We start from the raw sequence: 55509 nt of genomic DNA, 5'->3' as shown, positions 1-55509 counted from the left end.
CACCAGCGGACCCGCCGGCACCGACATGATCACCGGCCTGTACTCGGCCAGCGCCGACTCCATCCCGATCCTGTGCATCACCGGCCAGGCACCGCGCTCGCGCCTGCACAAGGAAGACTTCCAGGCCGTGGACATCGCCTCCATCGCCAAGCCCGTGACCAAGTGGGCCACCACCGTGCTGGAACCCGCCCAGGTGCCCCGCGCCTTCCAGCAGGCCTTCCACCTGATGCGCTCCGGCCGCCCCGGCCCCGTGCTGATCGACCTGCCCATCGACGTGCAGCTGGCCGAGATCGAATTCGACATCGACACCTACGAGCCCCTGCCCGCCTACAAGCCGGCGGCATCGCGCAAGCAGGCCGAGAAGGCCATCGCGATGCTCAACGAATCCGAGCGTCCGCTGATCGTCTCCGGCGGCGGCGTGATCAACGCCGATGCGTCCGAGCTGCTGGTCGAGCTGGCCGAAACCCTGAACGTGCCCGTGATCCCCACGCTGATGGGCTGGGGCACCATCCCCGACGACCACCCGCTGATGGCGGGCATGTGCGGCCTGCAGACCAGCCACCGCTACGGCAACGCCACCATGCTGGCTTCGGACTTCGTGTTCGGCATCGGCAACCGCTGGGCCAACCGCCACACCGGCTCCGTCGACGTGTACACCAAGGGCCGCAAGTTCATCCACGTGGACATCGAGCCCACGCAGATTGGCCGCGTGTTCGCCCCCGACTACGGCATCGTCTCCGACGCCAAGGCCGCGCTGGAGCAGTTCGTGGCCGTGGCCAAGGAGTGGAAGGCCGCCGGCAAGCTCAAGGACCGCAGCGCCTGGGTGTCCGAATGCCAGGGCCGCAAGAACAGCGTCGAGTTCCTGCGCAAGACGAACTTCGACAACGTGCCGATGAAGCCCCAGCGCGTGTACCAGTGCATGAACCGCTCGCTGGACCGCGACACGACCTATGTGTCCACCATCGGCCTGTCGCAGATCGCCGGCGCCCAGTTCCTGCACGTGTACAAGCCCCGCAACTGGATCAACTGCGGCCAGGCCGGCCCGCTGGGCTGGACCACGCCCGCCGCCCTGGGCGTGCGCGTGGCCGATCCCAAGCGCAAGATCGTGGCGCTGTCGGGCGACTACGACTTCCAGTTCATGATCGAAGAGCTGGCCGTGGGTGCGCAGTTCAAGCTGCCCTACGTCCACGTGCTGGTCAACAACAGCTACCTGGGCCTGATCCGCCAGGCGCAGCGTGCCTTCTCGATCGACTATTGCGTGCAATTGGCGTTCGACAATATCAACATGAATGAGGGTGAAGCCAGCCGCGGCTACGGCGTGGACCATGTTAAGGTCGTCGAGGGCCTGGGCTGTAAGGCCATCCGCGTGCACCGCGCCGAGGACTTCGCTCCCGCCATGGCACAGGCCGAGGCCTGGATGGCCGAGCACAAGACACCGGTGGTCATCGAGTGCATCCTGGAGCGTGTGACCAACATCTCCATGGGCACCGAAATCGACAACGTGGTCGAGTTCGAAGACCTGGCCACCGAAAAGGCCGACGTCCCCAGCGCACTGGCGCTGCTGGACTGAGCGGTCGGCCCAAAGGACAGAGCCCGGGCTCTGTCCTTTTCCCTTTGACGAGATATCTGGAGACTGAAGTCATGCCCCGTTTTGCTGCCAATCTGAGCATGCTGTTTACCGAGGTGCCGTTCCTCGACCGTTTCGAGCGCGCCGCCAATGCCGGCTTCGAAGCCGTCGAATTCCTGTTTCCCTACGCCCACACCGTGGAGGAAATCAAGGAGCGCCTGAACGCCACCGGCCTGAAGATCGTGCTGCACAACCTGCCCGCCGGCGACTGGGATGCCGGCGAGCGCGGTATCGCCTGCGATCCCAAGCGCGTCGACGAATTCCGCGCCGGCGTGGCCAAGGCCGTGACCTATGCCCACGCCCTGGGCGTGCCCCAGCTCAACTGCCTGGCCGGCAAGGCGCCCGCGGGCGTGGACGCCGCCACGCTGCGCCGCACCTTCGTCGAGAACCTGCGCTTTGCCGCAGCGGCGCTCAAGACTGCCGACCTGCGCCTGCTGATCGAGCCAATCAACCCCTTCGACATCCCCGGCTTCTACCTGAACCGCACGGATGAGGCCCTGTCCATCCTGGACGAAGTCGGCGCCGACAACGCCTTCGTGCAGTACGACATCTACCACGCCCAGCGCACCGAGGGCGAGCTGGCCAACACGCTGCAGAAGAACCTGGCCCGCATTGCCCATGTGCAGCTGGCCGACAACCCCGGCCGCAACGAGCCCGGTACCGGCGAGATCAACTACCCCTTCCTGTTCGCGCACCTGGACCGCATCGGCTACACCGGCTGGGTCGGCTGCGAATACAAGCCCGCCAGGGACACCGAGTCCGGCCTTGGCTGGATCGAGACGGTTGCAGGCCAGAAAAAGGCCGCAGTGGCCGCCTGACACGCGGCATCAGCCACGAATTTGATTCTTAATAAAACTAGGAGAACACCATGAACGCATCGTCCCTCAAGCTGGGCTTCATCGGTCTGGGCATCATGGGCGCGCCCATGTGCGGCCACCTGATCGCCGCCGGCCACCAGCTGTTCGTCAACACCGTGGGCAAGGTGCCTTCGCCCATCGCCGAAAGCAGTGCCACCCAGTGCACCACGGCCCGCGGCGTGGCCGAGCGCGCCGACATCATCTTCATCATGGTTCCCGACACGCCCGACGTCGAGAAGGTGCTGTTCGGTGAAGACGGCGTGGCCGCCGGCCTCAAGGGCAGCTCCGGCAAGATCGTGGTGGACATGTCCTCCATCTCGCCCGTGGCCACCAAGGACTTCGCCAAGCGCATCGAAGCCGCTGGTGCCCAGTACCTGGACGCTCCCGTCTCCGGCGGCGAAGTCGGTGCCAAGAACGCCACGCTGTCCATCATGGTCGGCGGCCCCGACGCAGCCTTCGAGCGCGTCAAGCCCCTGTTCGAGAAGATGGGCAAGAACATCACCCTGGTGGGCGGCAACGGCGACGGCCAGACCGCCAAGGTGGCCAACCAGATCATCGTGGCGCTGAACATCGAAGCCGTGGCCGAGGCCCTGCTGTTCGCCTCGCGCGCCGGCGCCGATCCGGCCCGCGTGCGCGAAGCCCTGCTGGGAGGCTTTGCCTCTTCCAAGATCCTGGAAGTGCATGCCGAGCGCATGATCAAGCGCACCTTCGATCCCGGCTTCCGCATCGCCCTGCACCAGAAGGACCTGAACCTGGCCCTGTCCAGCGCCCGCCAGCTCGGCGTGTCGCTGCCCAATACGGCCCAGGCCCAGGAACTGTTCAACAGCTGCGTGGCCCATGGCGGCGCAGGCTGGGACCATTCCGGCATGGTGCGCGCCCTGGAAATCCAGGCCAATTTCGAAGTCGGCCAGAAGGTCGAAGGCTGACATCCGCTTGGTGGGGAGGACGGCGACAGCCAGGCGCAACAATGCGTGCTGCGCATTCAGCCAGTAGCTGTCCTGCAAGCAAAAAGCCGCGCTCGGTGAGCGCGGCTTTTTTTATGCCAATGCCGGGGCCGGCGGGCCAGCCACGGCAGCGGAAAAGCCGCGCCCGAGGGCGCGGGCCGTGCGGGCGGGCGCCGGCTCAGTACGCCATGGTTTCGCCGTCGGGATTGCGCGGATCGGAAGCGCCGTACAGCGTGCCGTCCCTGATCTCTATGGTCTGCGTGCGGCCCATGGAAGGCTTGAGCACCACGTTGTGCCCCCATTGCCTGAGCAGGGCCAGCGTGTCGGAGCTGAAGCCTTTTTCGACGCGCAGCTCGTCGGGCGACCACTGATGGTGAAAGCGCGGCGTGGCGGCGGCCTCCAGCGGGTTCATGCCGTAGTCGATGTAGTTGACGATCTGCTGCAGCACGGTGGTGATGATGCGCGCCCCACCGGGGCTGCCGGTCACCAGCACCGGCTTGCCGCCCTTGAGCACCATGGTTGGCGTCATGGACGACAGCGGCCGCTTGCCGGCTTGCACGGCATTGGCGTCGCCGCCCACCAGGCCGTAGGCATTGGCCACGCCGGGCTTGGCCGAGAAGTCGTCCATCTCGTTGTTGAGCAAAATCCCCGTGCCCCGGGCCACGATGCCGCTGCCGAAGTTGGTGTTGAGCGTATAGGTCACGGCCACGGCGTTGCCGGCCTTGTCCACCACGGAGTAGTGCGTGGTCTGGTCGCTTTCATGGGGCTGGGGCTTGCCGGGCCTGATGTCCCTGCTGGGGCGGGCCTTGCGCGGCTGGATGGTGGCGGCCAGTTCGTCGGCATAGCTTTTGGAGATCAGGCCCTGCAGCGGAATCTTCACGAAGTCCGGGTCGCCCAGGTATTCGGAGCGGTCGGCATAGGCCAGCTTCATGGCCTCGGTCATGTAGTGCACGCTTTGCGCGCTGTTCGCGCCCCACTGGTTCATGGGCCACCGCTCCATCATGTTGAGGATCTGCAGCAGATGGGCGCCGCCCGAGGACGGCGGCGGCATGGTCACGATCTGGTAGCCGCGGTAGGTGCCGCGCAGGGGCTCGCGCTCCACCACCTTGTAGTCGCGCAGGTCCTGCAGCGTGAGGGCATTGGCATGCGGCGCCATTTCGGCCGCGATCTTCTGTGCGATCGCACCCTGGTAGAAGACCTTGGCGCCCTGCTGGCTGATCAGGCGCATGGATCGGGCCAGGTCCTTTTGCACCAGGCGGTCGCCGGTCTTCAGCGGTGCGCCGTTCTTCCAGAAAATGGCCTGGGTGGCCGGCCATCGGCCCATGTTCTTCTTTTCCTGCTCCAGCGTCTTGGCCAGGGTCACGCTCACGGGATAGCCTTTTTCAGCCAGCGCAATGGCCGGCGCCATCACTTTGGGCAGGGGCATGGAGCCCCAGCGCGAGAGTGCATGCGTGAGGCCTGCCACGGTGCCGGGCACGCCCACGGCATAGTGGGTATAGAGCGACTTGCCGTCGATGACATGGCCCTTGGCGTCCAGGTACATGTTGCGCGAGGCACCCCGGGGCGCCACTTCGCGGAAGTCCAGCGCAATGTCCCTGCCGCTCCTGGCATCGTGCACCATCATGAAGCCGCCGCCGCCGATATTGCCGGCGTTGGGCAGGGCCACGGCCAGCGCAAAGCCCACGGCCACGGCCGCATCCACGGCATTGCCGCCGGCCTTGAGAATGTCCACGCCGATCTGCGTGGCCAGTTCCTGCTCGGTGGCCACCATGCCGTTTTTGGCCTCGACGGGATGGAACACGTCCATGTCGAAGTCATAGGCGGCGGCAGCGGCCTTGGCGGCATCGGACTGCATGACGGGTGCGGCGGCAGGCGCGGAGGGTGATGCCGTGGCGGCCGGTGCGGCGTCCTGGTTCCGGTCGCCAGGGCTGCTGCAGGCGGCCAGGCCGGCAAGGGCGATGGCGAGGCAGGCGGCCTGCGCGGTGGCGCGCAATCGCGTGGGTAGGGGCATGGTCTTGTCTCCTGAGTTCGTCGTCCGGGAGTGCGGCCCGTTGCGGGCTGTGCCGGCGAGGGGCCAGTCTAGAAGCGCTGCCGGCCGCTTTCTTGCAGGACTGCAGGCCATTTTGGGTATGTGCCTAGAAGTCAAGGCTGTAAAGCCTTGGGTGGGGTACAGAAACTGTATACACTTTGACAAGGCAAAGATGGGATGGCTCGCGCAGGGGTGCGAGCGCTGCCACTTTGTCCATCGATATTTGACATAACCAAGGCGGCCCTGAACCGCCTCTGAGGAGATTTCCATGGGCCTGAGCACCCACGTTCTCGACACCATGAATGGCTGCCCTGCCGCCGGCATGGCCGTCGAACTGTTTTCCACCGAAGGCGACAAGGCCACGCTGATCAAGAGCCTGGTGCTGAACCATGACGGCCGCACCGATGCGCCGCTGTTCGACAACAACACGCTCAAGGTCGGCACCTACCGCCTGACGTTCGATGTGGCCGCCTACTTCAAGGCCCGCGGCGTGCAGCTGCCCGAGCCCAGCTTCCTGAACAAGGTGAGCCTGGACTTCGGCGTGGCCAACGTCGACCAGCACTACCACGTGCCCCTGCTGGTCAGCCCCTGGAGCTATTCCACCTACCGCGGTTCCTGATAGCGGACCAGGGCGGGCTTGTCGCTCGTTCTGAGGAACATGGCAAAAATGAAAGCGGCTTGCACCGATTCATCATGGATTTCAGATTGAAATATGTCTGAAAACTATAGATGAAGGGCGCAAGCCGCTCATTTATTTGAAGATCCGTGCCGGATCTCCCGGGCTCGTTTATTTGCCCTTGGAATGGCCCATGGCCACCACCAGGGCCGTGACGAAGTAGAAGGCCTGCAATTCCAGCGCCCAGCCGCCGGAGCTCTGCAGCATCAGCACCTGCCTGGTATGCACCAGCGCGAAGGCCACGACCATGTTGATGGCGATCACCAGCGCGGCCGGCACCACCCACAGCCCGACCAGCAGCAGCAGCGGCGCCACCACTTCGCCGATATAGACGCCATAGGCCAGCCAGCCGGGCGCGCCCAGGGCCTCCACCATGCGTTCTATGCCGCCGATGCCGTGGCGGATCTTGGCCCAGCCGTGGAACAGCGTCAGCACGGCCAGCGTCACGCGCAGCAGCACCATGGCTGCCTGGGGATGATGAAAATGGCTCCAGAACTTCATGAATTTCCTTGTGGTTGTCTGCCTTCGAATCCGGGAAGAATGCCTGGCAACAATGCCAGCGCCGAATGATGGCACAGCCCGGTGGGGGTTGGCCGGGGGCATGGCGCAGGCCAAGGGAAAGCTCCTTGCCGCCGGCGCCGGGTAATGCAAACGCGCACGGGCTTGTGGGCCATTTTTGATACTTCGCAAGGCGCCCTGTAGGCGAAACCCTCAAGTTGGGTGAAGAGCGGCCATGAGCGCACGGGGCCGCACTAGGATCGTGCCAATCCTGTCTTTCGCGGGCTGTTGCCATGAGGGATGAACAGCGGCCGGACAACGCGGGGCGCAGGACCACCAACAAATGTGCTCACACATTCATCCCAAGAAAGGATATTGGTATGCGTCAAATCTCCATGCGTTCCGTGGCCATGGCTGTCGCCGTGGCTGCCGGCGCCCTGTCCATGGCTGCCTGCACCACCACCAAGCCCGAGACCACCTCGGCACCGCGCGCCGATTCCACGACCATCAACACGCGCGCCAACGCCGCGCTGGAGCGCCTGTACCAGACGGCTCCCGGCTCCAAGGAAATGGTGCAGCGCGCCAAGGGCGTGCTGATCTTCCCGTCTGTGATCGGCGGCAGCTTCGTCGTGGGCGTCGAGCATGGCCGCGGCGTGTTGCGCGTCAACGGTCGCAACCACAGCTACTACAGCACCACGGGCGCTTCCATCGGCTGGCAGGCCGGCGGCCAGTCCAAGGCTGTGATCTATGTGTTCAACACCCAGGAAGCCCTGGACAAGTTCGTCAACAGCAACGGCTGGTCCGTGGGAGCCGATGCCACGGTGGCGGCCGGCAAGATCGGCGCCAACGGCACCATCGACACCACCACGGCCCAGGCGCCTGTGACCAGCTATGTGCTGACCAATGCGGGCCTGGAAGCCGGTGTCTCGCTGCAGGGCTCCAAGATCACCAAGATCGTCGAGTGACCGATTGCCGGGGAGGGCGCAATGCTCTCCCGGTATGTCAAAAAAACCGGCCTCGGCCGGTTTTTTCATGGGCTGGACAGCGGTGCCCGCCAGGGCGGCGCGTCTACTGCCCGCGCTGGCCTTCGGTCAGCGTATCGAGCTGGAAGCGCCCCGACTGGTCCCACAGCCAGGTGTCGGTATAGGTCACCTTGCCCAGGCGCACGGGCGCCGGGAAAGGCGCCGCGGCGCGGACCGTGCGTTCGATCTCGGCCACCACCTCCGGCGCATGGCTGGGCGCGCGCAGCCAGTGCAGGCGCTGGATGCGGCCGCTGGCGTCGAGCTGCACCTGCAGCACGCCCACGGCATACAGCATGGGCGGCAGCGTGCCCTTGTAGATGCGCTGGCCGTTGAGATCGTAGATTCTGCGTGCGGCATCCTGGCGGTAGGCCTGGGCCGTGGTCGCATTCGAGGCGCCGGGCGCCGGGCCCGTTCCGATGTCGGGCGCGGTCTTGCAGGCCGTGACCAGCGAGGCGATGGTTGCCACCAGGCCGGCCCACAGCCAGGGGCTGCGCGGCTTGCCGGGCAGGGGGGAGCTGCCCGAAGGCATTTCAGGGGTCTCAGACATGGCGCCAAGCGTATCCCGAAATCCGGTACGGCCGCCAGAGCCTGTGCAAATCAATGTGGCGCCGCTGGAAAAATACGCAACAGATTGCCCGGGGCGGCCGGCCAGCCCGGCGGTTGCCCGCGCAGATGCCGCCGGCTATCCGGGCTTTGTTAGCGCGCCCATATGCGAATCCATCTACCGGTATCCCCAAAATGGGAGAACATGGGCGAAATGGTGCGGGCTTGCGGAAGTCGTCCCGAGAGCGCCCTGCAACGAGCGGATTGAACAGACATGTGGAGCGAGACATACAGGCAGGTGCTGGACCGGCTGCGGCAGGAGCCGCTGTGCTGGGTGCAGATCGATCAGACGCAGGGCTCGGCTCCGCGCGAGGCAGGTGCGTGGATGGCGGTTTTTGCCGAACAGGTGTTCGGCACCATCGGCGGCGGCCACCTGGAATGGCAGGCCATTGACCAGGCCAGGCAGTTGCTGGCGCGGTGGCGCACGGAAGGCGGCCAGGCCGAAGAGGTCACGCACCGCTATGCTCTGGGCCCGAGCCTGGGCCAGTGCTGCGGCGGTGCCGTCGGCTTGCGCTTTGCATTTTTCGAACAGGGCCGGCAGGAGCAGCTGCGCCCCTTGCTGCCCATTCCGGATGCCTGCGTGGCACTGTTCGGCGCCGGCCATGTCGGCTATGCGCTGGTGCGCATTCTTTCCAGCCTGCCTTACCGCGTCATCTGGGTGGACAGCCGCGATGCCATCTTTCCCGAGCAGGAGCAGATCGGCGTGCAGTGCGAATATTCCGACCCCGTGCAGGGCGCGGTGCAGGATCTGCCGCCGCAGTCCCAGGTGCTGATCATGAGCTTCAGCCATGCCGAGGACCTGGAGATCGTGGCCCAGTGCCTGCGGCGCCAGCGCCTGCAGGGTGATCTGCCCTATATCGGCCTGATCGGCAGCAAGACCAAGTGGGCGACCTTCAGGCGCCGCCTGCGCGAGCGCGGCTTCAGCGACGAGGAACTGGCGCATGTCACCTGTCCCATCGGCGTGCCGGGCATCGACGGCAAGGAGCCCGAGGTGATTGCAGTGGCCGTGGCGGCCCAGTTGCTGCAGAACCGGGGCAGCCGGGCCATGGCGTAAACTCCTGCGGTGCGCTTGCCGCAGTCGGAAGACTTGGTCCCGTATCCAGGCCATGCAATGCCAGCGGCTTCTAACCCATTTGCGTGTCATGAAAGCCATCGCGCAGCCAAAAGTTCATCGATATAAGGGAAATCTCTAGGGTGGGATATCCCGAAACTGGATGATCTGGATCAGAAAAGTGCATACACTTTCTGTCCACAAACTGGTCGCAGCGGTGCCCCGTGATCTTTCACTCCCGGGAGCGCGGCCTTTTACCTTCTGCTCAGAGCGCCCGCAGTGGTGAGCAGGTTGTCGGCAGCCCCACGCTGCCAAGGTTGAGAGCTATGGAAAGCTACATTCTCGACTGGGCTAACCTGCTGTTGCGGTGGCTCCACGTCATTACGGCCATTGCCTGGGTCGGTTCTTCGTTCTACTTCGTGTTCCTGGACAGCAGCTTGACGCCGCCTGTCGATGACGACCTCAAGAAGCAGGGCGTCAACGGCGAGCTGTGGGCGGTGCACGGCGGTGGCTTCTACCATCCCGTCAAGTTCAACGTCTCCCCTCCCAAGATGCCGGACCACCTGCACTGGTTCTACTGGGAAAGCTACACGACCTGGCTGTCGGGCTTCGCACTGCTGACGGTTTCCTATCTTTGGAATGCCAACATCTACCTGGTCAACCCCGGCGATCCGAACGGCATGAGCTCGGCTGCCGCCATTGCCTCGGCGCTGTCCTTCCTGGTGGTGTTCTGGCTGCTGTACGACTTCATCTGCCGCACCTTCGGCCAGAGGAAGAACGGCGACGCCATCGTCGGCGCCATGGTTCTGGTGCTGGTGTGCATTGCGGCCTTCCTGGCCTGCCACATCTTCCCCGGCCAGGCCGCCTTCCTGCTGATGGGCGCGATGATCGCCACCTCGATGAGCGCCAACGTGTTCTTCTGGATCATCCCCGGCCAGCGCAAGGTGGTTGCCGCCCTGAAAGCCGGCCAGCCCGTCGACCCCATCCATGGCAAGCGCGGCAAGCAGCGCAGCGTGCACAACACCTACTTCACGCTGCCCGTGCTGTTCGCCATGCTGTCCAACCACTATGGCTGGCTGTATAGCCACCAGCTGAACTGGCTGGTGCTGATCCTGATGATGTTTGCCGGCGCGGCCATCCGCCAGTTCTTCGTGATGCGCCACGGCTACAAGCTGGGCCGCAACAGCCATCCCTGGCCCTATGCCCTGGTCGGCGTGCTGGTTCTGATCGGCGTGTTCTCCTGGCTGAAGCCCGCTCCGGCGGCTCCCGCGGCTGCACCGGCGCCCGCTGCTGCCCCCGCACCCGCCGCAGCACCTGCTGCCGCAGCGGAAGGCACGCCAGCTCCGGCAGCCGCCGAGCAGCCCGCTGCCGCGCCTGCCGCCGCAGCCGGTGGCAGCATCGGATATGCCCAGGTGGGTCCGTTCTTCCAGCAGCACTGCGTGGTGTGCCACGGCGCTGCCATCCAGCAAAAGGGCGTGCGCCTGGACTCGGCCGAAGGCGTGAAGTCCCATGCACAGCAGATCTACCAACAGGTGGTCCAGCTGCGCAAGATGCCTTTCGGCAATCCCGGTTCGCTGACCGAGGACGAGCGCAACATGATCAAGCAGTGGTACGAATCGGGCGCTTCGGTGAACTGATGCGCTGCTGATACAGCCAAGCCCCAAAGCCGCTTCTTCAGGAAGCGGCTTTTTTGTTCCTGTATCGCACCGAGCCGGCAAGGCCTTGCTCACAGGGCGAGGGATATGCCGGTTGTTGACCTGGCTCAATGCGGTGGTGGCTGGCGGACGGCAAAGTGGCGGCCATGTTCACTCTGCCATCCATGTCGCAACTGACCGCCATGTTCGGGCAACCCGCGGTGTTTGCTCCAGGCTCGTGGCTCAGGCGGCGCCACGCACCGATGGAACATGTGCTGTATCTCGAGAGCGGCTGCGTGCTGCTGGGCGTGGCGCAGCAGGAGCAGATGCGCCACCAGCTGGGACGCGTGGAAGGGCCGCTCTGGCTGGATGCCGCATTCGCCATGCAGCAGCGCCTGCCTTGCATGGACATGCAGGCCCAGGGCCATGTGCGTGTGCACTCCATTCCCGTGGCTGCATTCCGGCAGGCACTGGCCGAACTGCAGTCGCCGGTGCAGATGCTGCTGCAGGACCTGGCGCGCGCCTATTGCACGCAGGCCGAGCTGGCGGTCAGCCGCCTGGCGCAGGACGCCGAGGCGCGGTGCGTCCAATGGCTGCTGCACCATGCGGTGCCGCACGAAAAGGGGTACCTACGCGTGACGCTCCATGCCCGCAAGCAGTCGATAGCCGCCCAGCTGGGCATGGCTCCCGAAACCCTGTCGCGCATCCTGCGCCAGCTGCGCGAGCGCGGCTTGATCGGCGGGCGTGGCAACGTGATCGATCTGCCCGAGCCAGGTGCTTTGCGTACGCTGGCGCTGGGCTCTTTCTGACACGCGCCGCGCAGGCCGCGCCGCCGGCGCCATGGCCGGCCGAGAGGATGGCTCAGGGGTTCCTCCCGTTGGATAACGGTTGCCATCTTCCTATATTGGGAGCTCATGTCCGAGCGCCCTCCGCATCCTTCGTCAGAGCCGCCCTGGGTGGTTCCGGAGCAGCCCCTTGCGGCTGCAGGGGAGAGGCTTTCTCTGCGCAAGCCGGGTGGCAGGCCTCGCGGGCCCGGGCCCATTGTGCGCAGCATGCTGCTGATGGCGGCCCTCACGGCCATCGTGCTGAGCATCGGCCTGGTCTGGTGGAGCGTGCATTCCACGCGGCAGTCGGTGGTGGAGCATGCCTTGCTGCTGCAGACCCAGGCCCTCGAGCAGATGGGCCGCACGCTGGCATTTAGGCTGGAGCAGCAGCAAAAGCCCTTGCAGGCCCTGGCCAGTGCGCTGGCGCCGCATGTTGCAGAGCCGCGCGCAGTGCTGCAGTCCATGCTGCAGCAACAGGTTTCCATGGGGCGGCTGTTCGAGCGCCTGCAGCTGGCCGACGCGCAGGGGCAGTTGCTTGTCAGCCTGCAGGGCGGGCAGGCCCAGGCGCTGGACGGCCTGACCGGGCCGGAGCGCGATGTGCTGCGCCGGGGCCTGGAGGATGGCAAACCCTTGACCAAGGTCTGGATGCACCCGGATGGTGCAGATGCCGTGCTGGACATGCTGCATGTGGTGCCTTTGCGCGATGAGCAGGGCAGGCTGGTCGGCGTGCTGGGCGGCAGCCTGCAGATGCCGGCCCAGGCCTTTCTGCCCGCGGCCGCCGGCACGGACAACGACGAAAAGGCAGGCCTGCTGGTGCTGGGAGCGGATGGCAAGATCATTGCCCGGAACGAGCGCGGACACTGGCAGCTGGCCGGCAGCTCCGAAACGGCCTGGATGCGCGATGCCATCGATGCGGACTGGATCAAATCGGTGCAGGTGGGGGCGGTCGGCGAGCAGCGCGGCCAGCAGCTGTGGAGTGCCGTGGCCTTGCCCTGGACGCAGTGGATTCTGCTCAAGGTTTCCGATGTGCAGGCCTTGGCACCCGGGCTTACGCAGCGCGAACAATGGACCGTGGTTGCCGTCGCAGTGGCCGCGGCTGTGGCCCTGGCACTGGTCCTGGCCCTGATTGCCTATCCCTTGACCGAGCTCTATCGCCGCTCGCAGCGCGCCCTGCAGAGCCAGCTTGTGGACGAGGTGGATGGCAGTGTCCGGGGTTCCCTGTGGTGGCGGCGCCTGTCCGAGCATGACTGGGGCGAGGCACAGGCCTTGCGCAATGCATTGCAGGCCCTGGGGCGGAGCCGGGAAGTGCAGCATGAAAGACAGCAGGAGATGCAGCTGCAGCTGCAGACACTGATGGACTATGCACCCGTCGGGCTGGTGGTGACCCAGGCCAGCCGCATCCAGCGCGTCGGCATGCAGGCGGCCCGCATCCTCGGCTATACGCCGCGCGAGCTGCAGGGCATGCCGGTCCACCGGCTCTGTTCCTCTTCCCATGTCTATGAGCAGCTGGTGCAGCGCATACGGCGCGACCTGGACATCTATGGCCAGTTCGACAGCGAAACCTGCCTGCAGCGCAAGGATGGCAACGTCGTGTGGGTACGCATCCACGGGCAGAGCCTGCAGCGCATGCGCCGCGGCTGGGAGGTGCCCAAGCGCGAGGCCCGGGAAGACTTTCTGGTCTGGGAGGTGGAGGATGTCACCACGCAGCGACTGGTGCGCGAACAGTCGGGCTGGAAGGCCATGCATGATCCGCTGACCAAGCTGCCCAACCGTGCCGCCTTTGCCATGCGGCTGCAGGAGTGGCTGCGCGAATGCGCCGAGGCCACTGCGGCTGCCGGCATGGATGCGGGCGAGCCGGCCGAGGAAACCACGCATGGCGTCATCCTCTATCTGGATCTCGACCATTTCTCCCAGGTCAACCAGCAGGGCGGCCGACAGGCGGGCGACGAGGTGCTGGGCCATATTGCCCGGCTGATAGAAGCCTCGGTACGTCCGCAAGGCTGGGTTGCGCGGGTCGGGGGGGACGAATTCGCCGTGCTGCTGCCTGGCGCCACCCAGCAGGAGGGCATGCGCACGGCGCAACTGCTGTGCATGGCCGTGCAGGACTGGGAAGGGGCATGGAACCTGATGGGCGTGAGCATCGGCCTGCTGGTGATCGATGCCCGCCGGTACACGGTGGCCGCAGCGCTCAAGGCGGCCGACATGGCCTGCTACGCGGCCAAGCGCAAGGGGCGCAACCGGGTGGAGGTCATGACGCAGGCAGCCTAGCCAGGGTGCAGGCCATGGGCCACAACCCGCCACTGTTCATATCCGATGTTTTGCCTTGAATAAACCGTTTCCGTGCTGACGGCCGGCGGCGAGTAGGTTACGCTCGCGCCTGATTTTTACGCGTCAGAACTTCATACAAGAGACAACGCTGCGGCCGCGGGGCCCTGCGCCCATGCCTATGCGTGATCAGACCCTTTTCGACAAGATAGACCTGCACCTCATCCGCGTGCTGCATACCGTGCTCACGGAACGCAGCGTTTCTCGAGCCGCCCTGCGCCTGGGCATGCACCAGCCCGCGGTATCGGCCGCCCTGCGGCGGCTGCGCGAGCTGGCCGGGGACCCGCTGCTGGTGCGTTCGGGCGCGCAGATGCAGCCCACGGAAGTGGGACAGCGCATGATGCAGCCGGCTGCCGACATCCTCCGTGCTGCCGAGGGCCTCTTCAGCGATGCACGCCATTTCGATCCGCGCACCTCGACACGGACCTTCCGCATCGCCGCCAGCGACTATCTGGATCCGCAGTTCCTGCCGCGCCTGGTGGCTGCCATCAAGCTGGAGGCTCCCAACTGTCCCGTGGACATACTGCCGCTGAGTGCGGAGTCCCATTACGAAGGCCAGCTGGCCCAGGGGGAGGTGGACGTGGTGATCGGCAACTGGCCGCAGCCGCCCCAGGGCCTGCACATGGCACGGCTGTTCGAGGACGAGGTGGTGTGCCTGGTCAGCCCCAAGCATCCGGCGGTGCGCCGTGGCTGGGACGTGCAGCAATGGCTGGAGGCCGAGCATATTGCGCCCACGCCGGCCTATCCGGGCGCACGCGGCGTGATCGACGAGCAGCTGGCCGGCATGGGGCTGCAGCGCCAGGTCACGGCGCGTTGCGCGCATTTCAGCCTGATTCCCGACATGGTGGCATCAAGCTTGCTTGTGCTGACCTCGGGGCGATTGTTCTGCGAACGCTTTTGCGAGCGCCTGCCTCTGGTCATCCTGCCTTCTCCTGTGGAGTTTCCGCCACTGGTCTATTACCAGTTGTGGCACGCTCGTTCGCATGCGGGTGCTGCCACGCGGTGGTTGCGGGAAGTGGTACGGAATGTGGCTTTAATGCTTCGAAATCAATAGTTTGCACACACGATGGATGTAAGCTCCCGGACCTGGATGTGTCAATTGGTTGTTTAAATTGAGAGACAATCCAGCGATGAATCCCCCCCACACCCCTTCCTCGCCGATGGAGACGCCTGCGCGTCTGCAATTGGCAGGTATTACCAAACGATACCCGGCGGTGGTTGCCAATAATGGGGTATCGCTGAATGTTCGCCCCGGAGAGGTGCATGCCATTCTGGGCGAGAACGGCGCTGGCAAGTCCACGCTGATGAAGATCATCTATGGCGCCGTCAAGCCCGACGAGGGCAGCATCTTCGTCGACGGCAAGCCTGTACAGATCCGCAATCCCCAGGAGGCGCGCCAGCTGGGCATTGCCATGGTGTTCCAGCATTTCAGCCTGTTCGATACGCTGACCGTGGCCGAGAACGTCTGGCTGGGCCTGGACAAAAGCATGGCACTGGCCCAGGTGGTCGAGCGCATCGCCGCCACGGCACGCGACTACGGCCTCGAAGTGGATCCGCACCGCCCGGTGCACACGCTGTCCGTGGGCGAGATGCAGCGCGTGGAGATCATCCGTGCGCTGCTGACCAATCCGCGCGTGCTGATCCTGGACGAGCCCACCTCGGTGCTGACTCCGCAGGCCGTGGAAAAACTGTTCGTCGTGCTGCGCCGGCTGGCCTCCGAAGGCTGCTCCATCCTCTATATCAGCCACAAGCTGCATGAAATCCGTTCGCTGTGCACGGCCTGCACGGTGCTGCGCGGCGGCGTGGTGACGGGCGAATGCAATCCCGCGCAGGAAACCAATGCCTCCCTGTCGCGCATGATGATCGGCTCCGAGCCGCCGCAGCTCGAACACCGCAGCGCCAGGGTCGGCGAGGCCGTGCTGCGCGTGCAGGACCTGAGCCTCAGGAGCCAGGATCCGTTCGGCGTCGACCTGCAGCACATCGCGCTGCAGGTGCGGGCCGGCGAAGTGGTCGGCATTGCCGGCGTTTCGGGCAATGGCCAGAAGGAGCTCATGTACGCGCTGTCGGGCGAGGACACGCGCGCGGACGCCGAGATGATCCAGGTGCTTGGCAAGGGCGTGGGCCGCATGGGACCGGCGCGCCGCCGTGGCCTGGGCCTGCACTTCGTGCCCGAGGAACGGCTGGGGCGCGGTGCCGTGCCCGGCATGGGGCTGGCGCACAACCTGCTGCTGACACGCAAGACGGCGCTGGGCAAGGGTGGGTGGATGCGCATGGGCCAGTTGCAGGCCCAGGCGCGCGACATCATCGCCCGCTTCAATGTGCGGGCCGGGGGGCCGAATGCCGCGGCGCAGTCGCTGTCGGGCGGCAATCTGCAGAAGTTCATCGTGGGCCGCGAGATCGATGCCAGGCCGCGCCTGCTGATCATTTCCCAGCCGACCTGGGGGGTGGACGTGGGGGCTGCCGCGCAGATACGCGGCGAAATACTGCAGCTGCGCGATGCCGGCTGCGCCGTGCTGGTCGTGAGCGAGGAGCTGGACGAATTGTTTGAAATCTGTGACCGCCTGCATGTGGTGGCCAAGGGGCGGCTGTCGCCTTCCGTCGCGCGTGCCGACGCCACGGTGCAGCAGATCGGCGAGTGGATGAGCGGTCTGTGGGATGGGACAGGCGCCTCGGCGCAGGGAGCTGCGCATGCTTAAGCTCGAACAGCGTCCCCAGGCCTCGAAGTTCTGGACCTATGGCTCGCCGGTGCTGGCGCTGCTGATCACGGTGCTGATCGGCGTGGGCCTGTTCGTCATCCTGGGCAAGGACCCGGTGCGCGGCCTGCAAGCCTTCTTCTGGGAGCCGGTCAAGTCCGGCTATGCGCTGGGCGAACTGGCCGTCAAGGCCACGCCGCTGCTGCTGATCGCCCTGGGGCTGGCCGTGTGCTTCCGCTCCAATGTCTGGAACATCGGCGCCGAGGGCCAGTTCGTCATCGGCGCGGTGGCGGCTGCCGGCATGGCGCTGCTGGCCGACAAGAACACGGGCCCCTGGATCGTGCCGGCCATCCTGGTCGCCGGCGTGCTGGGCGGCATGGCGTGGGCGGGCATCGTGGCCCTGCTGCGCGACCGCTTCAACGCCAATGAAATCCTGGTCAGCCTGATGCTGGTCTATGTGGGCACGCTGGTGCTGGGCTATCTGGTCTACGGCCCCTGGAAGGACCCCATGGGCTACAACTTCCCGCAGACCAAGACCTTCGAGCGCGTCACCCAGATTCCGCGCCTGGTGCAGGGCATGCGCATGAACATCGGCGTCGTCATCGCGCTGCTGGGCTCGGGCCTGCTGTGGGCCTTTCTGTTCCGTACGCGCGCCGGCTTTGCGCTGCAGGTCGGCGGGCTGGCGCCGGCCGCCGCGCGCTATGCGGGCTTTTCCTCGCGCAAGGCGCTGTGGACGGCACTGCTGATTTCGGGCGCCACCGCGGGCCTCGCTGGCGCGCTGGAAGTGGCCGGCCCGCTGGGCCAGCTCACGCCCTATGTGCCGGCTGGCTACGGCTTTGCGGCCATCATCGTGGCCTTCGTGGGGCGCCTGCACCCCGTGGGCATGATTTTTTCCTCCATTCTCATGAGCATGTTCTATATCGGCGGCGAGCTGGCGCAGTCGCGCCTGGGCCTGCCCAAGGCGCTGACCGGCGTGTTCCAGGGGCTGCTGCTGTTCACGCTGCTGGCCTGCGACACGCTGGTGGCCTATCGCATCCGCTGGGTGGCACAGAAAGCCGGCCCGGCCGTGGCTGCAGCGAAGGGAGTCCGCTGATGGAATCCTATGCACTGCTTCTGGGCGCCACGCTCAGCGCCGGCACCGTGCTGGCGCTGGCGGCGCTGGGCCTGCTGATCAACGAGAAGGCGGGCATCGTCAACCTGGGCGCCGAAGGCATGATGCTGTGCGCCGCCATTGCGGGCTTTGCCGCCGTGGTGCATACGGGCAGCACCTGGCTGGGCTTTGCCGCCGGCATGGGCGCAGGCGCGCTGCTGGCCGCCATCTTCGGGTTGCTGGTGATCTGGCTCAACACCAACCAGTACGCCACGGGCCTGGCCCTGTCGCTGTTCGGCGCCGGCTTCTCGGCCTTTCTGGGCCTGGGCTATGTGCAGGCCAAGCTGCCCGAGCTGCCCAAATACGCCATTCCCGGCCTGGCCGACCTGCCCGTCGTGGGTCCGGCGCTGTTCACGCTGCATCCGCTGGTGTACGGGGCCGTGGTGCTGGCCATTGCCATGGTGTGGTTTCTGTACCGCACGCGCGCGGGCCTGGTGCTGCGTGCCGTGGGCGAATCGCCGTCCTCGGCCCATGCCCTGGGCTACCCGGTGCGCCGCATCCGCCTGATGGCCGTGGTGTTCGGCGGCGCCATGTGCGGCCTCGCCGGTGCCTATATCTCCACCGTCTATACCCCGCTTTGGGTGGAGGGCATGGTTTCGGGCCGCGGCTGGATCGCGCTGGCGCTGACGACCTTTGCCACCTGGCGGCCCGCGCGCGTGCTGCTGGGCGCCTACCTGTTCGGCGGCGTGACCATGCTGCAGTTCCACCTGCAGGCCACAGGGCTGCAGGTGCCCAGCCAGGTGCTGTCCATGCTGCCGTATCTGGCCACCATCGTGGTGCTGGTGCTGATTTCCCGCAATCCGACCTGGATACGCGCCAACATGCCGGCCTCGCTGGGCAAACCCTTCTACCCGGGCTCCTGAGCCTGGATCGACTTCACCCTTAGAACTACGTTTGAGAGGAATTTGCAATGACCACACTGCGCAAGCGTGCCCTGATCAAGATGATCGGCCTGTCGGCCGTTTCGCTGGCTGCCCTGACGGCCTGCGGCAAGAAGGACGAGGCCCCGGCTGCACCTGCTGCAGCGCCTGCCGCCCAGGCCCCGGCCGCCGACAAGCTCAAGATCGGCTTCATGTACGTGAGCCCCATCGGCGACGGCGGCTGGACCTTCCAGCATGAGCTGGCACGCAAGGCGATCCAGGAAAAGTTCGGCGACAAGATCGAGACCTCGATGGTGGAAAGCGTGCCCGAGAGCGCCGATGCCGAGCGCGTGATGCGCGACATGGCCGGCCAGGGCAACAAGCTGATCTTCGCGACCAGCTTCGGCTACCAGGAGTTCGTGCAGAAGGTCGCAGCCGACCTCAAGGACGTGAAGTTCGAGCATGCCACCGGCTACAAGATGGGCGACAACGTCGCCATCTACGACTCCAAGACCTTTGAGGGCGCCTACCTGGCCGGCATCGTGGCCGGCGGCATGACCAAGACCAAGACCGTCGGCGTGGTGGCCTCGGTGCCCATCCCCGAAGTGGTGCGCAACATCAACAGCTTCGTGCTGGGCGCCCAGAGCGTGGACCCCTCGATCAAGGCCAAGGTGGTCTGGGTCAACGAATGGTTTGCGCCTCCCAAGGAATCCGAAGCCGCGACCAGCCTGATCAACGGCGGCGTGGACGTGATGTACCAGAACACCAACTCGCCCGCCGTGCTCAAGACCGCGGAAGAGCGCGGTGCGCGCGCCTTCGGCAAGGATGGCGACATGAGCGCATTCGCGCCCAAGGCCCACCTGGGCTCGGCCGTCATCAACTGGACGCCTTACTACACCAAGGTGGTCGAAGACACGCTGGCCGGCAAGTGGCAAGGCGGCTCCTACTGGTGGGGCGTGAAGGAAGGGGCGATGGATCTGGTGAAGATCGCCGACGACGTGCCCCAGGAGATCAAGGACAAGGTGGAGAAGGCCAAGGCCGGCCTGAAGGACGGCAGCTTCGCGGTCTGGACCGGCCCGATCAAGGACAACACGGGCAAGGAGGTGCTGCCCGCCGGCCAGGTGGCCGACGAGCCTTTCCTCAAGGGCATCAACTTCTATGTGAACGGCATCGAAGGCTCCGTGCCCGGCGCCAAGTAAAAAACAGGAGCGCCTGGCGCTTCATTCAAGGCCCTCAGGGGCCTTTTTGCTGGGTATTGCGTCATGTCCAGTGCTTGTCGCTTTGTGGCAAACCATTGGTTACATCGGCCGATTTCTGCCTATATTGGCAGGCCACGGACCGCTCCGTTTCGGCGGAGCGGACTCCGGCGATGGCCTGGTTCTTGCATGCTGTTCTTCGCCTTCAAGGCATTTGCGTATTTCAACGATTCCAAAGGAAACCGAAATGACTGACTTCCACAAGCGTTCGCTGCTCAAGGTGGCTGCACTGTCGGCTGTGGCCACCGCGGCCCTGGTGGGCTGCGGCAAGAAGGAGGAGGCGAGCGCACCGGCCGCCGCTCCGGCACCGGCGCCTGCAGCTGCTGCTCCCGCTGCCGCCGAGCCGCTCAAGATCGGCTTCGCCTATGTGGGCCCTGTGGGCGACGGCGGCTATTCCTTTGCACACGACCAGGCCCGCAAGGCGCTGGAGAAGGAATACGGTGACAAGATCAAGACCACCTATGTGGAAAGCGTGCCCGAAGGGGCTGATGCGGAGCGCGTGCTGCGCGACCTGGCCACGCAGGGCAACAAGCTGATCTTCGGCACGACCTTCGGCTACATGGACACCATCCAGAAGCTGGCGCCGGAATTTCCCGACGTGAAGTGGGAACACGCCACCGGCTACAAGACCGCAGCCAATGCCAGCACCTACGATTTCCGCACCTACGAAGGCGCGTATCTGGCAGGCGTGATCGCCGGTGCCATGACCAAGACCAACACCCTGGGAGTGGTGGGCTCGGTGCCGATTCCCGAAGTGCTGCGCAACATCAACAGCTTCACGCTGGGCGCCCAGTCCATGAATCCCAAGATCAAGACCAAGGTGGTCTGGGTCAACGAATGGTTCGCTCCCCCGAAGGAAACCGAAGCCGCCACCAGCCTGATCAACGGCGGTGCCGACATCCTGTTCCAGAACACCGATTCGCCCGCCGTGCTCAAGACCGCCGAGGAAAAGGGCAAGCGCGCCTTCGGCTGGGATTCGGACATGACCAGCTACGGCCCCAAGGCCCACCTGGCATCGGCCATCTTCAACCCCTCGGGCTACTACATCAAGACCACGCGCGAAGTGCTGGACGGCACCTGGAAGAGCCAGCAATCGTGGTGGGGCGTGAAGGAGGACGCCATCGACATCGTCTCCCTGGCGGCCGATGTGCCCGCCGAGGTCAAGGCCAAGGTCGAGGAAGTCAAGAAGGGCCTGAAGGACGGCAGCTTCCAGATCTGGAAGGGCCCGATCGCCAGCTCCGAAGGCAAGGAAGTCGTGGCGGCCGGCCAGGTGGCCGACGACAACTTCCTGCGCGGCATCAACTTCTACGTCAAGGGCGTGGAAGGCAAGGTGCCCGGCGGCCAGTAATCGCGCCACCGTCTGAAAAAGGCCGCCCACGGGCGGCCTTTTTTCGGTTTAGCGTTCACAATGGCACGACTTGCGCAAATCGGATTCAGGCAGCGCGTCCCGCGGGAAGTGCTTCCTGTGCATTCTTGCTTGCGTAAATGCTCAATGACCTTCCCATGATTGAAAAACAACTTTGGCATCCTGTGGCGCAGGCGCAGGATGTGACGAATACTCCTTTGGCCGTGCAGTTGCTGGGGCAGGCCATCGTGCTGTGGCGCAACGAGGACGATGCCGTCCAGGCCTTCACGGACCGCTGCCCGCACCGTGGTGCGCGCCTGTCCATGGGCCGTGTCGAGAACGGCCGCCTGGAATGCCCCTACCACGGCTGGCAGTTCGCCAGCGGCGGCCGGTGCGTCAAGGTGCCGGCGCTGCCCGAGTTCACGCCGCCGCCCACGCAGTGCGTGAAATCCTTCGAGGTGCAGCAAGCCTATGGCCTGGTCTGGGTGCGCCTGGAGGCCGGGGAGCATCCGCTGCCCGCGTTTGCCGCCGAAGCCGACGAGCACCTGCGCAAGGTCAACTGCGGTCCCTACGACGTGGCCGCGAGTGCGCCGCGCATCATCGAGAACTTCCTGGACATGTCCCACTTCGGCTTCGTGCACGAGGGCTGGCTGGGCAGCCGCGATGCCACGGCCATCGCTCCCTACGCCGTCGAAGCCACGGCCACCGGCGTGCTGGCCACGGGCTGCAAGGCCGTGCAGCCCCAATCCAACCTGCACTCCACCCAGGCCGCGGAGGTCGAATACAGCTACGAGGTAACGGCGCCGTACACCGCGCTGCTGACCAAGATTCCCGAGGAGGGCTCTTCCAGGCAGGGCTGGCGCGAATCCATTGGCCTGTTCATCTGCCCCGTCACGCCCGAAACCAGCCGGGTCTGGTTCCGCCTGGCCGTGGCGGACTTCGAATCCAGCGACGCGCAGCTGCAAAGCTTCCAGCACACCATCTTCGTGCAGGACCAGCCGGTGCTGGAATCGCAATTGCCCAAGGCTTTGCCGCTGGATCCGCGCGCCGAGATGCATTCGGCCGCGGACCGCATGTCATCCGCCTACCGCCGCTTCCTCAAGGCCCAAGGCATCACGTTTGGAGTCTGCTGATGAAACATTCCGTGCCCCGGATCCATGCTGAACATCTGCCCGCGCTGCTGCGTGCCATGCCCAAGGCCGAGCTGCACATGCATATCGAGGGTTCGCTGGAGCCCGAGCTGATCTTCGCGCTGGCCGAGCGCAACGGTGTACAGCTGCCTTACGCCGACGTGGAGGCGTTGCGCGCGGCCTATGCCTTCACCGACCTGCAGAGTTTTCTGGACATTTATTACGCGGGTGCCAGCGTGCTGCTGCACGAGCAGGACTTCTACGACATGGCGCGCGCCTATCTCAACCGCGCCGTGGCCGACAACGTGGTGCACACGGAAATCTTCTTCGACCCGCAGACGCATACCGCGCGCGGCGTGGGCATGGAGACCGTGATCAACGGCCTTTACCGTGCCTGCCGCGACGCGGAGATCGAGCAGGGCATCTCGGCCTCGCTGATCCTGAGCTTCCTGCGCCACCTGAGCGAGGAAGAGGCGCTGCAGACGCTGGAAGACGCGCTGCCGCTGCGCGACCGCTTCATCGGCGTGGGCCTGGACAGCAGCGAGGTGGGCAATCCGCCCGAGAAGTTCGCGCGCGTGTTCGGGCGCTGCCGCGAACTGGGCCTGCACCTGGTGGCCCATGCGGGCGAGGAAGGGCCGCCGGCCTATATCTGGGGCGCCCTGGACGTGCTGCATGTGGAGCGCATCGACCACGGCGTGCAGGCCGAAAAAGACCCGGTGCTGATGCAGCGGCTGGTCGACGAGCAGATTCCGCTCACGGTCTGCCCGCTGTCCAACCTCAAGCTCTGCGTGGTCGATTCGCTGGCCGCGCACAACCTGCCGCAGCTGCTCAAGGCCGGCCTCAAGGTCACGGTCAATTCGGACGACCCGGCCTACTTCGGCGGCTATGTGAACGAGAACTACCTGCAGCTGTTCGAGGCCACGGGCATGGGCGCCCAGGAGGCCTACCAGCTGGCGCGCAACAGCCTGGAGGCCAGCTTCGTGGCCGCTGCGCAGAAGGAGCAGTGGATCGCATTGCTGGACGAAACGTTCGCGCAGTTCGCGCGCCGGACCGGGGACGTGTGAATCCCTCCCGTCCGGCGGCGGCCGGATGGGCGCTGCCGGCTTCTATGTCTGCGCCAGGGCCTGGCGCAGGCGCTCGGCATAGCGGTTGAGCACGGGCATGCCGGGCTCCTCGCGCTTCCAGGTCAGCGACAGGCCGTCGCCCGCCTTGCGCGGCAGCACATGCAGGTGGAAGTGGAACACCGTCTGCCCGCCTGCGGCGCCGTTGGCCTGGAACAGCGTGATGCCCTCGGGCTCCAGCGCCTGGGCCGCTGCCGCGGCGATGCGCCGGGCGGTCTGCATCGCGGCGCCGGCTTCCTCGGGCGTGAGTTCCAGCAGATTGGCCGCATGGCGCTTGGAGGCGACCAGCACATGGCCTTCGCAGGCCTGGCCTATGTCCATGAAAGCGATGGTCAGCTCGTCCTCATAGACTTTGGCCGACGGAATGTCGCCGTTGACGAGCTTGCAGAAAATGCATTCGCCGGCGGGGGATTCATCCACGAACATGGGCATCGGGGTCTCCTTGCGGTTCTTGAAACGGCCTATCTTATGCGCCGTCGCCCGTGCGCCACTGCCGCCGGCGCTGCAAGGCGGTCTGTCCGGGAAACCGCTTCAGCGTGCAGCCCGCAGGTGCCGCGACACGGCCTGGGCCAGCGCGACCAGCCCGTCGTCGGTCCTGAGCACATTGTCCTGCCGTGTGATGGCCTGCCCGGCCGTGGCCGGACGCGCCCGCGTGTCCGGATAGGTACCGAACTGCACGATGGTCAGTGCGTGGGCCGGGTCCACGAGAATGCGCTGGCCGAAGCGGCCCGATGCGATCACGGCGCCGCGCGCTTGGATGGGATGCCACCAGAAGTCGGCATAGCCCGTACCCGAAGGCATGGCCCGGCCCGATTGCCTTACGCGCGCCTGGTTGGCGGCCGACGGCGTGGCAAGAATCCGCTCGATGGCCGGCCTTGCCACGACCTGGCGCCCCTGTGCCCGCCCCTGGTTGCGGATCAGCTCGCCAAAGCGCGCGGCGTCACGCAGCGTGCTGTGCAGGCCACCCGACGCAAACTCGCTGCCGGCTGCATCGAGCGGGTAGTAGGCCTGGTCCTGTGCGCCCATGGGCTGCCAGACCATGTCTCTGACCAGGTCCGACAGCGACCGGCCTGTCACGCGCTGCAGCGCCCAGGCCACGGCCTCCGTGGAGCCGTTTTGGTAGTAGAAGATGCCGTTAGCGGGCGGCTCCGTGGCCTGGGGCACTTTGAGGAAGCCATGGATGGAGTCCGGCATGCCGCTGCGGGCCGGCAGCAGGCCGGCAGCGGCGAACATGCCGATGTCGGGCGGCAGGGCCTGCGGATACGCCAGGGCCAGCTGCATGTCCATGTTCTGCTGGACCGATGCCTGGCCGAACGGCGAATCACGCAGCTCTGGCACATAGGCGGCCAGCGGGGCATCGAGGTCGATCCTGCCTTGCTGTGCCAGCTGAACGGCGATCAGGCCGACCATGGATTTGGACATGGACGCCCAGCTGTGCACATCGCGCGGCCGCATGCCGTTGAGATAGCGCTCGTAGATGATTTTCCCCTCATGCATGACCAGCAGTCCGTCCACATGGTTTTCGGCCAGATATTGCGCCATGCCGAAGTTCTGCCCGTCCGGGGTTTTGATTGACAGTTCTCTGTCCTGAATCGGGGTGCCCGAGAAAAGGGGCGAGGCGACCAGTGCATTGGGAATCGTCGAGGTCGGCACGATTTCCCGGGCGTTTCTCAGGCCCCAGCGGATATTTTCGGGAAGCAGCCAGTTTTCCCGGGTGATTTTCATCTCGGGATGGAGTGGCCTGCTTCTTTCACTGAATAATGGATTATGGGCTTCTTCAATATCTGAACTGGCTGCGGATGATAATGAGCTGGTGGTCTGGCATCCGCAGACAAATGCCATGCCGGCGGCCGCGAAAATGTATTTTGCGCAGAATATGGGGCGAGATATGGGCATGATTTTCAATGACGGCAATAATGGTCAGAAGGAGTGGCGAATGCCTGCTGCGATGAACCGCCCCGAGCTGCTGCCGGCGGCCTCGATGGGCACGCCGCCCAGCGCCACGGCCGCGCCGCCCCGGTTGTTGACGCCCAACAGGCGCCCGTACAGTTCCGTGCGCTTGCTCAGCGCATAGTCGTACCCCAGGGTCCAGACGGTCTGGCCGCGGGCACTGGCCTCGACCCTGCGGTGCGCCACTACGGCCATCAGCCGGGACTGGACGGTCGCCTGCCAGGAGATGCCACCGCTTCTCAGCGTGGATTCACGGGTGGCGCTGTGGCTGGATCCGGACTGGGCGATGTTGGCCGAAAGCATGAGCTCCGGCCTGATCCGGTAATATGCGCTCAGCGCCTGGTATCGCGAAGTGATGGGCGTTGCAAGGGTCTGGTCCGTGCTCGCGGTCCGCACATTCTGGAAGGAGTAGGCCAGATAGAAACTCCTGTCTTTCCAGCCCAGGCTGCCGCCATAGAGGTCATTGAGCCGCCGGCTGCTGCTGCCCTGTTCGCCGAAGGAATAGGCGAGGATGGCGAAGAAGTTCTGCTCCGGCGGTGTCATGTAGCGGATCATGTTGCTGCCGCGCGAGGCAAAGGCGCGCACGCCCTGCTGGCTGTCTACGATGGAGCGCAGGTTCAGCGGCGAAAAAGTTGCATTGAGCACATAGGGATCGGCCTGGACGATGCCGATGAACATCGGCGTGTACATGCGCCCGAAGTCCACCAGGCCCCAGCGGCCGGTAAGACCTATGCTGGACTGTCGAAGGAAAGCCAGGGAGCCGTCGGGCGCCTCGCCGGACCCGGCATCAGCGCCTATCCCTGCTTCCAGATCGAAGCGAGCCTTGAGCCCGCCGCCCAGATCCTCCACACCCTGAAAGCCGATGCGTGAACCGGCATTGCCACCTTCATTGAGTTTTGTGATGGATTTCGAGCCGGATTTTCCATAGCCGACATACATATCCATGATTCCATATATCCGGGTCTGGCTGTTCTGGGCCATGGCCGAAAATGAAAACAGAAGCATTGCCAGAAACAGGCGATATTTTCTGTATGTCGAGCTGGTTCGAATATGGGGACTGGTCCGCATGCTGTTTCCGTCTGGAGGGGAATGCGGAGTATGGAGTTGCTTCTCCATTTATAGAAATACTTTTTATTTATGCGCGGGCATAATTATTTCTGATATTGAGGTTTGGCCGGATATGCAAACCATCGAAGAAATAAACGGATATTCGCATGGAACTTGCGAGCAAATATTTTTTCTGGAATCAAATAACGAAAAAATATATCCGGGCAATGCGGCGGCAAGGTGCAACCTCGGGTGCAGCGCCGGCCATCCATGTCGTCGGTGCGGGGCAGGGCCGCTCGGGTGGCTGCGCAATGCTTCGTAAACAATAGCGTGCAGCGCCTGATAGCTGCTGTTTCTGATATGCAATGGTTCTGCAATCAAGAGACGCCAAGCGCAACAAGCTATGCTTTTTGATTGAAAATGCGTCTGTCGGCGCCGCAGGCGGACAGGCGCCACGCCACAATTGCGCCAAACCATATAGCCCTTATAAGGGTCGCCGTGCGCCGTGCGACGGCACCCGCGCGTAAGCTTGTCCCCATGAAAATCTACCGTAGTGCCCTGTTGCGCTTTGCCGATGACGGCCAAGCCGTGTATGACTCCGATGGCCTGCTGGCCGTGGCGCCCGATGCGCAAGGCGTGCAGCGCGTGGTGGCCGCGGGCAGCTGGCAGGCGCTGGCGCCCCAGTACATCGACCGCGAGGGCGTGCAGCGCATCGACCTGCCGGGCCGCCTGCTGGCCCCCGGCTTCGTGGACCTGCATATCCACTATCCGCAGACCGATGTGATCGGCGCGCCCGCGTCCGGCCTGCTGCCCTGGCTGGAGAACTACACCTTCCCGCATGAATCGCGCTTTGCGGACCGCGCCTATGCGGACGGCGTGGCGGACTTCTTCATGGACGAGCTGCTGCGCAACGGCGTGACCACGGCGCTGGCCTTTGCCACCTCGCACCCGACCTCGGTGGACGCCATCATGACGGCCGCCCGCCAGCGCGGCATGCGCATGATTGCCGGCAAGGTGCTGCAGGACCGCAACAGCCCCGACGGCGTGCGCGACGATACCGAGCAGGGCCTGATCGACACCGAGACCCTGATCCAGCGCTGGCATGGCGTGGACCGGCTGGGCTATGCCATCACGCCGCGCTTTGCGCCCACCAGCACCGACGCCCAGCTGCGCGGCGCCGGCGAGCTGGCCGCCAGGTATGGCGACGTATGGATCCAGTCCCATGTGGCCGAGAACCTGGACGAAGTCGCCTGGGTCAAGCAGCTGTTTCCCGAGTCACGCAGCTATCTGGCCGTCTACGACGACTTTGGCCTGATGCGCGAGCGCGCTGTTTACGCCCACAGCATCTGGCTCGATGAAACCGACCGCAAGCTCATGCATGACACGCGCTCGGCGGCGGCCATCAGCCCGACCAGCAACCAGTTCCTGGCCAGCGGCTACTTCGACTACATCAAGGCCGACGAGGCCGGCATGCTCTACGGCCTGGCCAGCGACGTGGGCGGCGGCATGAGCTTCTCGCCGTTCCGTACCATGCAGGCCGCCTACGTGGTGGGCCGCGAAAGCCTGGCCAAGCAGGGCCTGAGCCTGGCGCCCGGCCACCTCTGGTGGCAGCACACGGCAGGCGCCGCGCGCGCCCTGGGCCTGCAAGGCGTGATAGGCAATCTGCAGCCGGGCTGCGAGGCCGACTTTGTCGTCATCAATCCGGGCTGCACGCCGCTGCTGGCGCGCAAGACCGGAGAAGCCCGCAATCTGGACGAACTGCTGTTCGCCATGATCATCCTCGGAGATGACCGCCTGATTGAGCAAACCATTGTTTCTCAAGCAAAATAGGAGTCTTGCGCTTGATTCATGAGCGCACGACGCTATGAAAAATCAAGCGATACAGGATTCCCAATGAGCATCAAGAGCGACAAATGGATCCGCCGGATGGCGGAGCAGCACGGCATGATCGATCCCTTCGAGCCTGGCCAGGTGCGCCAGCTCGACGGCAAGAAGATCATCAGCTACGGCACCTCGAGCTACGGCTACGATATCCGCTGCGCACGCGAGTTCAAGGTGTTCACCAACATCCACAGCACGGTGGTGGACCCCAAGAACTTCGACGAGAAGAGCTTTGTGGACTTCGAGGGCGACTACTGCATCATCCCGCCCAACAGCTTCGCGCTGGCCCGCACGGTCGAGTATTTCCGCATTCCGCGCGACGTTCTGACCGTCTGCCTGGGCAAGAGCACCTACGCGCGCTGCGGCATCATCGTCAACGTCACGCCGTTCGAGCCCGAGTGGGAAGGCTATGTGACGCTGGAGTTCTCCAACACCACGCCGCTGCCTGCCAAGATCTACGCGGGCGAGGGCTGCGCCCAGGTGCTGTTCTTCCAGGGCGACGAACAATGCGAGACCAGCTACAAGGACCGCAACGGCAAGTACCAGGGCCAGCATGGCGTGACCTTGCCCAAGACCTGACCGCGGCTTGCCCGCCCGCTGAAGCCCGCGGCCTTTGGTTGCGGGCTTTTTTCATGGCCGCTCAGTCCTGCCAGCGCACGGTGTTGCGGCCGGCGGCCTTGGCTGCATACAAGGCCTCGTCGCTGCGCCGCCGCATGGCGCTGCCGTCGTCGCTGTCCGTGCTGTGCAGGGCGCTGGCGCCGATGCTGATGGTGACGGTGGCGCCATGCTGCATGGGTTTTTCGGCCACCATGGCGCACAGCTGCCGGGCCAGCTCCATGGCCGCTTCGGCCGAGGTGTCGGGCAGCAGCGCCATGAACTCCTCTCCGCCCATGCGGGCCAGTACATCGGATTGGCGCAGGCGCGCGCCCAGCAGCCGGGCGACATGGCGCAGCACCGCATCGCCCATGTCATGCCCGTAACGGTCGTTGATGGACTTGAAATGGTCGATGTCCACGCTCAGCAGGCACATCGGCCGCTGGCTGCGCCGCGCCAGCGCCAGGGCGAACTGCAGCTGCGATTCGAAGCCGCGCCGGTTGAGCAGGCCGGTGAGCGGATCGCTATGGGCCAGCCGCTGCAGCTCGGCATTGGCCTGCTGCAGCTGCAGCGTGCGCTCGGCCACCTGGGCCTCCATGGCCTCGTTGGCCGCGCGCAGCTTGGCGATGGTGCCGCGCAGCGTCAGCGACAGATGGCGCACTTCGCGGCTGCTGTGCAGCACCGGAATTTCGGCCGGCTGGCCGTTCCTGTCCCGCGCATAGGCGGCGCGCGCGAGTTGCTTCAGGTCCTGGCTCAGCCGCCGGGCCGCCAGCCAGGCAATGCCTGCGGCCAGGAAAGCGGCGGCCAGGCCTGCGGCCACGATTTTGACCATGGCCTGGCGCGCGGGCGCATAGGCTGTGGCCAGCGGCTGGCGGGCCACGATGCGCCAGCCCAGGTCGGATGCCGCATTGCGCGGCTGCAGTGTCACGGCGGCCGTCAGGAAGCGCTCGTCGCTGTCCTTCCAGCGTGCAATCTCGGCCTGGGCCTGCAGGGCCGCAATGTCGGCTTCGGCCGCATGCAGCTTGAGCGGCAGCTCCTGCCCCAGGCGGGCAAAGGGCTGCATCTGTCCGTTGGGGCCGTAGATGAGCCGGCCGTTGCGGTCGAAGATGAACAGCGAGATCCGGCGTTCCTGTGCATTGCCGGGCAGCAGGCTTTCAATGGTCTCGCGTACCCACCCCCAGCTGCTGTAGACGCCCAGCACGCCGATGATGCGGCCCTGCGGATTGATGGGGGCCGAGAAATCGATGAAGCGGTGAGGCTCGCCGTTGGCGGCAGGCGGCAGCAGCCGGGCCAGATGCGGCGCCTCGTGCACGTCGCTGACGTGCAGGCCCGCAAGCCCGTGCCGGAACCACGATCGGCTCTGTACCTGCTCTCCTGCAAGCTGGCCTTTGGTGGCACTGCGCACCACGCCCTGGATGTCGCTGACGCCGATCCAGGTGCTGAAAGGCAGGGTCGATTGCAGGCGGGTCAGCAGGGCGCTGACGCCGGGCGCGGAAAGGCCTTGTTCCCACAGTTCCCTGGAGCCGGCAAGCACCTGGACGGTGCGTGTGCGGTCGAACAGGCCGTCGGCCAGCAGCCGGGAGGCGTTGGACGCGACGGTATGCAGCGAGGCCGCGGCGTCGCGCTGCATGCGCCAGCGCAGCAGCTCCGCGAAGCCCACCGACATGCAAACGGCCAGCACAACCATCAACGAGCCGAACACGAGAGACAGCTGGGCGCGCAGGCCCAGGCGCTGCCAGCGCGAGGCGGGCTGCGCTGCGAAAGGCTCTGTCTGAGAGGTTTCGGTGGGGGAATTCAATGGAACCTCGCTCTCGTCATGGAAGGATGCGGGGTAATTGCTCCCTGGAAGATAGCATGCCGGATGCTGGCTATGGGCTGGCTGCGGCTTGCCGGCGCGCCATGCGCAGCGCCAGCCGCGTGGCGGCCAGATCCCAGCCGCCCCAGCCGCAGGACTTGAACAGTACCGGCGTCCGGGGGCGCGGCCAGTCCTGGGCCAGGACCGTTTCCAGCGTGGGCAGCCCCTGGACGGCGATGCCGGCCTGCAGCAGGTCGCCTGCTTCATGCTGGGCATCCTGGGTATCCACGACGATGCGGCCCCGGTCCTGCATGTCACGGCACAGCGCGGGTGCCAGCTCCACCATGGCCGGGGTGAAGGCGCCGACCGCGCAGACAAAGGCATCGTCGCGCGGTGCGTCGTGCAGCACCACGGCCTGCGCAGGCGTGCAGGTCACGATGAGCGGGCAGTGGCGTGTGGCCGCAGCCAGGTCGGTGGCCACATGGGCCTGCAGGCCCAGTTGCCGGGCCTGCTCCACCAGCTGCTGCGCGCTTTTCTCGCTGCGCGAGGCGATCCAGACTTCGCGGGTGCCCAAGCCGCTGGCAAAGGCCTGCAGGTGGGCGCTGCCCTGCACGCCGGCACCCACGATGAGCAGCGGCCCGTGGGGATTGGGCGCCAGCCGCCTGGCCGCCAGCAGAGAGACGGCGGCCGTGCGCCGCGCCGTGACCGTGGGGCCGTCCAGGATGAGCCGGCGTTCGCCCGTGGCGACATCGAACACCACGATGTCGCCCTGAATCGTGGGGCGTGCGGTCTGCGCATTGGCCGGCGTGAAGCTGATGAGCTTGGTCATGGCCAGCTGCCCGTCGGTGGCCGGCATGCAGAACAGGGCGCCGTCCCGGGCCAGCGGCATGACGATGCGTGCCGGCACGTGGATGGCGTCCGAGTCGCGCAGCGACAGCAGCAAGGCGGCAATCTCGTCGGCCAGGGCATTCCAGGGCAGCACGGCGGCGGTGGCCCGGGCGTCCAGCGCGTCGGGCATGGGGCTTGGAACATGGGTCATGCCCGCAACTGTACACAGCAGGCCGCCGGCAACCAATGGCGCGGCCCGGGAGGCGACTGGCGCAACCGGCTGACATGGCGTGGCGGCAACAGGGCCGTTGGGCGAGCCTGTCCGGCGAGCGACAATAGCGCCTGTCGCATCCAACAGATTTTGCTTTTCATGTTTGGTTCTTCTTCCCGTACCGGGCAACGCAGCGAACCCACCTGGACCCAGGCGCCGGCCAGCGCCTCGTCTTCCGAGCCCGCATGGCATGACAGCGAGAGCACCCGCGCCGTCAGGCAGCCCAGCCGCGTGCAGGGCCAGGCGCAGCGCCAGCCGCCGGGCCGGGGCTGGCTCACGCTGGCGCTGGCGGTGCTGGGGCTGCTGGTGGTGGCCTATCTGCTCATGCGCATGTTCGACGTGGTGCAGGAGCAGGTGGCGCGCAACCATCCGGGGGCCGGGCCGGCCACCATCGGTCTGATGCCGGCCCATGGTGCGGGCCAGTCCGTCAGCGGGCCGGTGAAGTAAAGCGTTATCGCAGGATGGAGAGCACGGTGTCGGCCGTGCTCGGCAATGGAACAACACGGACCTGGCAACTGCCGGGCTGGTCGGGACAGCAAAGGAGTGCTCGCCATGAGATGGGAAGGAAACCGGGAGTCGGACAATGTGGAGGACCGCCGGGGAGAGGGCGGAGGCGGCGGCTTTCCTATCGGCGGCCGCGGCATCGGCATCGGCACGGTGGTGCTGGCGCTGATCGGCTGGGGCGTGTTCGGCATCAACCCGCTGACCACGATCGGCGTGCTCTCGGGCGGCGGCGCGCCCCAGGTGCAGCAGGCGCCTGCGCACCGGCCGCCGGGCGACGACCAGGGCGCCAAGTTCGTCTCCACCGTACTGGCGTCCACCGAGGATGTGTGGAGCCAGATCTTCAGCCAGGGCGGCTCGCAATACCGCAATCCCAAGCTGGTGCTCTATACGGGCGTCACGCCGACTGCCTGCGGCACGGGCCAGGCGGCCATGGGTCCGTTCTACTGCCCCGGGGACCAGAAGGTCTATCTGGACATGGACTTCTTCAACACCATGAGCCGCCAGCTGGGCGCGCCGGGCGTGTTCGCCCGCGCCTATGTGGTGGCCCACGAAGTCGGACACCATGTGCAGAATCTGCTGGGCATCTCGGGCAAGGTCGACGGTATGCGCGGGCGTATCAGCGAACGCGAACAGAATGCCCTGTCCGTGCGGCTGGAACTGCAGGCCGACTGCTTTGCCGGCATCTGGGCGAACAAATCGCAGCAGGCCAAGAACTGGCTGGATCAGGGCGATATCGAATCCGCGGTCAACGCAGCCCAGCAGATCGGTGACGACAAGCTGCAGCGCGAGTCCACGGGCGTGGTGCGGCCCGACAGCTTCACGCACGGCAGCAGCGCCCAGCGCGTGCGCTGGTTCACCCAGGGCTACAAGACCGGCAGCGTGAAGGCCTGCGACACCTTCTCCGCGCCATCGCTGTAAGGCCGTGCCGTGAAGCGCGGGCGTGTGAGGTTGTCACACGCCTGTCTTGCCTGACAGGCAGCGTGGTGGCAGCGGCGAAATTCCATCGGCCCGCGCCGGGGAATTTCCCTCTTGCTTTCATCCTGTAGCCCTTGGTTTCAGGCAGCCATTGCGCCGGTTTGGCGCAAAAACGCACACAGTGCGACAATTACGCCCTCAATGACAAGCTCTTTTTCCAATCTTCACCTGGCTGAGCCCCTGGCACGCGCTGTAGCCGACATGGGCTATGAGTCCATGACTCCCATCCAGGCGCAAGCCATCCCGGTCGTGTTGACGGGCAAGGATGTCATGGGCGCGGCCCAGACAGGTACAGGCAAGACCGCGGCCTTTTCCCTGCCATTGCTGCAGCGCCTGATGCGCCATGAAAACGCTTCGGCCTCCCCGGCGCGCCATCCCGTGCGCGCCCTGGTGCTGCTGCCCACGCGCGAGCTGGCCGATCAGGTGGCCCAGCAGATCGCGCTGTACGCCAAGCACACCAAGCTGCGCAGCACGGTGGTGTTCGGCGGCATGGACATGAAGCCCCAGACGGCCGAACTGAAGAAAGGCGTGGAAGTGCTGGTGGCCACGCCGGGGCGCCTGCTCGACCACATCGAGGCCAAGAACGCGGTGCTCAACCAGGTCGAATATGTGGTGCTGGACGAAGCCGACCGCATGCTGGACATCGGTTTCCTGCCCGACCTGCAGCGCATTCTTTCCTATCTCCCCAAGCAGCGCACCACCTTGCTGTTCAGCGCCACGTTTTCGCCCGAGATCAAGCGCCTGGCCAACAGCTATCTGCAGGACCCCGTCACCATCGAGGTGGCGCGTCCCAACGAAACGGCGTCCACGGTGGAGCAGCGTTTCTACAGCGTCAGCGACGACGACAAGCGCTATGCGATCCGCTCCATCCTCAAGCAGCGCGACATCCGACAGGCCTTCATCTTCTCCAACAGCAAGCTGGGCTGCTCGCGGCTCACGCGGGCGCTGGAGCGCGACGGCCTGCGCGCGGCGGCCCTGCATGGCGACAAGAGCCAGGACGAGCGCCTGAAGGCGCTCGAAGCGTTCAAGGCCGGCGAAGTCGACCTGCTGGTGTGCACCGACGTGGCGGCGCGTGGCCTGGACATCAAGGACGTGCCTGCGGTGTTCAACTACGATGTGCCCTTCAACGCCGAAGACTATGTGCACCGCATCGGCCGCACCGGCCGTGCCGGCGCCTCGGGCTTGGCCGTCACGCTGGTCACCAGCCATGACAGCCGCAACGTGGCCGACATCGAGAAGCTCACCAAGAAGAAGATCGAGGTGGAGCGCTGCCCGATGGAGGATTTCCGTCCGCCGCGCACGAGCCGCCCCGGCCATGGCGAGGGCGAGCGCCGCCGCGAACGCGATGGCTACAGTGCCGCAGCCTATGGCCATCGCCCATCGCGCATGGCGCAGCGTGCGAACAATGCCGACCCGTTCTTCGACAAGCCGTACGAGCCCTCGTCGGCGGCAGAGCCTGCATCCTGGGAAAGCCAGCGTGCAGCAGCGGTCAAGAGCGTGAGCCCCAGCATCCGCCCCAAGCGCAAGATCGCCGCCTTGTTCAAGGCGCCCGTGGCCTCCTCCTGAGGCGTCGCGGAAAGAAGCTGGAAACGCCTACCTTGCGCAGGCGTTTTTGCTGGTTGGTCAGCCGGATTTGCCCGGAGCCTGGGCCTGGGGGCAATGGACTTGTATGAGTTCGCGCTCGGCCAGCGCATCGCCGAGGCGCACCATGCTCAGGCAGCCACCCCAGACGCAGCCCGTATCCAGCGCCATCAGGTGCGGGCGGCTGATGTGGCCCAGCGTGGACCAGTGGCCAAAGGCCATGGTGACCTGGGCCGTTGCGCGGCCGGGCACTTCGAACCAGGGCATCAGGCCTTCGGGGGCATGCTCGGCCGATTCGGCACTGTCGAAGTCCATGGTTCCTTCGCTGCTGCAAAAGCGCAGGCGCGTAAAGGCATTGACAATGCAGCGCAGCCGGTCGTTGCCCGTCAGTGCCGGGTCCCAGCGATCGGGTTGATTGCCGTACATGGAGTGCAGGAAAGCTGCCAGCTCCGAGCCTTGCAAGACGGCTTGCACTTCGGCGGAAAGGTCCAGGCTGTCCTGCAGCGTCCATTGCGGCAGCACGCCCGCATGGACCATGAGCAGCGGCTCGCCCCTGGCGCTGACATGCAGGCGTGCCAGCGGCTGCTGGCGCAGCCAGTCGAGCAGCCCGTCCTTGTCGGGTGCATCGAGTACCTGAGACAGGGTGTCGCGCTTGCTTTGGCGCCGCAGGCCGTGGGCGGCGGCCAGCAGATGCAGGTCGTGGTTGCCCAGCAATACGCGCATGGAGTCGCCTGCAGCCATGCAGGCGCGCAGCACCTGTGCCGACTTGGGGCCGCGGTTGACCAGATCGCCAAGCACATACAGCGTGTCCCTGCTTGCGGAGAAATCCACGGTGTGCAGCAACTGCTCGAAAGCGTCGTAGCAGCCTTGAATGTCCCCGATACAGTAAATTGCCATGCTTTTCCTTCGGATGGATGAAGGGGGATTTTCCGCCGTTTCCGGGTGATGCCGCAGCGACGCGCGGCATCGCGACGCGCCGGAGGTCATCTTCCTGCCATCCCGCCTGCCCTCCCGGGATCTTGAGGTCGGCCAGCCTTGCGGCGATACGACCCTGGAGAGCCTGCGTCTCCTTCGGGCGGGCCGGGATACGGAAACCTTTCTCCATTACGGGTTCAACCTCTGGATATTGTTCATGTTAATGATTAATGGAGAGTCGGTGGATGTTGAAACAGGCCCGCCGATTTTCAACAGCATGGCATTCAGTATGGAGAATGCCGACTTCCATGGAATTCTCGTTTCAGCGACAGAGTTCCTGCTTGTTTGATGCAAATGGCTGTCAATCTGCAGGTATAGGGTGCCGGTTTGACGATTTTTCACGCTTTGGATTTTGCGCGGGCATGAATGCCGGGAAATGAGGGCGTTGGGCGCCACAAAGCATCGGGCCGCTTGGCGCAGACGCCGTGGTGTTGTCCTTCGGGGCAAGGCATGGGGGCCAAAAGTGCGCGCTTGCTGCCGGTTTTTCCGCTTGGACAGGAGATGTTGACAGGGCCGGCCGCCCCTGGCCGAACCTGGCTGGCCTTGTTCTGGCCTGGGGTTCTCCTGCGCTTCAAGAAGGGGCGCTGCGGCCGCCGGCGCATTAGAGCGGCCCGCTTCGCAAAATGGCTGGAGAGGCGATGCGGTGAAAGTCGGGAGCTTGGCAAAATCCCATGCCGCACCTGTCCGGTATATGGGCTGGAATATGACTGGCGGCTGTGCTAATGCGTTGAAAATGTGGTTACTGCGTATGCTGGGATAATGGCCAGACTAATAACTGTACTTATAATTAACGGGTCTTAAATCAACAGCAAAGCGCAACCATGAGCACCTACAAGGAACTACTGAAGCAACGTGAAGATCTGGAGCAGCAAATCAAGGAAGCGCGTGCGCGCGAACTTGCGGATGCTGTGGCCAAGGTTCGTAGCCTGGTCGCCGAATACGGCCTGACCGCGGAGGATGTGTTTCCTCCCGCGCGTTCGCGTTCCTCCAATGCAGGCTCCAAGGTGGCACCGAAGTATCGTGATCCTGCGACCGGCCAGACCTGGACCGGCCGCGGCAAGCCCCCGAAGTGGATTGCAGATCAGGACCGCGAGAAGTTCGCCATCTGACTGGCTGCCCCGCGCATGTTGAAAGAACCCGCCCCGGCGGGTTTTTTTCTTTCCTGAAGCAGCGCAAAGACGGCGCAAACAGATGATCTGCATCGGGTTTGGCCCGCTTGGCACGGGCTTGGCCCGTTGCCGAGACGGCACAATATGAAGCCATGAACAAGCAGGTGTTGATAGCAGGAGGCGGCATTGGCGGGCTGGCTGCGGCGATTGCGGCAGCGCGTGCGGACTGGGATGTGCGCCTGTTCGAGCGCGCAGGGCAGTTTTCCGAAGTCGGCGCGGGCATTCAGCTGGGGCCGAATGTGGTGCGCTGCCTGCAGGCCTGGGGTCTGCAGCGGCCGCTGCAGCGGGTGATCGCCTCGCCGGGGGCGCTGCGTGCCTGCAGCGCCATCACGGGCCGGGAGCTGGGCCACCTGCCCCTGGGAATGGACAGCGTGCACCGCTATGGCGCGGCCTATGCCACCATCCACCGGGCCGATCTGCATGCATTGCTGCTGGAGGCATTGCAGGAGCAGCCTTCCGTCCATCTCAACCTGAACCAGTTCGTGAGCAGCTATGCGGAAAGCGATGGCGTGGTCACGATACGCACCAGCGGCAACAAGCTCATCGAGGGCGATGCGCTCATCGGCGCCGACGGCGTGCGCAGCAAGGTCCGCGCCCAGATGCTGGACGACGGGCCGCCGCGCATCACCGGGCATCTGGCCTACCGCGCCATGGTGCACCAGGCCCAGTTGCCCAAGCGCCTGCGCACCGGCGACGTCACGGCCTGGTTGGGGCCGCATCTGCATGCCATCCAGTACCCGGTGCGGCGGGGAGAGCTGCAGAACCTGGTGGTGATTGTCCAGGGGCCGGCACCCGAGGATCTGGACCAGTGGGACCATTCGGCCAATCTGCCCGATCTGCTCGTGCACCTGAAAGGCACCTGCTCCTATCTGCAGGATCTGGTTCAGCATGTGCCCGATGCCGGCGGCGAATGGCGGCTGTGGCCGGTGGCCGACCGCGTGCCGTTGGCGTCGCCGCGCCAGATGGCGCAGGGCCTGGTGGCCCTGCTGGGCGATGCGGCCCATCCCATGCGCCCGTATCTGGCCCAGGGCGCGGGCATGGCTATCGAGGACGCGGCCGAGCTGCAAGGCGCGCTGTCCATGCACGATCTGGATGTGAGCCTGCGCCTGCGCCGCTATGCGCTCAACCGCTGGCAGCGCAATGCGCGCGTGCAGGAGCGCTCGCTGCGCAACGGCCGCATCTTCCATGCGACCGGCCTGGTGCGCTGGGGGCGGGACCTGTCGCTGCGCATGCTGGGCAGCCGGCTCATGGATGTACCCTGGCTGTATCGCGGCAATAACTAGTCGCTGTCCTCGTCCCCTCCTGCGGCCTGGTTGCCGGCCCCGGGGGCCATGGTGGGCGGGCATGGGGTCGCCGTTTTGGCCAGGATGCGCCCGCCTGTCGGGCGAAGGGCAGGGCGCGGAACAGCGCACATGCTTTGCCGGATGGTCGCGGCTGCCGCCGGACAGGTGCCCCGCACGCGGCAAGCGCTGCGGTCCACACAAATGCAGGGCTACTCGGTTCATGGGCCAGTTTGCGGATCGGGGTGGCGTCCCATTGGCGGAGCAAAAAATGCTTGACCTTTGAGCCTGCTTGAAGGTGAAGCTCCTGGCTTCTTTCACTCCCTGCATGAATCCATGTCTGTTCCCGCCTTTTCCACGAACCAATATCGGCGCCTCGTGCGCGCCAGCGCCTGGTACGACCTGCTTGTGACCTGGCCTTTCGCACTGCCATGGACTTTTGCCTGGCTGCTGGGCCTGCTGGCCGGGGTGCACGCCATGCTGGATCTGCCCGGCAGCGTGCCTGCCGCCGACACCCTGCATGTGCTGCTGGCCAATCTGGTGGGTTCGGTCGTGGTGGCGTGGGCGCTGGCCCGCATCATCCAGCCCACGCTGCTGCTGGGCCGGCTCGATGCGCTCGCGCGCTGGCTGTTTGCCCTCTGGCAGGTGTATGCGGTGCTCCATGGTGCAAGCGCCATCGTGCTGGGCTTTACGGCGTTCGAGCTGCTGTTCGGCCTGCTGCAGCTATGGCGCGTGGCGGATGCCAAGGAAGGGGGCGCCTAGCCTTTCCTGGATAAAAAAATGAGCTGCCTGCGCTTGATGGGCAAGCGTTGGAGGCCTATTTCCTGCACTGCCCGGCCGTGCCGCGCAGCAGCGGTGACATGGGCAGCCAGCGGTAGGCCAGGCAGCCCACGACCAGCATGCCGGTCACCATGAGCATGACCAAGCGGTAGATTTCCCAGCCCTGGCGTTCGGCCATGCCGGCCACCACGCCGGACAGCCATTGCATCAGTGCCGCGCCCAGGAACATGGCCATGGTGTAGACCGACAGGGCGCGGCCTGTGGTCTCGCGCGGGTAGGAGGAGCGCACGTCGGCATACAGCAGCGACGAGTAGCCCGAGAAAACGCCCATGGCAAAGATCAGCGCCACATTGACCACGGGGTGGTGGACAAAGGCCATGAGCACGAAGATGGCCGCCATGCTCAGGGCAAACACGATGATGCGCCGGCGGCGCAGGCCGGGCCCGGGGTCGAGGCGGCCGAAGGCCGAGGGCGCAAACAGCGAGATGACCGACAGGGCCAGCGCCACGTTGCCCGTGGTGACCAGCGAGAACTGGTAGCGGTCCATGAGCATGGGACTGAGCCAGAGGCCGCGCACCGTGAGGAAGGAGGCGTAGCCGACCATGCCGATCAGCACGATGCCCCAGGTATGGGGCAGCAGCAGCAGGCTGCCGAAGCCCTTGAGGGCCTCGACAAATCCGGGCTTGGGCTGGGCGTCGCTGGCCAGCGGCGGCTCGTGCACGCGGAAAAAGATCAGCAGCCACGACAGTGCGCACAGCACGGCCAGCACGCCGAAGCCGAAGCGCCAGCCCTGGTGCTGCACCAGCCAGGCCAGCGGCGTGCCGGTGAACAGCAGGCCCAGGCCGCCAAAGCCCATGCCCACGCCGGACATGAAGGCAAAGCGGTTGAGCGGGAAATGGCGCGAGATGAAGATGGTGCAGGCCAGAAAGGCCGGCGAGCAGCCCACGCCGATCAGCAGCTGGCCCAGCATCAGCCAGGGATAGCTCGTGGCCAGCGCGGACAGCGTGGCGCCCGCGATCGCCATGGGAAACGCCGTGAGCACCGTCCGGCGCAGGCCGTAGATGTCCATGCCCACGCCCATGAGCAGCTGGGTGACGCCGAACGACAGGCCGAACAGTCCGGCAAACGAGCCCAGGGACTGCGACGAAAGCCCGAAGTCGTTGCGCAGCCCGTCGGCCATGATGGAGGTGACGGTGCGAAAGGCCTGGCTCAGCGCAAAGGCAGAGAGCAGGCACAGCAGCATGGCCCAAAGAACGCGGGAAGAAGGCGGGGCGGCTTGCGGGGAGATGGCTTCGGGGCTGGACATGGAGAGGGTGCCGGCAAGTGGGTGCCTGCAGCATGGGGAAAGCAGGGAAAGGCAGGAAATCGTTCTAGCGGATTGTGCCTTTCCCGTCTGTCACGCAGGAGCGCGGTCCGGCCCGGCGGGGGCTGCTTTCTGAAGCAGGCAGCCTTCGAAACCGGCGGCGCAGGCGCCCAGCCGTAGGTGTGCTCTTCTCCCTTCGGGAAGCCGCGCAGCGGCTCGGAAGGCTTCAAAGCTCCGTGCGCAGGCTCCAGATCTCCGGGAACAGCACCACGTCCAGCATCTTCTTGAGATAGCTCACGCCGCCCGTGCCGCCGGTGCCGCGCTTGAAGCCGATCACACGCTCCACGGTGGTCAGGTGGCGGAAGCGCCAGAGGCGGAAGGCGTCCTCGATGTCGGCCAGCTTCTCGCCGAGCTGGTACAGGTCCCAGTGCTTGTGCGGGTCGCGGTAGACGGTGATCCAGGCCTGCTTCACGCCTTCGCTGGCTTCATAGGGCTGGGTCCAGTCGCGCTGCAGGCGGTCGGCCGGCACTGCAATGCCTTCGCGTGCCAGCAGCTGCAGCGCCACGTCGTACAGCGAGGGCGACTCGTAGGCGGCCTGCACCTGGGCCAGCAGGTCGCTGCGGTGCGCGTGGGGCTTGAGCATGGCAGCGTTCTTGTTGCCCAGCGCGAATTCGATGCAGCGGTACTGGTAGCTCTGGAAGCCGCTGGAGTTGGCCAGGTAGGGGCGCATGGCCGAGTATTCGGGCGGCGTCATGGTCGACAGCACGGTCCAGGCGCTGACCAGCTGCTCCATGATGCGCGAGACGCGCGCCAGCATCTTGAAGGCATCGGGCTTGGTCTCGCCCGAGGCATTGGCGATGGCGGCCGTGGCCGCGCGCACCTCGTGCAGCATGAGCTTCATCCACAGCTCGCTGGTCTGGTGCTGGATGATGAACAGCATCTCGTCATGCGCGGGCGACAGCGGGTGCTGGGCGCTGAGGATCTGGTCCAGGTGCAGGTAGTCGCCATAGCTCATGTCCTTGCTGAAATCGAGCTGGGCGTTTTCGGAGCGGACAATGGCTTCGCCGCCATGCATGGGGCAGCCGGTGGATTCTGGGGTCATGGTCTCGTGCGTTGTTTTGTGGCTGGTGCGCAGCGTAACCGAAAGCACGGCAGCATTCCTGCAAATCCGGGGCCGGGCGCTGCAAGAACGTGGATGCGGGCCCCGTGCATCCTGCGTACAGTGAAGTCCGATGTTTCATGAATGAACCAGCCCTGCATCCGAAGAAAGCCGACGCCATGCCCGCTACCGCCCAACGCCTTGCCGACCCGCTCAGCACCGTCGACGCAGACGGCCTGCAGCAGCAGATCACGTGCTGCTGCCGCTGGCTGGAGGCCGAAGATCCGCCGCCCGCGCTGCAGGAGCTTGCCCGGCGCACGGGCCTGAGCCCGTGGCAGCTGCACCGCGCCTTCAAGCGCAGCACGGGGCTCACGCCCAAGGCCTACGCCAAGGCCCGGCGCGGCCAGAACCTGCGCGCGGCGCTGGCGCCGGCCCGCAGCAGCTCGGTCACCGATGCGGCCTATCTGAGCGGCTACGAGGCCAGCAGCAGCTTCTACAAGGATGCGCCCGCCATGCTGGGCATGGCGCCCGGGGCCTTCCGGCGCAAGGGCGCCAACCAGACCATACGCTTTGCCGTGGCCGAATGCTCGCTGGGCAGCCTGCTGGTGGCCAGCACCGCGCGGGGGGTGTGCAGCGTGCTGCTGGGCGACGATGCCCAGGCGCTGGTGCACGACCTGCAGCGGCGCTTCGCGGCCGCCGAGCTGGTCGGCGGAGATGCGCGCTACGAGCAGACCGTGGCCCAGGTGGTGGCCCTCGTCGAGCAGCCCCGCGTGGGCCTGGAGCTGCCGCTGGACATCCAGGGCACGGCCTTCCAGCAGCGGGTCTGGCAGGCGCTGCAGGCCATTCCCGCAGGGCAGACCATCAGCTATTCCGAACTCGCGCAGCGCCTGGGCATGCCGCAGGCCGCGCGCGCCGTCGCCAATGCGGTGGCGGCCAACCCGATTGCCGTGGCCGTGCCCTGCCACCGCGTGGTGCGCAACGACGGCAGCCTCTCGGGCTATCGCTGGGGCGTGGAGCGCAAGCGTGCGCTGCTGCTGCGCGAAGCCCAGCAGGCCAAGGCCAGGAACTCCTGAAAAGGGAGCAGCTGGCGCTTTCTGCTCCCATGTTTTGCAGTGATATGTATTGAAAACCCAGGAATGGATTGCGCAAGGCGCTTCCAGTTTGATAGAAAACCGCATGCTGCTTGAAGTCTCTCTTGCCCTGCCCGAACCCTACCGTTTCGACGAGTTCGTGCATTTCCACAACCGCGACGAGCAGCAGGTGGCAGAGCGCGTCGATGCCCTGGCCTGCAGCCTGCACAAAGCCATCATCTGGAAGCACCGGCCTGCCTTGCTGCAGCTGCAGTGGCAGCCAGGACGGGTGCGGGCGGGTCTGCATGCGCCAGGCGCCGGGCAGGCCAAGGCCGACAGGGCCGCACTGCAGGCCATGGTGCAGCGCATGCTGGGTCTGGCCTATCCGCCCGGCGAGCTGGAGCGCGCCCATGGCGGCCACCCGGAGCTGGGGCCCTTGCTGCAGCGCCAGGCCGGCCTGCATGTGCCCGGAGCGCCCACGCCGTTCGAGGCGCTGACCTGGGCCATCACCGGCCAGCAGATCACGGTGGCCGTGGCGGTCTCGCTGCGGCGCAAGCTGATCGCCCTCGCAGGCGAGCCGCTGCGGTGGAGGGGAGACCTTCCGGCGCTGCGCGCATACCCCGATGCGCAGCGCGTGGCGGCGCTGGACATGGAGACGCTGCGCGGCGCGGGCTTTTCGCAGGCCAAGGCCCAGACCCTGCTGGCCGTGGCCCGGGCCGTTGCCGAAGGGCAATTGCCGCTCGACGACTGGGCGGCCCGCAGCGCCGCAGGCGCCTGGCGCCAGGAGGAGGTGGATGCGGCCACCGCGCAGCTGCTGGCCCTCAAGGGCATAGGGCCGTGGACGGTGAACTACACCTTGCTGCGCGGCTACGGCTGGCCCGACGGCAGCCTGCACGGCGACGTGGCCGTGCGCCGCGCCATGGGCTTGCTCACGGGCAGAGCCCAGCCCGATGCGCGCACGGCCAGCGGCTGGCTGGAGCAGTTCAAGCCCTGGCGCGCACTGGTCGCGGCGCACCTGTGGGCCTCGCTGGCCGATACGGCGTATTGACGTAGTGGGTGCTCATGCGCTCCGACCGGTGGAACTGGCGCGCACAGGTCAGAGACGCCGAGCAAGAGCCGCCTCGCGGCGGGGGGCGCCTAGCTGAGGGCGTCGTCCCCTGGGGGAAGCCGCATGAGCGGCTCAGGGGGTTAAGTCACCGCGTTGAGGGTGTTGAACCCGGGCTGCTGCCATTCGCCCGACTCCAATACCTGGCGCAGGTGCTCGACGGCGTGCCACACGTCCTCGAAGCCCACGTACAGCGGCGTGAAGCCGAAGCGCAGGATGTCCTTGTGGCGTCCCGTGCCGTCGCCCTTGCGGAAGTCGCCGATCACGCCGCGGGCGATCAGCGCCTGCACGATGGCGTAGGCACCGCTGTCCTTGCCTTCCACGCCCAGGCCTTCCTCGCGGGTGAGGCAGACCTGGGAGCCGCGCGCCGCATGCTCGCGCGGCGTGGCCAGGCCCAGTCCGTGGCCCTGGCAGCGCTCTTCCACGAGGCGGATGAACAGGTCGGTCAGGGCCAGCGACTTGGCGCGCAGCGCCGCCATGCCGCCGAACCGCTCGGCTTCGGTATAGATGTCCAGGCCGCACTGCAGCACGCTCATGCTGACCATGGGCTGGGTGCCGCACAGATAGCGCTGTATGCCCTGGGCCGGGTGGTAGTCGGGCACGAACTTGAAGGGCTCGGCGTGGCCGAACCAGCCCGACAGCGGCTGCCAGAAACGGTTGATCAGCCGCGGATGCGCCCAGACGAAGGCCGGCGCGCCGGGGCCGCCGTTGAGGTACTTGTAGCTGCAGCCCACGGCGAAGTCGGCGTCGGCGCCCTTGAGGTCCACGGGCACGGCGCCCGCGCTGTGGCACAGGTCCCAGACGCACAGAATGCCCCTGGCGTGGGCGGCGGCCGTGACGGCGGCCATATCGTGCATGGCGCCCGTGCGGTAGTTCACATGGGTGAGCATGGAGATGGCCACGTCGTCCTGCAGTGCGCCGGCGATCTCTTCGGGCTCCAGCAGCACCAGCTCCAGGCCGTATTCCTGGCAGACGGACTGGGCGATGTAGAGGTCGGTGGGGAAGTTGCTGCGCTCGCTGATGAGTTTTGTGCGCGCCGGGGCGTCTTCGCGGGCGATGCGCGCCGCGGCCGTGAGCACCTTGTAGAGGTTGATGGAGGTGGTGTCGGTGAACACCACTTCGCCCGCGCCCGCGCCTATCCAGGGCGCGAACTGGTCGCCCAGGCGCTCGGGCAGGGTGATCCAGCCGGCCTTGTTCCAGGAGGTGATCAGGCCCTGGCCCCATTCCTGCTGCACGACCTCGGCCACGCGGGCCGCCGCGGCCCTGGGCTGGGCGCCCAGCGAATTGCCGTCCAGGTAGATCACGCCCTGGGGAAGCGCAAAGCGTTCGCGCAGCGGGCGCAGCGCATCCTGTGCATCCAGGGCCTGGCAATCTTGCAAAGTGGTCATCGAAATTCCTTTTTGATAGCTGCCAGCGCTTGATGGACAAGCACTACAGCCGGTTTACTCTTGATTTCTACAATGTTTGCCGAGGCAATTGTGCTTGGACAAAGCATGGTGCAAGCCAGGGATGCCGAGCAAGAGCCGTCTCGCAGCGGGGCCGCCCAGGCGAAGGCATCGTCCCCTCCCGCGAAGCGAGGGGGAAGGTGCGTGGCACCTCAGGGGATGCTTCTCAAGACGGCCCGGACCGGGGACGCATCGGCCTCGGTGAGCTTGAGCGGCAGCGCGATCAGCTCGTATTCCCCCTCGGCCACTTCGTCGAGCACCAGGTTCTCCAGCACGCGCAGGCCGCGCGCGCGGATCACCATGTGGCTGTCCAAGGTCTTGCTCGTGGCCGGGTCGATGCTGGCCGTGTCGATGCCGATCAGCTGCACGCCCCGGTCGGCGAGCCGGGCCACCGTCTCGGGCGCGTAGGCGGCAAGATCCGGGTCCCAGCTGGTGGGGGCTTTCTCGTAGGTGCGCACCAGCACGCGCGCGGGCAGGTCGGCGGTGATGGCGTGTTCTATATGGCGCCACTCGATCAGCGGGCCGCAGCCCATGGCATGGATGACGCGGCAGGGGCCGAGGAAGGCGTCGAGATCGACATGGCCTATGCTGGCGCCGCCCGCGTCATAGTGCAGCGGCGCGTCGGCATGCGCGCCCACATGGGGCGATAGCGTGATCGCGCTCACGTTCACCGGGCAGCCCGGGCCTATGGTGGCGCACCACTGCTGCGAGTACGGCGTGTCGCCCGGGAACACCGGGGCCTGGGGATGGATGGCGGGGGAGATGTCCCAGATCTGGCGTGGCATGGCCTTATTTCCTCCGGTACCAGAAAGCATAGATCAGCATCAGCAGCACCAGGAACGGCACGCCGACCAGCACGGTGGTGTGGAATTCCCGGGTGAAGTAGGTGGTCACGATGACGCCCAGCATCAGCACGGCGCCCAGCAGCGTGAAGACCGGAAAGCCCCACATGCGGAACTGCAGCCGCTCGCCCGGATGTTCGCGCTGCCAGCGCGGGCGGAAAAACAAATGGGTGACGAAGACCATGAACCAGGCGAACATGGCGCCGAACATGGCGATCGACATCATCAGCTCCAGCGACTGCTCGGGTTTGAGCACATTGAAGACCATGGCCACGGCCATGCCCAGGCAGGACACGGCGATCGCGCCCAGCGGCACGCCGCTCTTGCTCAGGCGGCCCAGGCCGGACGGCGCATAGCCGCCGCGCGAGAGGCTGAACATCATGCGCGAGGTGACGTAGAGCTGGCTGTTCATGGCCGACAGCGAAGCCACCAGCACCACGAAGTTGAGCACGCCGGCCGCCCCGGGAATGCGCAGGATCTCCATCACCTTGACGAACGGGCTCTTGTCGGTGCCCGCCTGGTTCCAGGGCACGATGGCCAGCATGATGGCCAGCGACAGCAGGTAGAACAGCACCAGGCGCAGCACGGTGGAGCGAAAGGCCGAGGTCACGGCTCGCTGCGGGTGCTCGGCCTCGCCGGCAGCGATGGCGATGGCCTCCAGGCTCAGGTAGCTGAAGATGGCCACGATCACGCCCACCCAGGTGCCCCACCAGCCGTTGGGAAAGAAGCCGCCGCCCACCGTGTAGTTGGCAAAGCCAATACCCTCGGTGCGTGCGCCGGACAGCACATAGGCGCCGATCAGGATGAAGGCCACGATGGCCACCACCTTGACCATGGAGAACACATACTCGACCTGGCCGAAGGCCTTGACGCTGGTGGCATTGACGGCCGCCAGGGCCAGCGAGAACAGCAGCACCCAGACCCACTGCGGCACATCGGGGAACCAGTAGCGCATATAGAGGCCCACGGCCGTGACCTCCATGCCCACGGCCAGCACCACGGCGGCCCAGTAGGCGTAGCGCACCAGGAAGCCGGCCAGCGGGCCGAGGTAGTGCTCGGCATACGCGCCGAACGAGCCCGAGGTGGGATGGGCCACGGTCATCTCGGCCAGGCAGCCCATCAGCAGCAGGCCGATCAGCGCGCCGATGGCGTAGCTGATGAGCACGCTGGGGCCGGCCACGCCGATGGCGAAGGCGCTGCCCATGAACAGCCCCGTGCCGATGGCGCCGCCGATGGCGATCATCGCCATCTGGGCGGAGTTGAGCTGCTGGCGCAGGCCGGTTTCTCGTTGCTGTATGTCTTGAAAGGCGGCCATGGTGCGCTGCAGATCGGTGTGAAAGCGAAAGGCGTAAGTATCGGCGCTTTCGGCTCCATGCAACCGGCTCGGCCGTTCAGTTGCCGCCGCCAAGATAAGGCGGCCTAAGGACGGCCTAAGGGCGGTCGCCTCTTGCATAGCAGCCCGGCGTGAGCGCATGGTGGGCCTTGAAGGCGCGCTGCAGATGGGCCTGGTCGGCAAAGCCCATGGCGTGGGCGGCCTCGGCCAGCGCTGCGCCCGCGGCCAGCAGGCGACGTGCGCCGTTGATGCGCAGGTTCAGGCGATAGCTGCCGGGCGTCATGCCCGTGGCGGCCTTGAAGCGGCGGATGAAGCGCGTGGCGCTCATGCCGCACTCCTGGGCCAGGGACTGCACGGTCAGGCCTGCGCCGGGCTCCGCATGCAGCCGGTGCAAGGCGGACTGCAGCTCCGGGCCGGTGCAGTGCAAAGGTGTGGCGGAAGGCTGGGCGCAGCGGGCCATCAGCTGATCCAGGCCCTGGGCCAGCCGCTGCGCGGCGGCGGGGCCGTCGACGGGGCGGCACAGGCCGTCCACCAGCCGGGCGGTCTGCGCATCGTCCGGCGTGCGCCGTGCAAAGCGCAGCGCGGCCACGCCCAGCCGGGCATGCAGCCAGTCGGCGTCGACGAACAGCATGCGGTAGGCCCAGGGTGCGCCGGGTTCGGGGTTGCAGGCATGCCAGGCGCCCGGCTCGATCAGCACCACGCCGCCAGCCGTCACGGGCTGGGGACCCTGGGCATGGTGGAACACGGTACGCCCCGCGTCCACGATGCCGATCGAATACTCGGCATGCATGTGCAGCCGAAAGCAATGCGGCGAAGCTGCGCTGTCGCGCAGCTCGGCCCAGGGCGCGGCCGGGTGGCGGTGAAAGCGGTGTGGCGAGGCTGAGACTGTCATGGGACGAGGGCGGCAAGAAGCGGTCATCATGCCAGCATGGCGGCCACGCTGGCCACCAGCAGCAGGGCCAGCAGGCGGTGGAACAGCCGCTGGCGGCGCGGCGTGGTCAGCTGGCTCGACAGGGCCTGGCCCAGCAGCGCCCAGCTGCCGACCCCCACCAGGCAGGCCAGCAGCGACATGGCGCAGAACTGCAGCAGCGCCAGGGCCGCATCGGCCTGCGGCAGCACGAACAGGCCGACGCCGGCCAGCGCCACCAGCCAGGCCTTGGGATTGAGCGTCTGCACGGCCGCGCCCTGCAGCAGCAGCCGCAGCGTGCGGGATGCCGGGCTTTCCCGATGTTGCCGGCTTTCCCCGGGGGATACATCGCCGGATGCCGTTTCTGCCGCTTCGGCAGGCGCCCGCGCCAGCCGCCAGGCCAGCCACAGCAGATAGGCCGCGCACAGCCATTCGGCGGCGGTGGACAGCCGGGGAAGCGCCTGCATCAGCCATTGGGCGCTCTGGCCCATGGCCCAGACCACGGCGGCATAGCTGGCGCTGGCGCCCAGTACATAGAAGGCGCAGGCCCGACGGGAGCGGGCCGCGCCATGGCGCAGGGCCAGCACGTTGACGGGGCCGGGCGTGATGGCGCCGACCAGGGTGAAGATGCCCATGGCAAGCAGGGAAGAGGACATGAGAGGTCGCGCGGACGCGGAACTGCAAAGGGCTGCAGTCTCGCGCCGCGCGCCTGTCCTGTATTGAACGCAATTGCGCGGCGGGCCGGGTCGCGCAGGATCAGGGCAGCATGGCGTAGGCCACGATCTCGATTTTCATGCCGGGCACCACGAGGCCGGCCACGCCCATGCTGGAGCGGTTGGGGTAGGGGGCCTCGAAGAACTCCCGGTAGACGGCGTCAATGGCCGGCATGTCGGCCACCTCGGTCATGTAGATCAGCACCTGGGTCACGTCGGCCAGCGTGCCGCCCGCGGCCTCGACGGCCCGGCGCAGGTTGGCAAAGGTCAGGCGCGCCTGCTCCTCGACGGGGCCGGTGTGGATGCTGCCGTCCTCGCGCACCGGGCCGTGGGCCGTGAACAGCATGCTGCCGCTGGCCTTGACGGCCCAGGAGAACGGCTGCCGCAGGGGCGGCAGGCCTATGTCTATGACTTGCTTCATGGCGGGCCTCAACCCAGCACGTGGGCGATGGCGTCGGCCACATGCTGCACATTGGCCCGGGACAGGCCCGACATGCACATGCGGCCCGAGCGGATCAGGTAGACGCCGTGCTCCACGCGCAGGCGGTGGACCTGGGGCTCGGTGATGCCGGTGTAGCTGAACATGCCGCGCTGGGTCAGCAGGAAACCGAAGTCGCGCCGCTCGCCGAAGCGCTCGTGCAGCGCGTGGTGCAGCCGGGCGCGCATGTCCTTGATGCGGCCGCGCATCTCGGCCAGCTCGCCGGCCCACTGCGCGCTGAGTTCAGGCGACTGCAGCACCTGCTGCACCAGGCGCGCGCCCTGGGTGGGCGGCGACGAGTAGTTGCGGCGCACCGTGGCCTTGAGCTGGCCCAGCACGTTGGCGGCCGTGGTGGCGTCGTTGCAGACCACGCTCAGGCCGCCCACGCGCTCGCCGTACAGCGAGAAATTCTTGGAAAAGGAGTTGGCCACGAAGGCCTGGGCACCGGCTTCGGCCAGGGCGCGCACGGACCAGGCGTCTTCGTCCAGGCCGTCGCCGAAGCCCTGGTAGGCCATGTCCACGAACGGGATCAGGCCCCGCTCCACGATCACGGGGATCAGCTGCTGCCACTGCTCGCGGGACAGGTCCACGCCCGTGGGGTTGTGGCAGCTGGCATGCAGCAGCACCACGCTGCCCGAGGGAATGCCGCGCAGCGTGTCCATCATCGCGTCGAAGCGCAGGCCGCCCGTGGCCGCGTCGTAGTAGGGGTAGCTGTGCGTGCGCAGGCCCGCGCCCTCGAAGATGGCGAGGTGGTTCTCCCAGGTCGGGTCGCTGAGCCAGATCTCGGCGTCGGGGAAGTAGCGCTTGATGAAGTCCGCGCCCACCTTGAGCGCACCCGAGCCGCCCAGCGACTGGATGGTGGCGATGCGCTGCGCGCGCACGGCCTCGTGGTCGGCGCCGAACACCAGGTCCTGCACCAGCTGGCGGTAGGGGGCGATGCCCTCGATGGGCAGATAGCCGCAGGGGACGGCGTTCTGGCTCAGCGCCTGGGCGGCCTGGCGCACGCAGTCCAGCACCGGCAGGCGGCCCTGCTCGTCGAAGTACAGGCCGATGCTCAGGCTGACCTTGTCGGCGCGCGCATCCTGCTGGAAGGCCTCCATCAGCGAAAGGATGGGGTCGCCCGGGTAGGGCGGAACATGGGCAAAGACGGAAGAAGAGGAAGGGGTCATGGTGGTCATGGGTTACAAATGGAAATCGGGTTGCGGACTGCCTCTCAGGCCTTGGCCGAGGCGGCCGCGGGTGCGGTTGCCGCTGGCTTGCGGTACCACAGCGCATAGGCGGCGGCGAGCAGCAGCAGGAAGGGCACGCCGGTCAGCAGCGTGAGGCGGAACACGTCGGTGAACAGCGTGGACACCAGGGCCGCCAGCATGAGGCCGGCGCCCAGCAGCGTCAGCCATGGAAAGCCCCACATGCGGAAGGTCAGCGGCGCGGCGCCCTGGCGCGCACGGCGGGTGCGGAAGAACAGATGGGTCACGAAAATCATGAACCAGGTGAACATGGCGCCGAACATGGACACGGCCATCATCAGCATGAAGGACTGCTCGGGGTTGACGATGTTGAACAGCGTGGCCACGGCAATGCCAAGGCACGACAGCAGCAGCGCCGGCAGGGGCACGCCGCGCGCATTGACCCGGCCCAGCACGGCGGGCGCGTGGCCGGCGCGCGAGAGGCTGAACATCATGCGCGTGGTGATGTAGAGCTGGCTGTTCATGGCCGACAGCGCGGCCACCAGCACCACGAAGTTGATCACGCTGGCGGCGCCCGGAATGCCGATGATCTCCATCACCTTCACGAAGGGGCTGCCTTGCTTGCCGGCCGTGGCCCAGGGCACGATGGCCAGCATCAGCGCAATGGTGGCCAGGTAGAACACCACCAGGCGCACCATGGTCGAGCGGAAGGCGCTGGTGATGGCGCGCTGGGGATCCCTGGCCTCGCCGGCGGCCACGGCGATCATCTCTATGCTCAGGTAGCTGAAGATGGCGATGATCACGCCCACCCAGGTGCCCCAGGGGCCGTTGGGAAAGAAGCCGCCGTTGTTGACGTAGTTGGCGAAGCCCACGCCCGCGGGCCGGGTGCCGAAGACCACCCATGCGCCGATCAGGATGAAGGCCACGATGGCGATGATCTTGACCAGGGAGAAGCTGTACTCCACGGCGCCGAAGGCCTTGACGCTCATCATGTTCACGCCGATCAGCAGGGCCGAGAACAGCACCACCCAGGTCCAGCGCGGAACCTCGGGGAACCAGTAGCCCATGTACAGGCCGATGGCCGTCACCTCCGTGCCCACGGCCAGCACCACGGCGGCCCAGTAGGCGTAGCGCACGAGAAAGCCGGCAACCGGCGCAATGTAGTGCTCGGCATAGGCGCCGAAGGAGCCCGAGGTGGGATGGGCCACGGTCATCTCGGCCAGGCATCCCATCAGCAGCAGCGAGATCAGCGCGCCCACGGCATAGCTGATGAGCACGCTGGGGCCGGCAAAGCCGATGGCGAAGCCGCTGCCCAGGAACAGGCCGGTGCCGACGGCGCCGCCGATGGCGATCATGGTCATCTGTCCCGCGGACAGCTGTTGCTTGAGTCCAGACTCTCTCTGGACGATTTCCTCAAAGGCCGGCATGGATGTCTCCGTCATGGTTTTGGCTTGGAGAGCGCATGCTAGGGGCCGCGTGGAGGAGTGATTTAATGGTTATCCATAAATCGGGTCAAAATTGGATAATCAATCCAATAAAAATTCAAAGAAACATATTTATATGCAAGAGAAGCTCGACAAGACCGACCGCATGCTGGTTCGGGCGCTGCAGGAGAACGCACGGCTGACCTCGGGCGAGCTGGCGCAGCGGGTCAACCTGTCGCAGTCGCCCTCCTGGCGGCGCATCAAGCACCTGGAGGACGAGGGCGTGATCACCGGCTACCACGCGGCGCTGAACCGGCGCGCCCTGGGCTTCGGCGTGCTGGCTTTCGTGATGGTGGCCATCGATCACCAGAACGAGGAATCGTCGCGCATCTTCGAGGAGGCCGTCTGTGCGATTCCCGAGGTGGTCATGTTCCACGGCATCTCGGGCCCCGAGGACTTTCTGCTGGTCGTCGTGGCGCGCGATCTCGACGACTACTCCGACCTGCTGCAGCGCAAGCTGCACCGCCTGCCGGGCGTGCGCCAGGTGCACACGCATTTCTCGCTGCAGGAATTCAAGGGGCAACTGGCGGGGCTGCCTGTTTGAATGCGCGCCCTGAGCGGCTGCACCGCTCGCCCTCCCGCTTCGCGCAAGGGGGCATCCGGGCAGCCGGCGACACCTCGGTGCGGGGCGGCGGGGCCGCCTAGTTCCTTCCTTGGGGTCCCTGGCCTTGGTGCATGCTGGTTTCAGGTGCGGGCAGGGCGCGCTGCGTGCTACAGCAGGCCGCTTTCCAGCGGCGGCATGCCATGGCGCTGGCGCACGCGGTTGCAGGCATCCGAGCCCGCAGCGAACTCGCGGCAGGGCGAGGGGCGCCATTCATAGATGCCGCAGTGCGCCTTCTCGCCCACCTTGCCCACCAGGGCCGCGCAGCGCGGGCGGGCCCAGTCGGTGCCGCGCATGCGGCAGGTGTGGTCCGTGACTTCCTCGATCAGCCCGGCAGGCACGCGCCCGCCATGCTCCTGGGATTCGTGCACGGAAAAGTCCACGCGGAACGAGGCGCAGCAGGCGCCGCAGGTCAGGCAGGGATGGGTCATGGAGGAGGGCGGCGGGGCAGAGTGGGCGAGCGATTTTGCGCGTGGCTGCGCAAGCTGGCGCGGCGGCTGCGGCAAGCCCGAGTGCGCCGCCCGGAAACCGCCCCCGCCCCCGCAAGTGCATGGCCGTGGAGGCAAGCGGAGGCTGGCACGTGGCGCCGATTTGCCCGGCTCGCAGCCGCCGGCGACAACGATGCGGAGTGGGGCACTCGGGCATCCGGATCATAATGAGAATAAAAATCAATAAAATGCACAGCCATGAGTATTCTGCAGTCCACGGCCCCTGGCAGCGCGGCACCCGTCAATCTCTCGGAGTGCGCCGCTGAATCGTCCCCGCTTCAGGCGCAAGCCGCACCGGCCGCAGCCGCGGCCACGGTCAGCCTCGACACGCTGGCGCGCCATGTGCCGGCCCGCGTGGTCGATCTGGCTCCCGCCAGCAATGTCGAGGAGCAGGAGCTGATGCTGCGGCTCATGGAGATCGGCTTTTTGCCCGGCGAGCGCGTGCGCATCGTGGCCACGGGCTTTCCGGGGCCGGATCCGCTGGCCGTGCGCGTGGGCGAAGCCACGTTCGCGCTGCGCCGCCATGAAGCATCCAAGGTGCTGGTGGCCGTGGAGGGCCGGGCATGAACGCGCGCGAGAATCCCGTGGCCGGCGCGGTGGCGCAGCCCATTGCCATCCAGCCCGTGGCCCAGGCCGCTTCGGGAGGCAGCCAGGCGGCGCTGCGTGCGGCCCTGCTGGGCAACCCCAACTGCGGCAAGACGGCGCTGTTCAACCTTTTGACCGGCGCGCGCCAGAAGGTGGCCAACTACGCCGGCGTGACGGTGGAGCGCAAGGAAGGCTGGCTGACCACGCCGGGCAAGCGCCGCGTGCGCCTGCTGGACCTGCCGGGCACCTACAGCCTGCATGCACACAGCGAGGACGAGCGCATCACGCGGGACATCGTCAGCGGCCTGCATGCGCGCGAGGCGCCGCCCGAGCTGCTGATCAGCGTCACCGATGCCACCCACCTGCGCCTGAACCTGCGCCTCGTGCTGGAAGCGCGTGCGCTAGGCCTGCCCATGGTGCTGGTGCTCAACATGAGCGACATGGCGCGCCGCCAGGGTATCGTCGTGGACCGCGAAAAGCTCAGCCAGGCGCTGGGCGTGCCCGTGGTGGAAAGCGTAGGCGTGCGCCAGGACGGCGGCAAGGAGCTGCTGGCCTGGCTGGACAGCGACGAGGCGCGCAACCTGCAGGCACCGCCCGTGGACGAGCGCTGGAAGCCCAAGGCCGGCCAGAGCGCCAAGGAGCAGCTGCTGGCGCTGCACCAGCAGGTGGCCGATATCATGCGCATCGCCGTGCAGGAGCCGCAGACGGACACCCAGCGCGACGACCGCATCGATGCCGTGGTGCTGCACCCTGTGTGGGGCACGCTGCTGCTGATCGTCACCCTGTTCCTGATGTTCCAGGCCGTGTTCAGCTGGGCCCAGCCCGTGATGGACGGCATCGAGGGCGCGGTGGGCAGCTTCGGGGGCTGGGTGAAGGACGCCATGCCCGAGGGCATGCTGCGCAGCCTGCTGGCCGACGGCGTGATCGCCGGCACGGGCGCCGTGCTGGTCTTTCTGCCGCAGATCCTGGTCCTGTTCTTCTTCATCCTGGTGCTGGAGGATTCGGGCTACCTGCCGCGCGCAGCCTTCCTGCTGGACCGCATCATGGGCACGGTGGGCCTGTCGGGCCGCTCCTTCATCCCGCTGCTGTCGAGCTTTGCCTGCGCCGTGCCCGGCATCATGGCCACGCGCTCCATCAGCAGCTGGCGCGACCGCCTCCTGACCATCATGATCGCGCCGCTGATGACCTGCTCGGCCCGCCTGCCGGTGTATGCGCTGCTGATCGGTGCCTTCATCCCGGAAAAGACCGTGGCCGGCCTTTTCAACCTGCAGGGCCTGGTGCTGTTCGGCCTGTACATCGGCGGCATTCTCAGCGCCATGGCCGTGGCCTGGGTGGCCAAGCTGGCACGCACGAACAAGGCCCGCACGCCGCTGATGATGGAGCTGCCCGCCTACCGCTGGCCCAGCCCGCGCAGCCTGGCGCTGGGGCTGTATGAGCGCGCCATGATCTTCCTGCGCCGCGTGGGCGGCATCATCCTGACGGTGAGCATCGTGCTGTGGTTCCTGGCCAGCTACCCGGCCGCGCCCGAAGGCGTGACCGAGGCGGCCATCCGCTACAGCTTCGCGGGCCAGATCGGCCGCTGGCTCGAGGTGGT

The 55509-nt window shown here is 66.3% G+C and carries 52 protein-coding genes (2 of these 52 only partly in view); 32 read left to right on the top strand and 20 right to left on the bottom strand.

Annotated features, from left to right (window positions below; genetic code table 11):
* From gcl to glxR, 3 genes are all read left to right on the top strand, one after another.
* Positions 1–1570, top strand: the 3' portion of a protein-coding gene (gene gcl, locus Cte04_RS11560; protein ID WP_066477004.1) for a glyoxylate carboligase. Its footprint begins 221 nt before the window's first position; the window shows 1570 of its 1791 coding nt (coding positions 222–1791); the start codon falls outside the window, past its left edge; it ends in the stop codon at positions 1568–1570.
* 71 nt (positions 1571–1641) lie between these two features.
* On the top strand, positions 1642–2445 hold the full coding sequence (gene hyi / locus Cte04_RS11555) for a hydroxypyruvate isomerase (protein WP_066477002.1): 804 nt from the start codon (positions 1642–1644) through the stop codon (positions 2443–2445).
* A 50-nt stretch (positions 2446–2495) separates the two neighbouring features.
* Complete coding sequence (gene glxR / locus Cte04_RS11550) at positions 2496–3410, top strand: 2-hydroxy-3-oxopropionate reductase (RefSeq protein WP_066476998.1); 915 nt, start codon at positions 2496–2498, stop codon at positions 3408–3410.
* A gap of 196 nt (positions 3411–3606) precedes the next feature.
* Here glxR and ggt read toward each other — a convergent pair whose 3' ends face one another.
* Positions 3607–5439 (bottom strand): gamma-glutamyltransferase, encoded by a 1833-nt coding sequence (ggt, locus tag Cte04_RS11545; protein WP_066476993.1) that lies wholly within the window; start codon positions 5437–5439, stop codon positions 3607–3609.
* Between the two features lie 286 nt (positions 5440–5725).
* Here ggt and uraH point away from each other — a divergent pair, with 286 nt between their 5' ends.
* Positions 5726–6076 (top strand): hydroxyisourate hydrolase, encoded by a 351-nt coding sequence (gene uraH, locus Cte04_RS11540; RefSeq protein ID WP_066476990.1) that lies wholly within the window; start codon positions 5726–5728, stop codon positions 6074–6076.
* A 168-nt stretch (positions 6077–6244) separates the two neighbouring features.
* Here the strand turns inward: uraH and Cte04_RS11535 are convergent, their stop codons facing one another.
* On the bottom strand, positions 6245–6634 hold the full coding sequence (locus Cte04_RS11535) for a DoxX family protein (protein WP_066476989.1): 390 nt from the start codon (positions 6632–6634) through the stop codon (positions 6245–6247).
* A gap of 377 nt (positions 6635–7011) precedes the next feature.
* Between Cte04_RS11535 and Cte04_RS11530 the strand changes: the two genes are divergently transcribed.
* Entirely contained in the window at positions 7012–7596 is a 585-nt protein-coding gene (locus Cte04_RS11530; protein ID WP_066476987.1) for a BPSL1445 family SYLF domain-containing lipoprotein, read from the top strand.
* Between the two features lie 103 nt (positions 7597–7699).
* On the opposite strand, the gene Cte04_RS11525 is transcribed toward Cte04_RS11530, so the two are convergent.
* Positions 7700–8200 carry a hypothetical protein gene (locus Cte04_RS11525; RefSeq protein ID WP_066476978.1) on the bottom strand — a complete coding sequence of 167 codons (501 nt, stop codon included), beginning with the start codon at positions 8198–8200 and terminating at the stop codon, positions 7700–7702.
* A gap of 270 nt (positions 8201–8470) precedes the next feature.
* On the opposite strand from Cte04_RS11525, the gene xdhC reads away from it, so the two are divergent.
* The 12 genes from xdhC to Cte04_RS11465 all read left to right on the top strand — a co-directional run bounded on the left by xdhC (position 8471) and on the right by Cte04_RS11465 (position 23588).
* Positions 8471–9310, top strand: a complete 840-nt coding sequence (gene xdhC, locus Cte04_RS11520) for a xanthine dehydrogenase accessory protein XdhC (protein WP_066476974.1) — start codon at positions 8471–8473, stop codon at positions 9308–9310.
* A 323-nt stretch (positions 9311–9633) separates the two neighbouring features.
* Complete coding sequence (locus Cte04_RS11515) at positions 9634–10944, top strand: urate hydroxylase PuuD (protein WP_066476972.1); 1311 nt, start codon at positions 9634–9636, stop codon at positions 10942–10944.
* Positions 10945–11108: 164 nt separating this feature from the next.
* The gene (locus tag Cte04_RS11510; RefSeq protein WP_066477186.1) at positions 11109–11750 is read left to right on the top strand and encodes a Crp/Fnr family transcriptional regulator; all 642 of its coding nucleotides are present in this window, start codon (positions 11109–11111) and stop codon (positions 11748–11750) included.
* 252 nt (positions 11751–12002) lie between these two features.
* On the top strand, positions 12003–14033 hold the full coding sequence (locus Cte04_RS11505) for a sensor domain-containing diguanylate cyclase (RefSeq protein WP_245633350.1): 2031 nt from the start codon (positions 12003–12005) through the stop codon (positions 14031–14033).
* Positions 14034–14211: 178 nt separating this feature from the next.
* Positions 14212–15144 carry a LysR family transcriptional regulator gene (locus Cte04_RS11500; protein WP_066476970.1) on the top strand — a complete coding sequence of 311 codons (933 nt, stop codon included), beginning with the start codon at positions 14212–14214 and terminating at the stop codon, positions 15142–15144.
* Positions 15145–15220: 76 nt separating this feature from the next.
* Complete coding sequence (locus Cte04_RS11495) at positions 15221–16786, top strand: ABC transporter ATP-binding protein (protein WP_066476965.1); 1566 nt, start codon at positions 15221–15223, stop codon at positions 16784–16786.
* On the top strand, positions 16779–17876 hold the full coding sequence (locus Cte04_RS11490) for an ABC transporter permease (RefSeq protein WP_066477183.1): 1098 nt from the start codon (positions 16779–16781) through the stop codon (positions 17874–17876). Before Cte04_RS11495 ends, Cte04_RS11490 begins: the two co-directional genes overlap by 8 nt.
* Entirely contained in the window at positions 17876–18796 is a 921-nt protein-coding gene (locus Cte04_RS11485; protein WP_066476960.1) for an ABC transporter permease, read from the top strand. Before Cte04_RS11490 ends, Cte04_RS11485 begins: the two co-directional genes overlap by 1 nt.
* Positions 18797–18843: 47 nt before the next feature.
* A complete protein-coding gene (locus Cte04_RS11480) occupies positions 18844–19992 on the top strand; it encodes a BMP family ABC transporter substrate-binding protein (RefSeq protein WP_066476957.1) in 1149 nt (382 codons plus the stop codon).
* 244 nt (positions 19993–20236) lie between these two features.
* Positions 20237–21397 carry a BMP family ABC transporter substrate-binding protein gene (locus tag Cte04_RS11475; protein WP_066476954.1) on the top strand — a complete coding sequence of 387 codons (1161 nt, stop codon included), beginning with the start codon at positions 20237–20239 and terminating at the stop codon, positions 21395–21397.
* A 155-nt stretch (positions 21398–21552) separates the two neighbouring features.
* A complete protein-coding gene (locus tag Cte04_RS11470) occupies positions 21553–22527 on the top strand; it encodes an aromatic ring-hydroxylating dioxygenase subunit alpha (protein ID WP_066477181.1) in 975 nt (324 codons plus the stop codon).
* On the top strand, positions 22527–23588 hold the full coding sequence (locus Cte04_RS11465) for an adenosine deaminase (RefSeq protein WP_066476951.1): 1062 nt from the start codon (positions 22527–22529) through the stop codon (positions 23586–23588). Before Cte04_RS11470 ends, Cte04_RS11465 begins: the two co-directional genes overlap by 1 nt.
* Positions 23589–23630: 42 nt before the next feature.
* On the opposite strand, the gene Cte04_RS11460 is transcribed toward Cte04_RS11465, so the two are convergent.
* The 3 genes from Cte04_RS11460 to Cte04_RS11450 all read right to left on the bottom strand — a co-directional run bounded on the left by Cte04_RS11460 (position 23631) and on the right by Cte04_RS11450 (position 26663).
* The gene (locus tag Cte04_RS11460) at positions 23631–24077 is read right to left on the bottom strand and encodes an HIT family protein (protein ID WP_066476948.1); all 447 of its coding nucleotides are present in this window, start codon (positions 24075–24077) and stop codon (positions 23631–23633) included.
* A 99-nt stretch (positions 24078–24176) separates the two neighbouring features.
* On the bottom strand, positions 24177–25370 hold the full coding sequence (locus Cte04_RS11455) for a serine hydrolase domain-containing protein (protein ID WP_066476943.1): 1194 nt from the start codon (positions 25368–25370) through the stop codon (positions 24177–24179).
* Between the two features lie 195 nt (positions 25371–25565).
* Positions 25566–26663, bottom strand: a complete 1098-nt coding sequence (locus tag Cte04_RS11450; protein ID WP_169798047.1) for a porin — start codon at positions 26661–26663, stop codon at positions 25566–25568.
* Positions 26664–26809: 146 nt separating this feature from the next.
* Between Cte04_RS11450 and Cte04_RS11445 the strand changes: the two genes are divergently transcribed.
* The 3 genes from Cte04_RS11445 (at position 26810) to dcd (ending at position 29102) form a co-directional block, all read left to right on the top strand.
* Complete coding sequence (locus Cte04_RS11445; protein WP_157081946.1) at positions 26810–26971, top strand: hypothetical protein; 162 nt, start codon at positions 26810–26812, stop codon at positions 26969–26971.
* A gap of 208 nt (positions 26972–27179) precedes the next feature.
* Complete coding sequence (guaD, locus tag Cte04_RS11440; RefSeq protein ID WP_066476938.1) at positions 27180–28472, top strand: guanine deaminase; 1293 nt, start codon at positions 27180–27182, stop codon at positions 28470–28472.
* A gap of 63 nt (positions 28473–28535) precedes the next feature.
* Positions 28536–29102: a dCTP deaminase gene (dcd, locus tag Cte04_RS11435; protein WP_066476934.1), complete on the top strand. Its 567-nt coding sequence runs from the start codon at positions 28536–28538 to the stop codon at positions 29100–29102.
* 61 nt (positions 29103–29163) lie between these two features.
* Here dcd and Cte04_RS11430 read toward each other — a convergent pair whose 3' ends face one another.
* Entirely contained in the window at positions 29164–30915 is a 1752-nt protein-coding gene (locus Cte04_RS11430; protein WP_066476931.1) for a sensor domain-containing diguanylate cyclase, read from the bottom strand.
* A 70-nt stretch (positions 30916–30985) separates the two neighbouring features.
* Positions 30986–31951 carry a delta(1)-pyrroline-2-carboxylate reductase family protein gene (locus Cte04_RS11425; protein ID WP_066476928.1) on the bottom strand — a complete coding sequence of 322 codons (966 nt, stop codon included), beginning with the start codon at positions 31949–31951 and terminating at the stop codon, positions 30986–30988.
* 159 nt (positions 31952–32110) lie between these two features.
* Between Cte04_RS11425 and Cte04_RS11420 the strand changes: the two genes are divergently transcribed.
* The 3 genes from Cte04_RS11420 to Cte04_RS11410 all read left to right on the top strand — a co-directional run bounded on the left by Cte04_RS11420 (position 32111) and on the right by Cte04_RS11410 (position 35056).
* Positions 32111–32458, top strand: coding sequence for a hypothetical protein (locus Cte04_RS11420; RefSeq protein WP_066476924.1), 348 nt, complete (start codon positions 32111–32113; stop codon positions 32456–32458).
* Positions 32459–32563: 105 nt separating this feature from the next.
* Entirely contained in the window at positions 32564–33433 is an 870-nt protein-coding gene (gene ypfJ, locus Cte04_RS11415) for a KPN_02809 family neutral zinc metallopeptidase (RefSeq protein ID WP_066476921.1), read from the top strand.
* Between the two features lie 198 nt (positions 33434–33631).
* A complete protein-coding gene (locus Cte04_RS11410; protein ID WP_066476919.1) occupies positions 33632–35056 on the top strand; it encodes a DEAD/DEAH box helicase in 1425 nt (474 codons plus the stop codon).
* A 57-nt stretch (positions 35057–35113) separates the two neighbouring features.
* Here the strand turns inward: Cte04_RS11410 and Cte04_RS11405 are convergent, their stop codons facing one another.
* Positions 35114–35968: a symmetrical bis(5'-nucleosyl)-tetraphosphatase gene (locus tag Cte04_RS11405; RefSeq protein ID WP_066476917.1), complete on the bottom strand. Its 855-nt coding sequence runs from the start codon at positions 35966–35968 to the stop codon at positions 35114–35116.
* 235 nt (positions 35969–36203) lie between these two features.
* On the opposite strand from Cte04_RS11405, the gene Cte04_RS22140 reads away from it, so the two are divergent.
* The 4 genes from Cte04_RS22140 (at position 36204) to Cte04_RS11390 (ending at position 39257) form a co-directional block, all read left to right on the top strand.
* Complete coding sequence (locus tag Cte04_RS22140; protein ID WP_281178772.1) at positions 36204–36335, top strand: hypothetical protein; 132 nt, start codon at positions 36204–36206, stop codon at positions 36333–36335.
* A 532-nt stretch (positions 36336–36867) separates the two neighbouring features.
* Entirely contained in the window at positions 36868–37155 is a 288-nt protein-coding gene (locus tag Cte04_RS11400; protein WP_066476915.1) for an H-NS histone family protein, read from the top strand.
* A gap of 152 nt (positions 37156–37307) precedes the next feature.
* Positions 37308–38498, top strand: a complete 1191-nt coding sequence (locus Cte04_RS11395) for an FAD-dependent monooxygenase (RefSeq protein WP_066476906.1) — start codon at positions 37308–37310, stop codon at positions 38496–38498.
* Between the two features lie 333 nt (positions 38499–38831).
* Entirely contained in the window at positions 38832–39257 is a 426-nt protein-coding gene (locus Cte04_RS11390; RefSeq protein WP_066476903.1) for a hypothetical protein, read from the top strand.
* Positions 39258–39312: 55 nt separating this feature from the next.
* On the opposite strand, the gene Cte04_RS11385 is transcribed toward Cte04_RS11390, so the two are convergent.
* Together Cte04_RS11385 and kynA are read right to left on the bottom strand one after the other, a co-directional pair.
* On the bottom strand, positions 39313–40581 hold the full coding sequence (locus Cte04_RS11385; protein ID WP_066476900.1) for an MFS transporter: 1269 nt from the start codon (positions 40579–40581) through the stop codon (positions 39313–39315).
* 223 nt (positions 40582–40804) lie between these two features.
* Positions 40805–41680 (bottom strand): tryptophan 2,3-dioxygenase, encoded by an 876-nt coding sequence (kynA, locus tag Cte04_RS11380; protein WP_066477171.1) that lies wholly within the window; start codon positions 41678–41680, stop codon positions 40805–40807.
* A gap of 176 nt (positions 41681–41856) precedes the next feature.
* On the opposite strand from kynA, the gene Cte04_RS11375 reads away from it, so the two are divergent.
* Positions 41857–42750 carry a methylated-DNA--[protein]-cysteine S-methyltransferase gene (locus tag Cte04_RS11375; RefSeq protein ID WP_083526625.1) on the top strand — a complete coding sequence of 298 codons (894 nt, stop codon included), beginning with the start codon at positions 41857–41859 and terminating at the stop codon, positions 42748–42750.
* Positions 42751–42853: 103 nt separating this feature from the next.
* Positions 42854–43795 carry a DNA-3-methyladenine glycosylase 2 gene (locus tag Cte04_RS11370; protein ID WP_066477163.1) on the top strand — a complete coding sequence of 314 codons (942 nt, stop codon included), beginning with the start codon at positions 42854–42856 and terminating at the stop codon, positions 43793–43795.
* Positions 43796–43935: 140 nt separating this feature from the next.
* On the opposite strand, the gene kynU is transcribed toward Cte04_RS11370, so the two are convergent.
* From kynU to Cte04_RS11330, 8 genes are all read right to left on the bottom strand, one after another.
* The gene (gene kynU / locus Cte04_RS11365; protein WP_066476894.1) at positions 43936–45240 is read right to left on the bottom strand and encodes a kynureninase; all 1305 of its coding nucleotides are present in this window, start codon (positions 45238–45240) and stop codon (positions 43936–43938) included.
* A gap of 209 nt (positions 45241–45449) precedes the next feature.
* Positions 45450–46082 (bottom strand): arylformamidase, encoded by a 633-nt coding sequence (kynB, locus tag Cte04_RS11360; protein ID WP_066476890.1) that lies wholly within the window; start codon positions 46080–46082, stop codon positions 45450–45452.
* A 4-nt stretch (positions 46083–46086) separates the two neighbouring features.
* Positions 46087–47454, bottom strand: a complete 1368-nt coding sequence (locus tag Cte04_RS11355; RefSeq protein WP_066477158.1) for an amino acid permease — start codon at positions 47452–47454, stop codon at positions 46087–46089.
* 115 nt (positions 47455–47569) lie between these two features.
* On the bottom strand, positions 47570–48364 hold the full coding sequence (locus tag Cte04_RS11350) for an AraC family transcriptional regulator (RefSeq protein WP_066476888.1): 795 nt from the start codon (positions 48362–48364) through the stop codon (positions 47570–47572).
* 26 nt (positions 48365–48390) lie between these two features.
* The gene (locus Cte04_RS11345) at positions 48391–49035 is read right to left on the bottom strand and encodes a LysE family translocator (protein WP_066476885.1); all 645 of its coding nucleotides are present in this window, start codon (positions 49033–49035) and stop codon (positions 48391–48393) included.
* A gap of 100 nt (positions 49036–49135) precedes the next feature.
* Positions 49136–49513 (bottom strand): RidA family protein, encoded by a 378-nt coding sequence (locus Cte04_RS11340; RefSeq protein WP_066476883.1) that lies wholly within the window; start codon positions 49511–49513, stop codon positions 49136–49138.
* 8 nt (positions 49514–49521) lie between these two features.
* Positions 49522–50748 carry an amino acid aminotransferase gene (locus Cte04_RS11335; protein ID WP_066476880.1) on the bottom strand — a complete coding sequence of 409 codons (1227 nt, stop codon included), beginning with the start codon at positions 50746–50748 and terminating at the stop codon, positions 49522–49524.
* Positions 50749–50783: 35 nt separating this feature from the next.
* Positions 50784–52184, bottom strand: a complete 1401-nt coding sequence (locus Cte04_RS11330) for an amino acid permease (RefSeq protein ID WP_066477150.1) — start codon at positions 52182–52184, stop codon at positions 50784–50786.
* Between the two features lie 133 nt (positions 52185–52317).
* Between Cte04_RS11330 and Cte04_RS11325 the strand changes: the two genes are divergently transcribed.
* Positions 52318–52785, top strand: a complete 468-nt coding sequence (locus tag Cte04_RS11325; protein WP_066476877.1) for an Lrp/AsnC family transcriptional regulator — start codon at positions 52318–52320, stop codon at positions 52783–52785.
* Positions 52786–52952: 167 nt separating this feature from the next.
* On the opposite strand, the gene Cte04_RS11320 is transcribed toward Cte04_RS11325, so the two are convergent.
* Complete coding sequence (locus Cte04_RS11320) at positions 52953–53273, bottom strand: YkgJ family cysteine cluster protein (protein WP_066476867.1); 321 nt, start codon at positions 53271–53273, stop codon at positions 52953–52955.
* Positions 53274–53528: 255 nt separating this feature from the next.
* Between Cte04_RS11320 and Cte04_RS11315 the strand changes: the two genes are divergently transcribed.
* Positions 53529–53897: a FeoA family protein gene (locus Cte04_RS11315; protein WP_066476864.1), complete on the top strand. Its 369-nt coding sequence runs from the start codon at positions 53529–53531 to the stop codon at positions 53895–53897.
* Positions 53894–55509, top strand: the 5' portion of a protein-coding gene (feoB, locus tag Cte04_RS11310) for a ferrous iron transporter B (RefSeq protein ID WP_066476861.1). It continues 355 nt past the right edge of the window; 1616 of the gene's 1971 nt are visible here — the first part of the coding sequence; the start codon lies at positions 53894–53896; its stop codon lies off the right edge, out of view. The genes Cte04_RS11315 and feoB overlap by 4 nt, the downstream gene beginning before the upstream one ends.

It is taken from the genome of Comamonas terrae (assembly GCF_001544075.1).
Lineage (GTDB): Bacteria > Pseudomonadota > Gammaproteobacteria > Burkholderiales > Burkholderiaceae_C > Comamonas > Comamonas terrae.
The sequence above is the reverse complement of the archived record's forward strand: the minus strand, read 5'-3'. Positions and strand labels throughout refer to the sequence as shown.

Coding starts and splice junctions, on each gene's coding strand:
- Cte04_RS11340 (WP_066476883.1), bottom strand. CDS start 49,513: ATGAAGCAAGTCATAGACATAGGCCTGCCGCCCCTGCGGCAGCCGTTC.
- hyi (WP_066477002.1), top strand. CDS start 1,642: ATGCCCCGTTTTGCTGCCAATCTGAGCATGCTGTTTACCGAGGTGCCG.
- Cte04_RS11320 (WP_066476867.1), bottom strand. CDS start 53,273: ATGACCCATCCCTGCCTGACCTGCGGCGCCTGCTGCGCCTCGTTCCGC.
- Cte04_RS11395 (WP_066476906.1), top strand. CDS start 37,308: ATGAACAAGCAGGTGTTGATAGCAGGAGGCGGCATTGGCGGGCTGGCT.
- Cte04_RS11480 (WP_066476957.1), top strand. CDS start 18,844: ATGACCACACTGCGCAAGCGTGCCCTGATCAAGATGATCGGCCTGTCG.
- Cte04_RS11505 (WP_245633350.1), top strand. CDS start 12,003: ATGGCGGCCCTCACGGCCATCGTGCTGAGCATCGGCCTGGTCTGGTGG.
- Cte04_RS11515 (WP_066476972.1), top strand. CDS start 9,634: ATGGAAAGCTACATTCTCGACTGGGCTAACCTGCTGTTGCGGTGGCTC.
- Cte04_RS11425 (WP_066476928.1), bottom strand. CDS start 31,951: ATGACCCATGTTCCAAGCCCCATGCCCGACGCGCTGGACGCCCGGGCC.
- Cte04_RS11410 (WP_066476919.1), top strand. CDS start 33,632: ATGACAAGCTCTTTTTCCAATCTTCACCTGGCTGAGCCCCTGGCACGC.
- Cte04_RS11500 (WP_066476970.1), top strand. CDS start 14,212: ATGCGTGATCAGACCCTTTTCGACAAGATAGACCTGCACCTCATCCGC.
- Cte04_RS11420 (WP_066476924.1), top strand. CDS start 32,111: ATGTTTGGTTCTTCTTCCCGTACCGGGCAACGCAGCGAACCCACCTGG.
- Cte04_RS11475 (WP_066476954.1), top strand. CDS start 20,237: ATGACTGACTTCCACAAGCGTTCGCTGCTCAAGGTGGCTGCACTGTCG.
- xdhC (WP_066476974.1), top strand. CDS start 8,471: ATGTGGAGCGAGACATACAGGCAGGTGCTGGACCGGCTGCGGCAGGAG.
- Cte04_RS11325 (WP_066476877.1), top strand. CDS start 52,318: ATGCAAGAGAAGCTCGACAAGACCGACCGCATGCTGGTTCGGGCGCTG.
- Cte04_RS11355 (WP_066477158.1), bottom strand. CDS start 47,454: ATGGCCGCCTTTCAAGACATACAGCAACGAGAAACCGGCCTGCGCCAG.
- ypfJ (WP_066476921.1), top strand. CDS start 32,564: ATGAGATGGGAAGGAAACCGGGAGTCGGACAATGTGGAGGACCGCCGG.
- Cte04_RS11530 (WP_066476987.1), top strand. CDS start 7,012: ATGCGTCAAATCTCCATGCGTTCCGTGGCCATGGCTGTCGCCGTGGCT.
- Cte04_RS11370 (WP_066477163.1), top strand. CDS start 42,854: ATGCTGCTTGAAGTCTCTCTTGCCCTGCCCGAACCCTACCGTTTCGAC.
- kynU (WP_066476894.1), bottom strand. CDS start 45,240: ATGACCACTTTGCAAGATTGCCAGGCCCTGGATGCACAGGATGCGCTG.
- kynA (WP_066477171.1), bottom strand. CDS start 41,680: ATGACCCCAGAATCCACCGGCTGCCCCATGCATGGCGGCGAAGCCATT.
- Cte04_RS11350 (WP_066476888.1), bottom strand. CDS start 48,364: ATGACAGTCTCAGCCTCGCCACACCGCTTTCACCGCCACCCGGCCGCG.
- Cte04_RS11445 (WP_157081946.1), top strand. CDS start 26,810: ATGGAACTTGCGAGCAAATATTTTTTCTGGAATCAAATAACGAAAAAA.
- Cte04_RS11510 (WP_066477186.1), top strand. CDS start 11,109: ATGTTCACTCTGCCATCCATGTCGCAACTGACCGCCATGTTCGGGCAA.
- Cte04_RS11460 (WP_066476948.1), bottom strand. CDS start 24,077: ATGCCCATGTTCGTGGATGAATCCCCCGCCGGCGAATGCATTTTCTGC.
- Cte04_RS11345 (WP_066476885.1), bottom strand. CDS start 49,035: ATGTCCTCTTCCCTGCTTGCCATGGGCATCTTCACCCTGGTCGGCGCC.
- Cte04_RS11375 (WP_083526625.1), top strand. CDS start 41,857: ATGCCCGCTACCGCCCAACGCCTTGCCGACCCGCTCAGCACCGTCGAC.
- Cte04_RS11330 (WP_066477150.1), bottom strand. CDS start 52,184: ATGCCGGCCTTTGAGGAAATCGTCCAGAGAGAGTCTGGACTCAAGCAA.
- Cte04_RS22140 (WP_281178772.1), top strand. CDS start 36,204: ATGTTAATGATTAATGGAGAGTCGGTGGATGTTGAAACAGGCCCGCCG.
- ggt (WP_066476993.1), bottom strand. CDS start 5,439: ATGCCCCTACCCACGCGATTGCGCGCCACCGCGCAGGCCGCCTGCCTC.
- Cte04_RS11400 (WP_066476915.1), top strand. CDS start 36,868: ATGAGCACCTACAAGGAACTACTGAAGCAACGTGAAGATCTGGAGCAG.
- Cte04_RS11335 (WP_066476880.1), bottom strand. CDS start 50,748: ATGACCACCATGACCCCTTCCTCTTCTTCCGTCTTTGCCCATGTTCCG.
- Cte04_RS11485 (WP_066476960.1), top strand. CDS start 17,876: ATGGAATCCTATGCACTGCTTCTGGGCGCCACGCTCAGCGCCGGCACC.
- Cte04_RS11390 (WP_066476903.1), top strand. CDS start 38,832: ATGTCTGTTCCCGCCTTTTCCACGAACCAATATCGGCGCCTCGTGCGC.
- Cte04_RS11405 (WP_066476917.1), bottom strand. CDS start 35,968: ATGGCAATTTACTGTATCGGGGACATTCAAGGCTGCTACGACGCTTTC.
- Cte04_RS11495 (WP_066476965.1), top strand. CDS start 15,221: ATGAATCCCCCCCACACCCCTTCCTCGCCGATGGAGACGCCTGCGCGT.
- Cte04_RS11465 (WP_066476951.1), top strand. CDS start 22,527: ATGAAACATTCCGTGCCCCGGATCCATGCTGAACATCTGCCCGCGCTG.
- Cte04_RS11455 (WP_066476943.1), bottom strand. CDS start 25,370: ATGAAAATCACCCGGGAAAACTGGCTGCTTCCCGAAAATATCCGCTGG.
- Cte04_RS11385 (WP_066476900.1), bottom strand. CDS start 40,581: ATGTCCAGCCCCGAAGCCATCTCCCCGCAAGCCGCCCCGCCTTCTTCC.
- dcd (WP_066476934.1), top strand. CDS start 28,536: ATGAGCATCAAGAGCGACAAATGGATCCGCCGGATGGCGGAGCAGCAC.
- guaD (WP_066476938.1), top strand. CDS start 27,180: ATGAAAATCTACCGTAGTGCCCTGTTGCGCTTTGCCGATGACGGCCAA.
- Cte04_RS11490 (WP_066477183.1), top strand. CDS start 16,779: ATGCTTAAGCTCGAACAGCGTCCCCAGGCCTCGAAGTTCTGGACCTAT.
- glxR (WP_066476998.1), top strand. CDS start 2,496: ATGAACGCATCGTCCCTCAAGCTGGGCTTCATCGGTCTGGGCATCATG.
- Cte04_RS11315 (WP_066476864.1), top strand. CDS start 53,529: ATGAGTATTCTGCAGTCCACGGCCCCTGGCAGCGCGGCACCCGTCAAT.
- Cte04_RS11535 (WP_066476989.1), bottom strand. CDS start 6,634: ATGAAGTTCTGGAGCCATTTTCATCATCCCCAGGCAGCCATGGTGCTG.
- Cte04_RS11470 (WP_066477181.1), top strand. CDS start 21,553: ATGATTGAAAAACAACTTTGGCATCCTGTGGCGCAGGCGCAGGATGTG.
- Cte04_RS11525 (WP_066476978.1), bottom strand. CDS start 8,200: ATGTCTGAGACCCCTGAAATGCCTTCGGGCAGCTCCCCCCTGCCCGGC.
- kynB (WP_066476890.1), bottom strand. CDS start 46,082: ATGCCACGCCAGATCTGGGACATCTCCCCCGCCATCCATCCCCAGGCC.
- Cte04_RS11450 (WP_169798047.1), bottom strand. CDS start 26,663: ATGCGGACCAGTCCCCATATTCGAACCAGCTCGACATACAGAAAATAT.
- uraH (WP_066476990.1), top strand. CDS start 5,726: ATGGGCCTGAGCACCCACGTTCTCGACACCATGAATGGCTGCCCTGCC.